The sequence below is a fragment of the Rhodopseudomonas sp. BR0M22 genome (assembly GCF_010907035.1).
Taxonomy (GTDB): domain Bacteria; phylum Pseudomonadota; class Alphaproteobacteria; order Rhizobiales; family Xanthobacteraceae; genus Rhodopseudomonas.
The window spans coordinates 1-51,479 of the sequence record NZ_QUMK01000040.1 but is presented as its reverse complement, the minus strand read 5'-3'; the positions used below and the strand labels follow the sequence as shown (position 1 = coordinate 51,479).

Genomic DNA, 51,479 nt, shown 5'->3' with positions numbered 1-51,479 from the left:
GCTGTGGGGTGGGGGGCGGCTCGGCTTCGTCGGGCAGGGCGGCTGCTTCCGTCACGGGGATTGTCGGCGGGGTCGAGTCGGCCGGCGATCGGTTAACGACCACGACCTCGGCATCGAACAGATAGCCGCGCCCCGACACTGACTTGACGATCTGGCGGTCCTTGTCGCCCAGCGCAGTCCGGATTTCCCGGATGCACTGAAACAGGCTGTCGTCACCGACATGCACGTTCGGCCAGACCGCCGTCATCAACTCCTGCTTGCTGAGCAGGCGATTGGCGTTGGTCGCGAACAGCTGCAGCAGGGCGAACGTCTTCGGGCGCAGGCGAATGACTTCGCCGTTCGCCGGGCGAAGTTCGACCCGTTCGATGTCCAGCTCGAAGCCGGCGAACTGAAGCACAAATCCTCCAAAACCGTCTGTTTGTGCCCCTTTTGGGCGGTAATATCAGAATCTTTTCAGAAAGTCATCGCAACTGGTTCAGGACTTCCCACCCCGTTTCCTGCAACTATCACCCTGTTAACAAAAGGTTAACCGCCATTTTGTCCCGGTGCTGTGCACAACCGGGCGGGGGAGAGCGCGAAGTTGCAGACTCCGAACGGAGCCAAAGAGCGGTTGCAGAGACCTGCGGGCCGCGGTGCGTCGCATCGCGTCATCGTCGCTGCGCCCGCGTCACCGCGGATTTTCATCGACGCAATTTCGTTGCGTGTCACCGCGGCGGCGATGACGCTGGTCATGGTGCTCGCGCCGACCCTGAGCTTCGCCCAGAACGTGCCGCCCGGCGCGGTCAACATCGTCCCGGACGGTCGCACTGCGACTTCGGTCGCCACCAATGGGGCCGTCGGCACAGTCACAACGAACACGATATCCGGCACCAACGCTTTCAATTCGTTCTCGAAATTCCAGATCGGGCAGGGAGCGACGGGAAATCTGGTGCTGCCGAACGGCACCAGCAACCTGATCAACCTGATCAACAGCAGTGACCCGGCCGTCATCAACGGCGTGATGAACTCCTACAAGGACGGCAAGATCGGTGGCAACGTCTACTTCGCCGCACCGGGCGGCTTCGTCGTGGGTTCGTCGGGCACCGTCAATGTCGGCTCGCTCAACGTCACGACGCCGACGCGCGAATTCGTCGACGGCGTAGTCAGCAAGTCCGGACAGATCAATCAGGGCGCGGTCGACAACCTGCTCGCCGGAACGGTGCCGATCTCGCCCGAAGGCAATATCCGCATTCGCGGCCGCGTCAACGCGCTGGATGCGGTGCGGCTCTCCGGCCAGAACGTCTCCGTTGGCCCGCGCGAAGCGAGCCGCGAGCAGGCTGCGCGGTTCGCGTCCTCGGTCAACAGCAAGGGGCTACAGACCGGCGGCAAGATCGTGGTTCGCAACGGCTCGATCCAAATCGTTGCGGCGAACGACGCGCACATCAACGGCAAGCTCCACGCGCGCGGCGGATCGATCTCGGCGCGCGCTGGCCACAACGTCACGATCGGAAATCGTGCCGACATATCAGTGGCTTCGCGCAATGGGCCGGGCGGCTCGATCGCCGTCAATGCCGGCAACGACATCAAGGTCGCCGGCTACGGTGTGCTGTCTGCCAAAAGCAAGAAAGGCGACGCCGGCACCATCCGGGTTATCGCCAACCATGATCTCATCGTCGAGCCCGGGGCGACGTTCGATACGACATCGGCGCAGGGCAACGGCGGGCTTGTCGAACTCAGCGCTTTCGGCCGGCTCAACATCCCGAGCGGCGTCAAGGTCAGGCTGACGGCGCCGAACGGCAAAGCCGGCACGCTGCTGATTGATCCGCCGACCATGACGATCACCGATAGCCCGATCGGCATCGGCAGTGGCGGCAACTATACAACGACCGACGTCGCGAATTGGGTTAACGCGGTCGACGCCGGAGGGACGCTGATTCTATGCGCCGGCACCGGCGGAGGCCTCTGCAACGGCACCTTTACGCTGGCCAGCGGCACCACGCTCGATGCCCGTCGCACCGCCAGCTCCGGCGGCGTCGTCAATGTCAGCATCGCGGCGAATGAGATCGACATCTACGGCACGATCGACACGCGCTCCTATTCGGGCGCGCTGGTCGCCGGCCTGCTGTCATCGGCCAATCGCGCTTCGACCGGCAACTCGCAGTCCGTCACTCTGACCGCGCCGACCATCAATATCGGCAGCACCGGCAAGATTTACGCCGACGTCAACAATGTCGGCACCAGCTACACCGCCGGCAACATCACCATGACGGCGACGGGTAGCGATACCCAGACGGTGGGCGAGGCCAATGCCAGCGCTTCGATAACAATAGGCGGCACCATGACGGCCGCCAACATCTCCGCAACAGCGACGGCGACCGCGACGTCGTCGTATTCGGATCCGCTGCAGTCGATGGCGCAACTTGTCGCCGGTGTTGCGTTCGGTGCCGTCTCCGGCCTTGCCGGCGGTTACATCAAGGCGACGGCGACCGCCAAGGTGACGGTGCAGAGCACGGCGCATCTGACCGCGACCAACGCCATTACTTTGTCGTCGGTCGGTTCTGAAAACGCCACCGATCCGGCGATCGGCGCGGCGATTGCCGGTCTGCAGAGCACGGCGGGAGCGGCCGTGGTGGTCGGCATCGTCAACGCCGACATCGCCACCCAGGTCGCGTCCGGCGCGACGATTTCCAGCGGGAACTTCGCGGCGACGGCCACCAACGCCGCCACGCTCAATGTGCTGGCCCAGGTCGTGACGTTCGGCGCCAGCATCGACGGCGCGCTCGCTTATACGACCGGCACCGTCAACACCAAGGCGACTGTCGACCCCGGCGTGGTATTCAACAAGGTCGGTGATGTCACCGTCGCGGCGCAGAACAACAACAATTTCTCGACGTCTGCGAGCAGCATCGCGGCCGGCACCGGCGTCGCCGCCGTTGCGGTCGCGATCAGCGATGTGACCACCAATGCGGTCGCCAATCTCGGCGCCAACCTGCCGCAGTCCGCGAATGCGGGGCTCGTCACGGTTTATTCCGGTTCGAACACGTCGAGCAATGCGGTGTTCGCCTCGACCACGATCGGCAGCAACGCGTTCACTGGCGGGTTTGCCAGTGTGCTCTCGAGCCCGACCTCGATCGGTAACGTGGTGTCCTCGGGCGGTGCGTTCGACTCGACCGGTGCCGGGCAGGCGGCTGCTCGTCAGGGCACCCTCACGAATGTGCGCGGCGGAATTACGCTGGCATTGAACCTGACATCGGCGAGTTCGTCGGCGTCGATTACGAATATCGTCCCCGATGCCAACGGCGACATGATCACCGCCGGCAACGCGCCGACGATCAATTCGGGCAACGTCGCCGTGATCAGCAGCCTCACCGATGCCGGCATTCGCGGCAGCGCGAGCTCCGCGGTGAACTCGCCGGATCCGACGTCGAGCAGCTCCGGCAGCGCGTCGGGCGTCTCGATGGCGGTCAATGTCGACCAGCTGACGCATAACTCCACGGCTTATATCGGGTCCGGCGTGACGATCACCGCGCCGCAGGTCGGCGTTCACGCCGACACCACGATCCCGATCACCATCACCTGGCTCGATTTCGACTCGTTCTCGGCGGTGACGTCGCACATCACCGGCAGCTTCGGCGTGTCCGGAACGGTGCTCACCAGCTACGCCAACGCGACCTTCGACAACTCGGCGGTCGCGCCGTCGCCGACATCGCTGTCCGGCGCGGTGAACTACTTCGAAATCACCAATAATACGACGGCGTGGATCGCCAGCGGCGCCCATATCAACCAGACCGGTGCCGGCTCCTGCGCGCAGAGCGCCGGGTCGTGCTGGTCCACCAACCTCAGCAACACCGGCCTGAGCGGCGCGCCGGCCTCGATCGGCTGGGGCGACAACGTCGCCGTGTCGGCGACGACCACGACCGAGTCGATCAACGTCGGCGGCAATTTCTCCTGGCTGAAGTTCTTCGGCACCACCAGCGGACCGACCGGCACGGCGATTGGCGGCTCGGCTAACGTCAACATCTTCAACACCAACACGGTCGCCTGCATCGGTGCCGGCGCGGTGGTCGGTGCGCTCGGCACCGTCAACGTGACGGCGACGACCAGCGACCTGATCTATGCGGTGGCGCCGACGTCGGGCTCCGGCTCGGGGCTCGGCCTCAACGGCATCGCCTCGGTGCTGCAGATCGACAACCACACCTCTGCCTCGGTCAGCAATCTGGCGCAGATCACGGCGCAGCGGCTCGAGGTCGACGCACAGCAGAACATTTCGTCGTTCGATGTCGGCGGCGGCGTCGGCTCGTCGTCGGCGACCGGCGTTGGGCTGGTCGTCGCGCTGGCGCAAATGTCGACCGATACCAATGCGTTCATCGGAGATAACTCGACCGTCCTGGCGTTCACCGGCGCATCGGGCATCGCCGGCAGCAGCTCGGCGACCAGCGGCTATGTCGACGCACAGAACGTCGCGGTGTCTGCGCTCACCGTCGGTCGCCTCACCACGGTGGCGGTGGCGGCGCAGTCGGCCAATAATCTGCCCAGCCCCACGGATCCGCCGGCTTTCATCTCGACCAAGCCAAATGATGCCACCCTGCTTCAAACAGTGGCGGCGTTCTTCGTCGATGGCGGCATCGCGATCCTGCTGAAGCTGACCAACACCTATAACAACCTGACAAGCGACGTGTCCGGTCCGGTCAACGGCGGCAACGTCGTCGCCGGCGCCGGTAGTGCCGCGGTGGCGCTGACGTCGCTCGGCACCCACGCCTCGATCAGCGGCGCGACGCTGAAGAACGGCACCGGCAACGTCAACGGCGTCTCGGTTCAGGCGCTCAACAACACGATCGTCGATACGGCGAGCGGCTCGGCCGCGTTGTCGAAGGGGGCCCCGGGGACGAACTACGCCGTCGGCCTGGCCGGCGCGGTGGCAGTGACGATGAGCAGCGACATGACGACGGCGAATATCGCGCAGTCGACGGTCTCGGCGCACGATACCACGGTGCAGGCGCTGGCGGGCGGCGAGAACACCTCGATCGGACTTGCCATCGCTGTGACCGGCGGCTCCGCCAACAGCAGCCTGCAGTTCGCCGCTTCGGTCTCGGCCGCGATGATCAGCAACGGCGTGCAGGCCGGCGTCGACGGCTCGACTGTCGGTCAGACGACCGGCAGCGGCGTCGGCGACGTCTCGATCATCGCTGATCAGAAGACCAATATCGGCATCGGCGCGGGCTCGTTGTACGGCGGCTTGACGGTCGGCCCGAACAGCCAGAGCACCGGCGTCGGCGTGGCGATGACCTACGCGTCGATCGGCGATCCGTCGAGCGGCGCGGCCGTCTCGGCCGTGCTGTCGAACTCCACGCTCCGCAATGTCGACGATCTCACCGTGCAGGCGCTGATGACCAGCTGCATCGCGTCCGGCGCGGCGACGGTCGGCGGCGGTGGCAACGCCAACGGCTTCGCCGGCGTGGTGATCGTCAACGACATCAATCCGACGATCCTGGCCGAGATCACCGGCGGAACCGTCAATGTCAGCGGCAATGTTTTGGTCAACGCATCGGGCGCGTCCATCCCCTCGCTCGACGCGCTGATCGCCGGCGCCGGGCTCGCTGCGAATGGCGGGCTGGCGCCGGCGGGAGATTCCGGCCTCGACTTCAGCGGCGCCGCGGTGTCGCCGTCGAACGCGACCGGCGCGGCGATCCTTGCGGTCGCGGGGCTGGTGCAGCTCGGCAAGAGCAATGTCGGCGTGTCGATCGTCGTCAATCGGATCGGCACCAGCCATCTGGCGCTGATCGACAGCACGTCGGTGACGTCGAGCGGCGGCGCTGTCGTCGTGTCGGCTGTCGACGACGCCGAGATCATCGGCATCGCGATCGGCGTCGGCGCGGCCACCGGCTCGGTCGCCGGCAACGGCTCGGTCGCTTACAACGCGATCAACAACGCGGTCGTGGCGCAGATCGGCCACGGCGTCACCAGCAGTGATCCGAGCGGTGTCTATACCGCGACCGTCGACGCCGCCGCGGTGGCGGTGACCGCGCAGGATAGCGCGACAATTCGCGGTGCGGCCGGCGCGATCTCGGTCAATTTCGGCGGCGCCAATGCGGTCGGCCTGTCGGCGTCCATCGACCAGATCGCTACCTACGTTTCGGCCTCGATCCTCGGCGCGATCGTGACGGCCGACAACGCTATGATCGACACCGCATTGGTCGGCGGCAACCTGCAAGCCGGCTCGGTGATCGTCGGCGCCGCCTCGACCGCTGACATCATCAGTGTGGCGATCGGTGCCGCGATGTCGGTCGGCAACAGCTCGCCTCAAGCGTCGCCGCAGGCGAATCTGGCGAGCCTGGTGCAGCGGATGGCGCCAACGCGGCCGACCTCGCTGGTCGGCTACGGCGGCGGTGGCATTACGCCGCCGACGCAGCCGCAGCCGCCGTCCACGCCGCAGCCGCCGTCGAACGGCCTGGCTGGCGCCGGCTCGCTGGCGATGAGCACGGAATCGACCACTGTGATCTCGACCATCGACCAGGGCGGCCATAATCGCGGCTCGACCGTCTCGGCCAACAACAACGTCGTGGTATCGGCCGCGAACACCGACACCATCGCCGCCTATGCGGGTGCGGTTGCGATCTCGATCAACTCTGGCAAGGGCATCGGCGCGTCCGTCGTGGTCAATACGATCAACGGCATGACGAGCGCCGGCATCGCCAATTCGACGGTCGATGCGCATGCCGCCGGCAGCGCAGCGACGATCGACAACGGCATGCTCGCGACCGACATCGATCCGAGCGCAGTCGTCAATCCTGGTGGCGCGCCGTCGCTGGCGGACGGCACGACCATCGTCCAAGGCGTGGCCGTGGTGGCGAATTCGCAGCAGACCGCCAAGACGATCTCCTTGGTCGCTGCTGCATCGACCGCCGGCCTCGCGATCTCGGCCAATGCCGTCACCAACATCATGGGCGGCTTCACGCAGGCGTCGATCCAGTCGTCCAGCATCAACACCAATCTGACCGCGGGCCAGGTCTCGGCCGTCTCTGTGCTCGCCTCGAGCGCATCGTTCAGCAACAATCTCGATCTCGGAATTTCCGGCTCCGGCTCGGGAGCAAGTGGCACCGCGGCGCTCGTCATCAACATGATGGACCGCGTCACTTATGCCAACATCAACACCACCAATATCGGCTCCAGCGCGGTCGCAGCGGGCGCAGTCAGCGTGTTCGCCAACGCCTTCCAGGGCACGGCGACCGAAGTGGTTGGCGCGGCCGGCTCAGGCAGCAGCGGGGCCCTGGCGGGATCGGCGCTGACCAACAAATTCCAGGCGACGACGAGCGCGACGTTCGATCACGGCACCACCTACGCCAGCAGCCTGTCGGTGATCGCCAACGGCAAGAATGGGTTCTTCGGTGCGCTCGGCGCCGGCGCGTTCGGCTCCACCGCCGGCATTGGCGCCACCGTGCTGGTCGCGCTGTTCGACAACACGGTAACGGCACGGGTCGGCGACCGCGACGCCTCGACGGCCGCGACGACGATCAACCTGACCGGCGCGCTGAGCGTGCTCGCTTCGAACACGACCGACATGAACAGCTACGCGATCGTCGGCGCGTTGGGCGGCACGGCGGGCATTGCGGCGCAATTCTCGGGCATCTTCGTCGACAACAACGTCTCGGCCGAACTCGACAACGCGACTGTTACGATCACGTCAGCGGCCGCGCAGCCTCCTGTCACCACAGTCGTGGCCACGGAAACCGACTCGATCGCACCGGTTGTCGGAGGCCTGTCGGGTGGCGGAACCGTCGGCGTCGGCGCCGCGGTCAATCTGGTGATGCTGAACAGCAGCACGGCTGCGCAGATCGCCGGCTCAACGGTGAACACGCCCGGTGCTGTCGTCGTCAACGCGCTCAGCACGCGCGACGTCAACCCCGTCACAGTGGTCGCGAGTCTCAGCGGGCAGGTCGGTCTTGCCGGCACCGTCGGCATTGTCCGGATCGGCTCCGGCGCCACCACCGACGACATGAGCGTGCTCAATTCGGGCGCCAATGCCAACGATCCGAACAGCGGCACGCTCGGCAATGCCGGCGCCGCCACCGGCACTAATCTGATCGGCATGGTCAGCGGCGGCGTCGATGGCATCTCGGCTCAGATCCTGTCCAGCAACGTGACGGCCAGCTCGATCGGCGTCGGCGCAACGGCGCGAACCTCGGTTCAGAACGCGGTCGGCGCGCTCGCGATCGGCGTCGGCGTCACCGGCGAGGGCGCTGCGGTCGCCATCACCGAGGTCGATCAGCAGGTCACCGCGAAGACCAGCGGTGGCACACTGACCGCCCCGATGATCATGATCCAGGCCACTGCCGGCAATCATGGCAGCTACGCGGCCAGCTCCATCGGAGCCGCCGGCGCCGGCGGATTCTACGTCGGCATGGGCGCTGCGGTCGGCAAGGCGCAGATCAACAACACCGTCCTGGCCGAGCTCGGCTCGACGACCAACGGCGGCTCCACGGGACTTGCTTCCGGCTCAGTGTCGGTCGCGGCGTCGGACAATTCCACCGCGAATGCATCGGGCTATGGCCTCGGCGTCGGCCTCGGCGCAGTCGGCCTGTCGCTCGCCACGGCGACACGGACGAGTTCGGTGACGGCGGATATCGCCGCCGCAACGACGGTCTCCAATTTCGAAGGCGTCACCGTCATCGCCAGCACTGGCGGCGGGCTGAGTTCGAATACGGTCGCCGGCGCCGCTGGCATTCTCAGCGGCGCCGGCGCCTCGGCGACCTCGACCGATGGCGTCACCGTTCTCGCCAAGGTCGGCGCCGGTTCGACGATCACAGCCGGCGATGCCGGCCTCCTGGTCAGCGCCTCGGCGGCCCCGGTGGTGTCGAGTTCGTCGATCGGCGTCGCGGCCGGCAATGTCGGCATCGGCGCCTCGGTGGCGATGTCCAACGTCGATATTCAGGTCAACGCCTTCGTCGACGACAACTCGACGATCTCGGGCGGTCCGCTGTCGATCACTGCCTCGGCGCTGGTGCCGACGTCCGAACATTCGGCGAGCGCCTCCGCGGTCGGTAGCGGCGGCGGCATGATGCTGGGTCTGCAGGCGACTTACGTGCAGGCGTCCAACACGTCACGCGTCAACGCGTATGGCGGAAAGAACCTGCATCTGCCGACCGCGGACGTCACCATCGCGGCAGAAAACGACACCAATCAGTACGCCTCCGGCACAGGTGTCGCGGCCGGCTACATCGGCGCCGGCGCCACGGTCGCGGAGACGTCATCCTTCACGCGTACCAACGCCTATCTCGACACGGGTGCCGTGACGAACAGCACCGGCGCGCTGTCGATCAGCGCAACCGGCACCGACAGCAACACGTCCAACTCGATCGCCGGCTCGGGTGGCTTCGTCGCCGGCGCGGCGGCGGTCGCCACCACCAGCGCCGACAACATCACCACTGCGGAGCTGCGCGGCGGCAGTTCGACCAACACGCTGTATCTCGCTGGTCTCGGCATCAACGCGCAGCACACCGCCACTTACGCGGCCAATGGCGACGCCTACCAGGCGGCGGCGGTCGGCGCGAGCGGCGGGCAGGGCACCAATACGGTGACCTCGACGGTCAACGCCAATGTCGGCCCGAACCTGATCGTGCATTCCGCCGGCGGCAACATGAACGTGATCGCTTCCGACTCGGTCAATCAGACAAGCGGCGGCGCCCGGGCCGGCTCCGGCGGCGTCCTCGCCGGCACGGCGACGCTTAGCAAGACGACGGTGACGCAGACCGTCAATGCGCTGATCGGCAACAACACCATTCTCAGCCTGGACGACAATCCAGCCATGTCGATCGCGCTGATCAACATCGAGGCGTACAACTTCCTCAACACCACCGACACTGTGACGATGGACGTCGGCGGCCTGTTCGCCGGTGGCGGCGCGTCCTCGACGATGGACGCCACGACCCACAACACCGTCACCATCTCGGACGGCGTGCGGTTGTTCAGCGCCGGTGGCATCGCCATCGGCACGGCGGCGAACATGACCGCCAACAACAATGCCAACGCCAATTTCTACGGCCTGGTGTCGGGCGGATCGGCTTCGGCCAACGCGATACAGACCGCCTATCAGACGGTGAACGTCGGCGCCGCCAACATCCAGGCGTGGGGCCTGATCAACATCTACGCGGGCCAGAGCGGCGACGGCAGCTACACCACCAAGATCAAATCGAACGGAACGACGGTGGTCTATAACTACACCGTCTCGTCGATCGTCTCGGCCTCGGTCGCGCACTGGGGCGGCGCGACCGCCAACAGCTACTCGAGCCTTAATCTCGCCACCGGCTCCGCCGTGCTCGGCGCCAACAATGTGTTCCTCGGAGCAGATCCGGGCGCGACGATCACCAACGGTTCCGGCTCGCTGTACAGCCCGTTCCTGTCGATCTTCTCCTCGGTCGATCGCGACAACAGGAGCGTGACGCCGATCACGTCCGGCGACGTGATGATGGACGGCCTGGTCGCGGCCGGCATCCACAACCAGCAGATCATCACCATCAGCTACGGCGGCCAGGTGACCTATTCGTCCGGCGGCTCGCCTTGCGATGCTGCGGCGCTGATGTGCGCGCTCAGCCTCGTGCAGGTGTCGGATCCGACCCAGTTCAATCCGATCGTCAGCTACAACAACCAGACCATCCAATATGCGTTGGTGCCAGGCTTCAATCCGAAGCAGGACGTCCTCAATCAGATTGCCAGCCTGAGCCGGCTGACGGTGTCGCAGGTCCAGAGCGCGGTCGCGACGGGCCAGAGCATCGCGGCCGTGAACGATGATGCTGCCGGCACCAAGCAGCGGCAGATCCAGACCTATCTGCAGCAGCTGCCGTACATGTCCGATCAGACCGGCGCAGCTTACGCTTTCGGCAACATTCTGGGCTCGGCCGGCAACGTCTCGATCCTGGCGACGACGCTCCACGGCGATATCGTCAATGGCGTAACGCCGACCGTGATGGCGCGGGATTCGGCCAAGATCAGCATCGACAATCAGGGGCTTAATTTCCTGTTCACGTCGCAGCTGACGCTGAGCAGCATCACCGGCGGCAACGTCAATTTCCTGCTGGCCAACGAGAGCAACATCGTTCGCGACGCCACCCACGGCATCACCATCCTGCGTGATCAGAGCGCGCAGACGCCGACGATTTCGCTCACCGCGAGCTGGAGCGCGACCAACGATGCCCGTCAGCCGGTCGATCAGAACGGCAACGTGCTGACGACGACTCCCGACATCTATCTGGGCGGCACCGTCACCAATGTCAGTGGCCTGCTCAACATCGTCGACCAACTCGGGAACGTGCTGATCACACGTGACGTCCGCGCCGGCACGGTGGTGATGACGGTTCCGAACGGCTTGATCGGCGGCAATCTCGGCGCCAACAGCGTCTACAACACCAACTACGACGTGGCTTCGCAGTGGACCGGTGTGGAATATCGGCCGACGGATTTGCTGACGGCCGTGTATGCCGCTGCGACCTATCTGGGGATGCACGGCACCGGTGACGGCACGTTGGCGATCGGCGGCAACGGGGGCATGTTCCCGTACTATTATTACACCAACCAGCAAGGCTATTCCGGCACGCAAGCGACGGTTACCTCGACCTGCGCAAACGGCGCGTGTGATGCCAGCACGGTGTTCACCGCGCGCATGCTGGCCGCCTACTACGACGGCGCGCACAACAGCAGCCCGTCGTTGTACTCGTGGATCTTCCTGCCGGTGGGCGAGGGCGTGACGCCGAGCTCCGGCGGCACCGCGGCGTCGTGGGTCCGTAACCAGTACCTGAACCAGGCCTATTCGGGAGACAGCGGGCCGATCAATTACGCCGGCGGCGGCAACTTCTTCCAGGTCGTCCAGATACAGAACCAGGTCGTCAACGGTGTACAAGCGCAATCAACGGCGAGCGCGGGTGGATCTCTCGTCACGGCCGGCAAGGCTCTGATCCTATCGGCGTCCGCCATCAACGTCAACGGAACCCTGGAAGTCGGCCAGAGCAGTAACTACTCGGTCAATATCGGATCGTCGGCGCAGACTCAGATCGCATGGATCAATGCGGATCCGGCGCGTCTGGCTGCCGCGCAAGCATCGGCCGCGGCCGGCAAGTATTACGACCTCACCAATTACATCACCACCGTCAACGCCAACGACGTCAAGGTCACAGCATCCTACGACGCGCTGACGAACCAGATCCTCCTGAATCCGGTAGTGCAGGGCACCGGCGGCTACGTCTATCTCAACGGAACGATCGTCAGTACGTCGACCTCCGGGTCGAGCCAAGGCAACATCATCGTGCACGGCGGCGCCGGTACGGTGACGGTCAACAACACCACCGGGACCACATTGGTCACCAACACGATCAACACAGGCGTCAGCGCTGCCAGCGTGGTGCAGATCGTCGATCACGCGCTGAATCAGACGAAGTGGTACGTCTACAATGCGGGCGCACCAGCCAATCAGCAGGTCACGACTTATGTGGCGAGCGGCATCAGCGCCGGCAGCTACGCCGGCCTGCAGGGTGTCACGTCGGCGAACTCCGGTCTGACTTACCAGCCGGGCAATCTGCTGTATCAGTGGACCGACTCGGCCTCTCTGTCGCGGACCGCAACCAACGACATGTCGGTGTTCGGCTGGCACTTCGATCAGACGGGATCGGTGTACCAGACGATCGACAATTACTGGTCGCGGTCGGCGCCGCAGATCGTCTCCGGCACTCAGAGCGCCAATTTCCAAGAAAGCGTGTGGGCGACCGGGTCGTACACCGGCTATCAGGTCTCCACCGGCTCCGATAAATGCTGTGGCACCGACTTCCACGGCACTTGGTACCAGGAGCGGTTCGATCATCTGCAGCTGGTGCTGACCAACAGCGTCAAGGCCAATTACGCGATCGGCATCAGCTTCACCGGCGGCGGCACCAGCAATATCGCCGTGACGTCGAACGCCAGCGTGATCGTCAACGCCTCGATCAACAACCTGCAGGGCAACACCGCGATCACCACGACGGGCGCCAATTCGGCGATCGTCGCCGGCGCTGCGCCGTTCGTCTCCGGCGTGTCGGTGGCGCTGAACGGCCAGGGCGGCGTAGGCACCGTGGCTGCGCCGATCCCGATCGCGACCTATGGCGGCACCTTCTCGGCGAGCTCGATCGACCGCGACATCGCGGTGAATGCGGCCGGTGCGTTGAACATCACCCAGGTCCGGGTCAATCCGGGTGTCAGCGGCAACGCCCCGCGCGGCGACGTCTACATTACCGCAGCCGGCGATATCACCGCGGCTTCGGCCTACAACGTCAGTAATCCGGTCATTTCCGGGCGTTCGATCACCATCAACACGACCGGTGGCGCCATCGGTGCCCGCACCACGACCGACAGCACCGGACTGGTCCTCACGAACATCAATCCGATCGTCATCCAGGCGACCGGCACGGCGCTGTCGAACGGCAACTATGATGGCGGCCTGTTGAACAGCACGTCTGAGAATGGCACCTACCTCGTGCAATCGTCCGGCGACCTGCGCATCGGCCAGGTGACGTCGCACGGCGCGGTGTTCCTCGCCGCCATGGGCTCCGATGGCCGCTCGGCCAGCATCCTCAATGGCGTCGCGACCGGCGGCCTGACCGCCGACCAGAGCGCTTATCTCGCGAGCGTTTGGGCGAACCTCAACCTGCTCGGCACCGGCACGGCGGGCGCGGTGACGTCGTATCAGGCGATGATCAACGCCGCCTATAACGACTACTGGCAGCTGCGCAACATGGCGTTCGCCGCCGACGGCACCTACAGCATCACCCCGCTCGGCGCGCAGACGATCGCCGCCCAACTCGCGGCCAAGCTCGGTGTCGATCCGAGCCATATCTCCACGGCTCAAATCGAGGCCGAAGCGATGACGCGCTTCGCCAAGGACCAGTATCTGCTCGGCATCACCGCCGCGAATGTGGCGGCGCAGCTCGGCATCTCGGTCGACCAGGTGACGCAGGCGCAGGTGGCGGCGGCGCTGCCGGTGTCGCTGGACCTTTTGTTCGGCACTTCGGCGGGCCAGACTTCACAGTTCCAATGGGCGGTGCAGACGGCTGACTTGACGGCGGCTTTGGGGCCGGGCGGTTTCAGCGCAACGTTCTCCTACACGCTGCCGACCACCTCGACTTTGTACGCCAGCCTGACCTCCGGCTCGCGCTGGACGCTCGATCAGCTGACCTACACGGTCAGCCCCGGCGCTAATCCGGAGAATGGCGTGTCGGCCCCGGCGATCGGCGACCTGCCGCTCAACGTCAGCGGGCGTCAGGTGATGCTGTACAGCCCGAACGGCAATATCGGCAGCCTGGCGACCCCGGTGACGTTCAGCTTCCGCAGCGACAATGCCTCGAACCTGACCGATGCGCAGAAGGCGCTGCTCGCCTCCGCCGGTCCCGGCCAGCTGTCGGTGACGACCGCGCCGGTCGCGGGGGCTGGCGGCGTGAGCGAGTACACGGTGACGATCCAGCAGCAGAGCCTGCTGATGGTCAACGCGGTCGGCCCGGTGTCGGCCAAGGCGCTGGCGCAGGTCTATCTCGGCAGCGCCGGCGACATGTCGCTCGGCGGCATTCCGACGTCGTCTTATGGTCCGATGACCGCGGCCTATTCGGCCGGCGTCCAGACCACCCAGCCTGGTCAGGTCCGGCTGCAGGCCCATGGCAGCATCCTTGGCGGCACGCCGGGGCAGGTCGCGATCTCCGGCAACATCGCCAGCCTGACGCTGATCGCCGACACCGGCAGCATCGGCCAGGCTCTCACCTCCACCACCGACGGCAGGCTGTTGCTGGCGCTGACCGGATCGACCACCGGCGTCGTCGATCAGGTCCAGGCGCGGCAGGGCGTGTATCTGCGCCAAACCACCGGCGACCTGATCCTCGGCAATGTCAACGCCGCCGACGTCCAGTTCTCGGCCAGCGGCAGCATCTACGCCGAGGCCGGCTTCACCGATCGCAATGCCGTGCACATCGTCGCCAGCTCGCTCGATCTGCAGGCTGGCGGTTCGATCAGCTTCAACGGCGCGTCGTTCCAGCCGCTGCAGCTCAACGTTTCCGGGCCCATCACCGGCTCGGCCGTCGGCGCCATCAGCCTGCTCAGCCTGCGCGCCACCGGCGCCATGATCATCGGCACCGCGACCGGCGGCTCGCTGACTGCCGGCGGCGCCTTGACGCTGAACTCGGTCAGCAATGGCATCACCATCAACGGCAATGTTCTTGGCGGCGGCGCGGTGCAGATCATCGCCAGCGGCGCGATCCTGTTCGGCAATGGCGTCATCACCGCGCCGGTGACGCTGCAGAGCACAGGCGCCGGCGTCACGTTGATTTCCTCGACGCTGTCGATGGGCAACTACACCGACATCGCCGCCGCGGGCGCAATCTCGGTGACGACCACCGGGGCCGCGACGATCGGCCGCCTGACGTCGGCTCTGGCGACAGGGGATGCGATCACCATCGTGGCCGGCGGCTCCTCAACCACGGGCGGCATCTTCGCCAATGGCGACGGCCGCGTCAATCTGGTGGCGACGGGCAGCAGCGCCGACGTGTCGCTGACCGCCAGCGGTGCGATCGGCACTAGTGCGGCATGGTTGCAACTTTCGGCACCGCTCGCGCGCCTGTCGGGCGGCGCTGACGTCTATCTGATCTCGCTCTCCGCCCTGCATATCACCAGCGCCGCCGCTGCCGGCTCGTTCATGCTGTACGGGCAGGGCGCCTTGACGCTGGATCCGATCACGGTCGGTACGCAGCTTTCGATCGCCAGCAGTAGCACGCTGACTCTCGACACGGTGTCGAGCGGCGGTTCGCAGAATCTCTATGCCGCGGGCGGCATTTCGTTTACGTCGCTGACCGCAACCGGTATCTCGGACGCAAACGGCGACGCCGGCGACATTGTCGTGACGTCGGACAATGGTTCCATCAGCGGCAGAAGCGTGGAAGCTGACGGCTCGGTCACCTTGACTGCCGGCGCGACGCTGACAGGCACCACGTTGACTGCAACGAACGGGCTGGCGAGCCTCACCGCGGCTGGCCTGCTCAATTGGACCTCGCTCACCGCCGCCACGACGCTCGGCGCACGCTCCACCGCCGGCGCGCTCCAGCTCGGTAGTACGTCGAGCGGTGGCACTCAGATGCTGCGCGCCGCGAACGATGTGACGTTTAGTAGGCTGACCACCAACGGCATCTCTGGCGGTGACCTTGGCGATATCAACGTCACGTCGGATAGCGGCGCCATCACCGGCGGCACCGTTTCGGCCAAGGGATCGGCGACACTGGTTGCCGCAACGACGATGACCGGCACCGCGCTGGCAGCAACGCATGGCCTCGCCAGCCTCACCGCCGCTGGCGTGATCGATTGGACGTCGCTCACCGCTGCCACGACGCTCAGCGCACGCTCCACCGCCGGCGCGCTCCAGCTCGGTAGTGCGTCGAGCGGTGGAACTCAGACGCTGCGCGCCGCGAACGATGTGACCTTTAGTCAGCTGACCACCAACGGCATCTCTGGCGGCGACGTCGGCGATATCAACGTCACGTCGGATAGCGGCGCCGTCAACGGTGGCAATGTCTCGGCCAGTGGATCGGCGACCTTGATTGCTGCGATGACTCTGACTGGTTCTGCGCTCGCCGCGACACACGGCTCTGCCAGCCTCACCGCCGGTGGTCTGATCAGTTGGACCTCGCTCACGGCCGGCACCACGCTCGGCGCGCGCTCGACGGCTGGCGCAATCCAGCTCGGCAGCACCTCGAGCGGCGGCACGCAAATGCTGCGCGCGGCCCATGATGTGACCTTCGCGCAGCTCACGACCACCGGCATCACTGGCGGTGACGTGGGCGACATCAATGTCACTTCGGATAACGGAGCAGTCGCCGGCGGCAGCGTGTCCGCGATCGGCTCGGCGACGTTGATGGCAGCGACGACGCTGACCGGTACCACGCTCGCCGCGACGCATGGCCTCGCCAGCCTGACGGCCGGTGGCTTGATTGACTGGACTTCGCTCATCGCCGGCACCACGCTCGGTGCGCGCTCGACCGCCGGCGCACTGCAACTCGGTACGACGTCGAGCGGCGGCACGCAGACCTTGCGTGCGGCCAACGACGTGACGTTCATTCGGCTCGCGACCATCGGCGTCCCGGCCGGCGACGCCGGCGATATCAACGTGACGTCGGACCAACGCGCCATCACCGGCGCATCCGCTGGTAGCAGCGTTGCGGCCAACGGCTCGGCGACGTTGACCGCCGCGACCACGCTGACCGGCACGACGCTTGCCGCAACCACGGGGGCGGCAAGCCTCACGGCGGGCGGTCTGATCGACTGGACATCGCTCACTGCCGGGACGACGCTCGGTGTGAATTCGACCGGAGCGACCATCCAGCTCGGCAGCGCGTCGAGTGGCGGCACGCAGACGCTGCGTGCCGCGCAAGCGATCAGCTTCGCTCAGCTGACGACCATCGGCATCACCGGCGACGTTGGCAACATCAACGTCAGGTCGGACAACGCGTCGATCACCGGGACCGGCGTCTCGGCCAACGGTTCGGCAAATCTTGCCGCCGCGACCACCCTGACCGGCACCACGCTCACCGCGGCGAGCGGATCGGCCAGCTTGACTGCCAGCGGCCTGATCGATTGGACGTCGTTGACGGCAGGCGCGGCATTAGCCGTGAACTCGACCGGCGCAGCCGTCGAGCTTGGCACCGCGTCGAGCGGCGGCACGCAGACGTTACATGCCTCGCAGGGTATCAACTTCACCCAGCTCACCACCACCGGCACGAATACTGATGCCGGTGATATCAACGTGACCTCCGACAACGCCTCGATCGGTGGCGGTAGCGTGTCGGCCAACGGCGCGGCCACCTTGACGGCCGGCAACGGCGACAACACCGGGGACATGCTGACGACCGCTCATGGCGACGCGGTGCTGTTCGCCGGCGGTCTGCTGCGGTGGAATAACATCCAGTCGGGCGGACGCCTCGGCGCAGTAGCATCCAGCGGCCCGATCCTGCTCGGCACCGCAGTGAGCGCGGGTAGTCAGGTTCTGCTGGCCTCCGGTGATATCACCTTTGACCGGCTGCAGGCCGATGGCACTGCAACCGATCCGGGCGCGGTCACGATCCACTCGCTGGGTGGCCATGTGTTCGGCAAGCAGCTCATCGCCCATGGTGGGGTCGGCATTGCCTCGGCGACCGATATCGACTTCGACCTGCTGCAGGGCGATGTCGTGGCGCTCGCGACGCCGCGGAATATCGCGGTGCGGTCGCTGAAGGTTGGCAGCTCGCTGCAACTGGCGGCCGATACGATGGACGTCGCGGCGTCGCAGCTCGTGTCTCCGACACCGCTGCAGATGATGGTGACGGGTTTCGGCGATAATGCCGCGACCGCGGCCAACCTCTCCATCGACACGCGGGCGGTGACGATCAGCCGCTACCGCGTCGTCGACTCGACGATTGCGACGACGGCCCAGCAATTCGTTCTCGAACAGGGTAGTGTCGACGGGCATATGCTACTCGCCGCGCCCGTCGGACTAATCCTGCTTGACAACCGCAGCCTGGCACCGGTCAATAACGTCAACGTTCAACTCTATCAGCGTAGTCATCAGTTCACCTTGAGCCAGCTTGGTCGCACCACAATCAGCGATGCGCAGGTCGTCTGGTACGATCCGTCGGTGGCGTCGATCATTATCAACTACGCTGGCAGCGGCGGCGACGTCACCGGCACCTCGTTTATCCGCAACGCGGTGCAGGACATGCGCCAGGGTGGGGCATTCGATGCCGGCAATGAGGCGAAGGGAGGCCTTTCGACACTGTATCTGCTCGGGCCGCAAGGGCTATTCCGGTCGCCGTCGGCGATGCCGGTCGAGGCGCCGGTCGGCGGCCCGGCGGTGAACCTGGGAGGCAGGCCGAGCGAGAAGCGCCGGCCGGTTCGAGATCGGCGCGCCAGTAAGCCGAGACCGGGGAATGCGCACGTCGCATTCGCGGTGCGATAGACGACGATGTCGCCATATCGAACCATTCAGCGGCGCGAACGAGCAGGGCCGCTTGTTGCTTTAGCCGCCGCACTGTGGAGCTGTGCCGCATCGGCGCAGTCCGCATTGCCGCAGGTCGATCCCGGTCAGATCGAGCGCGACGTCGAGCGTCAGCGCCAGCGCATCGAGCAGCAGGAGCAGGCTCCGAAGCAACTTGGCCCCGCTGTGACCGGACCGGCGCGCCCGCCTGCAATCGTAATCCCCGGCGGCGGCCCGCGTTTTTTGCTGAAGAGCGTGGAGTTCGACAACTCCGCATTCCTGTCCAAGGAAGAGCTCGCCGCGATCGCCGCCAAGTATATTGGCCAGCAGGTTGATATTGCCGGGCTGCAGACCATGGTGGCCGAGGTCAACAAGCTTTATGTGGACCGTGGCATCGTCACCGCGATCGCGACGCTGCCGCCGCAGACCGCGACTGCCGGCGCCATCAAGGTGGCGCTCACCGAGGGCAAGCTGCAAAAGACCGTCATCGAAGGCAATAAGCAGACCTCGACGCGCTACATCGAGTGGATCATTCACCCGCCGCCTGGCGAGGTGCTCGACGTGCCGAAGCTGAGCAATGTTGTCACTTGGTTCAACCGCACCAACGACGTTCAGATCAAGGCGCTGCTGCAGCCGGGCGCCGATTTCGGCCTCACCGATCTGCAGCTCGCGGCGATCGAGCCGGCGCGCAACACGCTGCAGCTTTTCGCCGATAACCAGGGCGTTCAGACCACCGGCCGCGGTCAGCTCGGTGTGTACTACAAGTTGCACGGTCTCGCCGGCATCGATGACCGCTTCACGTTCTACGGCATCAAGTCGGAGGGCAACCTCAGCGGCAACGTCGCTTACAACATGCCGTTCAATCCCTGGGGCGGCCGGGTCGGCGTCAGCTACACCGACGGCAAGATCAAGGTGATCCGCGGCCCGTTCGAGTCGTTCAATGTTACCGGAAAGTCAGACCAGGCGGCCGTGAACGTCTCGCAGCCGTTCATCGCCAATCAGAATTGGCTCGTGCAGGCGATCGGCGCTTACGCTTACGGCAATTCGCAGACCGAATTCACCGGCGTGGCGATCACCAATGGCCGCTATCAGAAGGCTACCGGCGGCATGTCGATCAGCGCGATCGGCGACAATTACTCGTTCACCTTCGCCCCGGCCTACAACAACGTGGTCTGGACCGACAAGATCTTCGGCGGCGTGCGCAATTTCGACACGACGACCGGCACACTGAACGGGACCGTGAAATTTCCGCTCGATTTCTACGCTGTGGGGCTCGGCAGCTATCAGTACACCTACGCCAAGCTGGTCCCGGGCGATCAGCTGTTCTCGATCGGCGGTCCAACCACGGTACGGGGCTTCCCGACCAATGTGGTCGCCGGCGACAGCGGCTATTACTACAACGCCGAGCTGCACCGGAACATGTCCGACGTGATCAAGGGGCTGGATCTCTTCGTCTTCATCGACGGTGGCTCGGTGTATTCGACCGCGCCGCACCGAACCATCCTGAATTCGTCCGGGGCCGGATTGTCCTACACGCCGGTCGAGTCGCTGACGCTGGAGGCGAGCTTCGGCGTGCCTTGGCGTCCTGTCGTGCCCAATCAATCGCATGGCGAATTCTACGGACGCGTCAGCTTCCGGCCGCTGGCCCTGCTGAACGTCAAATGATCGCGCGCTCGCGCGCAACCACCGAAAGGAAACGACCAAATGATTTTGAAGCTTTCGCGCCTTTCCCTGCTGGTCGCCGCATCGGCGCTGGTCGTGGGCATTCAGAGCGAGGCCCGCAGTCAGACAGCGGCCCCGGCGGCCAGGCGCGAGCGCCCGGCGCCAGTGGCGCAGGCGGCTCCCGCGGCGACGCCGTCCGCTCCGACCCGTGTCGATGCCGGCAGCGAAGCGGATGTCGACGGTTTCCGCTCGGCCAAGTTCGGCATGAACGAGGCCGAGGTGAAAGCCGCGATTACCAGGGACTTCGGCGTCAAGCCGGATGCGATCAAGGAGCAGGCCAATCCGGGCGAGCGCACCAAAGTACTGATCGTGAAGGTGCCGGAAGTGCTCCCCGGCGGCGGCACCGCTGAAGTGTCCTACGTGATCGGCTATCAGACCAAGAAGCTGATCCAGGTGTCGCTGTCGTGGTCCAAGGCGACCGACGACAAGATGACGCCGGAGCAACTGTTCTCCAACTCGAGCGTGCTGCGCTCGCATTTCGTCGGCGAGGGCTTCAAGCCCGACACCATCGCCACCAACATGCCGATCGCCGGTGGCCTGTTGATGTTCCGCGGCAGCGACGCCAAGGACCGCACCGTCATGATGATCTTGCAAGGTGCGATGACCCAGGGCACCGACAATCAGCGCATCCTGACGCCGAGCAACCTGTTGCTGTTCTACATCGCCGACGCCAAGGCGCCGGACGTTTATCGTCTGCCGGCCGGCTCGTTCTGAGCCCGTTCGCTATTCGAGGAGCGCGCGGCTCGCGCGCTCCGAAACGATAGACAAAAAATGGAATGCGCCCAGTTGTCGGCATAATGACCGATTAGTATCAACGTCGTCATGTTCGGTTTGCCGGTGATGGGGATGCTTTGGGTGCCCCGAGGTTAAGGAGCCGTGCTGTCGGAGCGACTTCGCCAGAGAACGTGCCAGCGGTGTCGTCTGTCCTTCCCGTCCGATCAGTACCGGGGACAAGGAAAACGTCCAGCGAAGCCGTTTCCGCTTTGTCGCAGGATAGAAGTGCTCGAACATCCGGTTGGATGGCCCGTCGGTGGGGGCTGGCGTCATGGGCGCAGCCCTACGTCTGAAGCTTCTTCTTATTCCAAGAGCGATGTCTCGACGGAGGTTGGCTGGTGTAGCCGAACATCCCGCCACCGGTGTCGTTCGAGGCCGTCTTCAATCCCGCGCAGTCATGGATAAGCATTTTGGTTCGGAGATCTGCGAAGACGTGCGGTGGAGTGAAGCATGAACTCCTCCGGCGCTGACCAGGGGGAGGGCGCTCTTGCACTGCCAGAGGAGATTGAAGGTCGTGGACGTTCGTTCCGCCGCGGATGATGGTAGACGGCGTCGAGCGCCGTTAACGGCCCGCCTTAATTTCGATGGCGGTCGCGACCTACGAGTCCGGTCGAAACCCTGACCGGAGCGGCCGCCGCTTCCCGAAGTCCCCAAGGAGTGGAAGGCGACCAGGTCGGGATAACCGGCGCTCCGTTGCTCATCCCAATTCGCAGCTCGGCGAATCCGTGACGGTAGCGGGGTGTGGTCGCTGGATGTCACGACGTCGCTACCGGGGCAGGTCGGCTCCAATTCCGAAACGGCTACTCGGCTCTGGCAAAGTCCGAGCCGGAGGAGCCCTCTGCAACAGAAAAGTTGTTGCAGCATTGTTGCAGGTTGAAGCCAACTTTCGCCGTATGGTTGTAGAACGGGGGCGCCCGTCAACAGAGTTTGTAAAATACAATCAACAGTTTATGGCGGAAGGGGTGGGATTCGAACCCACGGTACCCTTACGGGCACGCCGGTTTTCAAGACCGGTGCCTTAAACCACTCGGCCACCCTTCCGGATCCGGCGTCGGTCGGTGCGCCGGAAGGCTAGGGCGCCGTCCGGCGGCCGTGGCAGGGTCCGCGTCGTCTGTTTAGGGTGGATTGCCGGATCAGGTCAACGTGTCGAAAGCGGCGAGCGTGCAACTCGAACCCGAGCGGCGAGCGCGGTGAGGCATGCGCAGGCACGGCGGCTGCGTGAGTGCCGCAGTTGATCGAGTCGGATTTGAGGACACGCGGCCGGCCCAAATCCCTTGGACGAGCTCGTTTGCGGTGCCAACGAGCGCGTCACTCTCGCCGACTCGCTCTGGCTCCGCACGCTGATCCATCCAAATAGTGCGGTTGTCGAGCGAAGCTGTGCCGATCCTGAGCGGTGCCATGCGGAGCGGCGCATTAGGTTGTCAAGATTCGTTGTCGAAGCCAGCCACAAGTTCCCGCGACCCGAATCCTCGCGAAGTGAGTCCGTTGGAATGCGCCAGCCCGAGTTTGACGTTCATTTGAACGCCGACCCGACCAGCTATCCCCTCAACCGTGCCCCTGTCGTCCACACCCGCGATCCCGAAGCGATGCGGGAGGCGATGCTGACGGTCTACGGGGCCGATAATTTCGAGGCCGATGCGGACGGATTCGAGGGGTTCGGCAGTTACGTCTCGTTCGACGGCGTCGGCCTGGGGTTTTGCGCATATGCCGCCCCGGCTGTGGCCGAGTTCGGGGAAACCGATTTTGCCCGGGTGCAGATCGCGCTCGGCGGCAGCAGCCGGACCTCTGCCGGCGCCGCCAGTGTCGATCTCGATCCGCAGAATTGGTGCGTGTCGTCGGCCGGCACCCCGTCGCGTCTCGAATTCGGTGCCGACTATCGGCAGATGATCCTGCGCATCACCGCCGCGACCCTGACCACGGCTCTGGCAGCGTTGCTCGGCGTTCAGCCCCGCAGCAAGCTGACCTTCGACGCCGGGCTACGCAGCGACGACCGCGGGGCGTTGGCGTTGCGCGATCTAGCTCTGCACGTCGCCCGCCACGTCGATCCGGCCGCGCCGGCGCTGCCGCCGGCAATGCTGCGCGAGATGCAGCAGGCCCTGACGATATCGTTCCTCAGCGTCGCGCGGCACAATTACAGCAGCCAGCTCGATCGCGACGCGCCGGACACCGCTCCTGATTACGTTCGCGTCGCCGAGGAGTTCATCGAAGCATCGTGGAACAAGGCGATCACCATCGTCGATCTGGCGGCCGTCACCAATGTCGGCGTCCGCAGCCTGTTCAAGGCGTTCCAGAAGCACCGTGGCTACTCGCCGATGGCGTTCGCCAAGGCGGTGCGGCTCGACAAAGCCCGCGAGATGCTGCAGTCGGGCGCGCCGTCGCGCTCGGTCACATCGGTGGCGTTCGCCTGCGGCTTCGTCAATCTCGGCCATTTCGCCAACGATTATCGCCGCCGCCACGGCGAGCTGCCCTCCGAAACGATGGCCCGCCGGCGCTGAACGCCGCCGGCGACGCTCAGCCGAGTTGCGCATAGGCAGGGGGCACGGTCCCGGTTAACGATGGGCGCCGCCAGGACCATCGATCGGGGCGCGCCGCGGGCGGGCGCGACAGCGGCAGAGCCGGCCAAGGTGAGCGAAGACGGCAGCATCGGGCATTCCAGCAACCTCGTCGGCGTGCCGATGCGGTTTCTCACCGGCGTCGGCTTCAACGACGCTCCGGTACCGCTCCACATCGCCGGCGTGCGCGAGATGAACCCCAGCCTGTTCGAGATGCTGGGTGAGGCGCGGGATCTCGCCGAAGCCGGCGAGGCGTTCGCCTGCTATATGACCGCGCTGTTCGGGATCGACGCCGAGCAGCGCGTCCGTGGCCGCGACGGCCGCCGCCGCTTCCGCTCGTCCTATCTCGATCTGATCAAGGGCTGGGGCTTCGACAGCAACGGGGCCGAAGGCGCTGTGCTGAAAGGGTGGGTCGAGAGCCGGTTCGGACTGTTTCCAACCTTTCACAAAGAGCCGATCCGTCGCATCGCCAGTGCGGTGTGGACGGCTTACGTCGAAGAGAAGATGTCGAGCCGTTTCCACAACAATGCGATCCTCGTTCAGCTCGATCTGCTCTACGAATTCTGCCAGTGGGCACAGACGCATTTTGCCGCTACCGGCAGCACCCATGTCACGCTGTATCGCGGCGTCAACGGCTTCGACGAGCACCAGATCGTCGAGCGGATCGACAAGCGCCACTGCATCATCCGCCTCAACAACCTGACCTCGTTCACCTCCGATCGCGGTGTGGCCGATTGTTTCGGCGACACCATCCTCACGGTGCGGGTTCCGGTGGCAAAAATCCTGTTCTTCAACCGGCTCCTCGCAGCGCATCCATTAAAGGGCGAGGGCGAGTACCTGGTGATCGGTGGCGACTATCGCGTCACCGCGAGCTACTTCTGAAAGGATGCCCGATGACCTCGCCGAACTTGCAGGACCGCGCGCTGGCCGCCTATCTGGGCTTCGCGATCGGCGATGCGCTCGGCGCCACCGTCGAGTTCATGACCAAGTCCGAGATCGCGGCGCGCTACGGCGTGCACAAGGACATCATCGGCGGTGGCTGGTTGCGGCTCAAGCCGGGGCAGGTGACCGACGACACCGACATGGCGTTGGCGCTCGGCCGCTCGCTGATCCGCCGCGGCGGCCTCGAACTGCCCGACCTTTGCGAGGAGTTCGCCGCCTGGCTCAAGACCGGGCCGGTCGACGTCGGTAGCACCTGCCGTCGCGGCATTCGCCGCTACATTACCACCGGCGCGATGCAGGGGACGTATTTCGAAGGCGATGCCGGCAACGGCGCGGCGATGCGAATGCTGCCGCTGGCTCTGGCCACCTACGGACGGCCGGAACAGGCCGAGGCGTGGACGATCGCGCAGGCGCACATCACCCACCATCATCCGCTGTCGGATGCCGCCGCACTGGCACTGGTGAGGATGCTGCAGGCGCTGTTGGCCGGCGAGGGAAAAAGCGGGGCCCGCGCGATTGCCGACCGACTGGTGCAGACACACCGCAACTTCGGCTTTACGCCATACCGCGGCCCCGCCACCGCCTATGTGGTCGACACCCTGCAGACGGTCCTTCACTATTATTTCTCGACGGACGGCTTCGCCGATTGCGTGATCGCCACGGTCAATCAGGGCGACGATGCCGACACTACCGGGGCGCTCGCCGGGATGCTCGCCGGCGCGACCTATGGTCTCGCAGCTATCCCGAAGCGCTGGCTCGACCGGCTCGACCGCGACGTCGCCGGCGCGATCCGTGGTCAGGTGCCGAAGCTGCTCGATCTGGCTGGGCAGCGGAGTGCGTAACGCGGATCAGTGCCGTTCGACGTCCGGCACCGCCACGAAGTGGTCGATGAAGTCGTCACAGCCCAGTACAGATTGCTCTGCGTGTCGATGTCGTCGACAGATACGTTCGCCGTCCACGATATCCATCGGTGAGCCGCCAAGTGTCCGAAGGCGAGCTACTCAATCCTCGACACGCGTCAGGAGGGCCTTCATCGGCAGGCCCGGCGTTTCGCGGGCATAACCTTCGATCGCGACATAGCCGTCCTTCGCGACCCCGTCGAATGTCACGTCGAATGGTTCGATACCGAAGACCGACATACGCGAATGATCCGACGAGTGGCGGATACCGCGGAGATGGCCGGTGACGGTCACGCCGGATTGCGAATAGGCACCGACGTAAAGAAAGGTGGAGTCGCCGCCTTGGATTTTGCCGTCGCGGAGGAAGATCACCCCGTGCGACTTCTTCCGCGCCGTTTCGAATGCAGCCTTGTAGAAACCTTGAATAGTGTCGGTCATGTCCGGTCCTGCGATCGCCGCGGGTGCTCTACCACTCCAGGTTTAAATAGAGAAGTGACGGTTGTGCTGCGAGTTGAAATTGCTGCAGGGGCTCAGCCGCAGCCGGCGCGCGATGCTGTTCTGATCGCACGGGAAGTGCGCCGGAGACGCGTGCTTGCACTGCATCAATTTGCTGCACAAAGGCGGGAAAAGCGGCAGGTTTCGCATCAACAATGCGCTTGACTTGAACTATGAACTCGACGACCGTAATCACCACGCGTTGGGCAACTAAGCCCCGAGACGCAAAGAGTTTTGAACCATTTCCGACACCGCGCTGATCAAGGCGCGTTTGGTTGGTGGCGAAAGCGCCCTCGGCTCGACAGCCGATGGGCGTTTTTTGTTTTTGGACACGGGCATGACGAAGCGGCTGCGCATCGGTGTGATGTTCTCTACGACCGGCTCCTACGGAGCGGTCGGCCGCACCATGCTCAACGGCGCAATGCTCGGGCTCAGCGAGGTTGCAGCGAGCGGAAGCGGACCGGAGATCGAGCCCGTCATCGTCAATCCGGGCGGCGACCTGTCGCAGTATCGCGCGCTGGCTCACGACCTGCTGGCCTCCGGCGCCCGGCAGGTGGTCGGTTGCTACACATCGTCGAGCCGAAAGGAAGTGATTCCGTGCTTCGAGAAGCACGACGGGCTGCTGTGGTATCCGTCGCACTATGAGGGCTTCGAAAGCTCCGACAACGTCGTCTATACCGGCGCGTCGCCGAACCAGCATGTGCTGCCTCTGGTCGATTATCTCGCCGCCAAGCACGGCAAGCGCGCGTTCTGCATCGGTTCGAACTACATCTGGGCGTGGGAGAACAACCGGATCTTCCGTGAGGCGCTGATCGCCCGCGGCGGCTCCGTGCTGGCCGAGCGCTATCTGCCGATCGGCGACACCGACTTCGATCGCGTGGTTGCGGCGATCCTGGAGCAGCGGCCGGATTTCGTCTTCAACAATCTGATCGGCACCAGCGCTTATGCGTTCTTCCGCACGTTTCGCGCTGCATGCCGTGCCCGCGGCATCGATCAGGCCGCCGAGATTCCGGTGGCGAGCTGCACGCTGGCGGAGCCTGAGCTCGCCGAGATCGGCGCCGAGGCGGTGGACGGTCACCTGTCGTCGAGCGTGTATTTCGCCTCGCTCGCCGGACCGGTGAACGGCGCCTTCATCCGCGCCTACGCAGCGCAGTTTCCGGACGCGCCGCCGCCCTCGGCGGATGCGGAAGCGTGTTACATCGCGGTCAAGCTGCTCGCCGCCGCTCTGCAGCAGGCCGGCACCGACGAGGCCGCCGCAGTACGCGCGGCCGTCGCCGACCAGCGCCTGATCGCTCCGCAAGGCGAAGTGCGGATCGATCCGCAGACCTACCACGCCTGGCTGACGCCGCGGATCGGCCGGTCGACGGCCGCCGGCCAATTCGAAGTGCTGCTCGAAGCCCCCGAGCCGATCGCGCCCGATCCCTATCTGGTGCAAACCTCGCCGCGGTTCGCAGCCGCGATGCGTTCTCCATTGTTGAGGCTGGTGAAGTCATGACCTTTCGACCGGTTCAGAACTTCAAAGGCGGCCGAGCGCTCCTAGTGATGGAGCGAACGGGCAGGGAAGGCGCTCTGGAGCCGACGCTCGCCAAGCTCGGCGTCAGTTGCGAGGCGCTGCAGATCGTCGACGGCCGTGCTCAGCTTGATATGGCGTCGCTGCAGCCGGACCGCGACATGCTGTTCGTCGACGGCGATCTCGACGGCGTGCTGACGATCGAACTCAATCCGCTGTCGCATCTGCCGCCGGTGCCGGTGATCGGGCTGGTCGGCGTCGAAGCGCCGAGCCGGTTGAAGGCGCTGGTCAATCTCGGCGCTACCGCGTTTCTGCGCAAGCCGGTGCACGGCGGCGCCGTGTACTCGGCGCTGTTCATGGGCATCAATCAGTTTCTCCTGCGCGGCGGGATGCAGGAGCGCCTGCAGACGCTCGAGGAGCGCCGTCGCGGCCGCCGTGCCGTGCTGCGCGCCGTGGTCCAGCGGATGCGGGACAGCGGCCTCGACGAGGACGGCGCTTACGACCAGATCCGCCGGGAGAGCATGCGCGTGAGGCAGAGCCTGGAGAGCTATTGCGAGGATCTGCTGAGCCGACGGGCGAGTCCGCCCGATTCGACTGGCCACACCGGCGACCCGCCGCTGCACCGTGGCGACAAACGAGCGATGTAGGAGACAGCAACATGACTGGAACTGTGTTACGGGGACTGCATGCCGCAGTCCTCACGGGGACGCTCGTCCTCGCTTCAGGGGTGGCGCTCGCCGCAGAGAAGCCGATCAAGCTCGGCGTGCTCGAGGATCAGTCGGGCGATTTCGCGGTGGCGACGATCGGCAAGGTTCACGCCATCCAGCTCGCTGCAGACGAAATCAACAAGGCCGGCGGCATCATGGGCAGGCCGCTCGAATTGGTGGTCTACGATACCCAGTCCGACAACACCCGCTACCAGGAATTCATGCGGCGCGTGCTGCAGAAGGACAAGGCCGATGCGGTGTTCGCCGGCTTCTCGTCGGCTTCGCGTGAAGCCTATCGGCCGATCGTCGATCAGCTCAACGGCTTCGCGTTCTACAACAACCAGTACGAAGGTGGCGTCTGCGACGGCCACATGATCGTCACCGGTGCCGTTCCCGAGCAGCAGTTCTCCACGCTGATCCCCTGGATGATGGAGAAGTACGGCAAGAAGGTCTACACGCTGGCCGCGGACTACAATTTCGGCCAGATCTCGGCCGAATGGGTGCGCAACATCGTCAAGCAGAACGGCGGCGAAATGGTCGGCGAGGAGTTCATCCCGCTCGGCGTGTCGCAGTTCTCGCAGAGCATTCAGAACATCCAGAAAGCCAAGCCGGACTTCATCGTGACGCTGCTGGTCGGCACCGCGCAGGCGTCCTACTACGAGCAGGCGGCCTCCGCCAACGTCAACCTGCCGATGGCCTCGTCCGTCAACGTCGGCCAGGGCTACGAGCACAAGCGCTTCAAGCCGCCGAGCCTGAAGGACATGTACGTCACCACCAACTACATCGAGGAAATCGACAGCCCCAAGAGCAAGGAATTCGTCGCCAAGTTCAAGGCCAAGTTCCCGAACGAGCCGTACATCAATCAGGAAGCCGAGAACTCCTACCTCGCGGTGTATCTGTACAAGCAGATGGTGGAGCGGGCGAAGTCGACCAAGCGCGACGATATCCGCAAGGTGATCGCGCAGGGTGACGTCTGCATGGATGCGCCGGAAGGCAAGGTCTGCATCGATCCGAAGAGCCAGCACATGTCGCACACCATCTATCTGGCGCACGTCAATGCCGATCACTCGATCGACTTCCCGAAGGTCTGGCCGGACATCAAGCCGTATTGGCTGGGCGATGCCGGCTGCGACCTGACCAAGAAGGATCCGATGGCGCAATACACGCCGTCGAACCCGCCGCCCAAGTAAGTGCGGCGGACCGCTCCGGCGCACCCTGACGCGCCGGAGCGGCTGCTCTTCCTCCAACGGACTTTCGTCGGGCCGCCGGAGCCGCGGCCTTCCACGCCCACCTTGCTGGACGTCAGATGGACATCGCTACCTTCGCCTTCGCGGCGCTGTATCAATTCGCCGACGCCTTCGCCTTCCTGGTGCTGTCGGCCTGCGGGCTCGCCGTCATCTTCGGCATGATGGGCGTCATCAATCTCGCCCACGGCGAGTTCATCATGTGCGGCGCATATGTCACCGCCACCGCCGTGCATGCCGGATTGCCGCTGCCGCTCGCCATTCTGGCCGGGGCGCTGGTCTCTGCGGTGGTCGGCATGCTGGTCGAGTTCGTGGTGGTGCGGCATCTGTACGAACGCCCGCTCGACACCATCGTGGCGACCTGGGGCCTCAGCCTGATTGCGACCCAAGGCACGCTGATCGTGATCGGCTCGACGATGGCCGGCGTCGGCACGCCGTTCGGCAGCTTTCAGGTCGGCGCCTATTCATACTCGATCTACCGGATCGTGTTGTTCCTGGCTGCGCTCGGCGTGCTCGGATCACTGTACGCGCTGTTCAATTGGACCTCGTTCGGCGTCAAGGCGCGCGCCACGATCCAGGTGCCGCATATGGCGGATGCGCTCGGCGTCGACACCCGCTGGATCTACAGCCTGACCTTCGCCTGCGGTGCCGGCCTCGCCGGGCTCGCCGGCGGGCTTTATGCGCCGACCATGACGCTGGTTCCCACGATGGGCGCGACGTTCCTGATGGAAGCGTTCGTCACCGTGGTGATCGGCGGCGCCGACGTCTTCCTCGGCACCGCGCCGGCTGCTGCGGTCCTTGCGGTGGTGAAGTCGGTGATGACCTCGTGGCAGGGCCAGTTGTTCGGTCAGATCGGCCTGCTGGTCGCCGTGATCATCGTAGTCCGGGTGCTGCCAAAGGGCATCTCCGGCTTCCTGCTGCGCGAACGGACCTGAGGGAGGCGAGCGTGAACGGTTTGATCTCTCTGTTTCGCCGGCTCGAGGGCCCGCAGACCAAAGGCCGCGGCCTGCTGTTCTGGTCGGTGTTCATGGTGGCGCTGATCGGTGCGATCGCATACCCGATGTTCAGCGACGGCTACACTGTCGGCAACACCGCGTACTTCTTCGTCTGGGTGTTCATCGCGCTCAGCCTGTGCCTGATCTGGGGCTATGGCGGCGCACTGTCGTTCGGCCAGACCGCGTTCTTCGGCATCGCCGGCTACAGCTATGGCATCCTGACGCTGAATTTCGGTGCCGCCTACGGCTTCACGCTCGTCGCGGTGCTTGCGGCGGTTGCAATCGCCGCGGTGGTGGCGCTGCTGCTCGGCTACTTCATGTTCTTCGGCCGGATCGAAGGCGTGTTTCTCGGCATCGTCACGCTCGCCGTGACCCTGATGCTGGAACGGTTCATGGCGCAGACCGCAGGTCCGGACTGGCGGATCGGCGCGGCCCGGCTGAACGGCTTCAACGGCATGAGCGGGATGCCGCCGATCACCATCCCATGGTTCGATGGGCCGATCGTGCTGTTCGCCGATGTCGGGCTTTACTATCTGATCCTGGCGCTGGTGGTGGTGGTCTATCTGGGCTTGCGCATCCTGGTGAACTCCTCGTTCGGCAACGTCATCGTGGCGATCCGGGAGAATCCGGAACGCGCCGAGATGCTCGGCTACGACATCCGCAAGTATCAGCTCATCAACTTCGTGATCGGCGCCGGGCTCGCCGGCCTGTCGGGCGTGCTCTACACCGCCTGGGGCCAGTACATCACCCCGTCGAGCATGGGCATGACGTCGGCGGCGCTGCCGCTGATCTGGGTCGCGGTCGGGGGCCGCAGCGATCTGACCTCGACGCTGGTCGGAACGCTGGTGGTACTCGCCGGTTTCCAGGCACTGACGATCTACGGCAGCCAGTATGCGCTGGTGGTGATGGGTCTTCTGCTGGTGCTGACCGTGCTGATCGCGCCGAACGGATTGGTGCTCGGCGCGATGAACGTGATCGGCCGGCTCGTCGCCCGCGCCAAGGGAGGACGGAACTGATGGCGCTGTTGCAACTCCGAGGCCTGAACAAGCATTTCGGCGGGCTGCACGTCACCAATCAGGTGAACCTGTCGTTCGAGACCGGAGAAATTCACTGCCTGATCGGTCCGAACGGCGCCGGCAAGAGCACGCTGTTCCGACTGATCCTGGGTGAATACGCGCCGGGCTCCGGCGAGATCTTCTTCGCCGGCGAGGACATCACCACCTTGAAGTCGTTCGCGCGGATCGCGCGTGGACTCTCGGTCAAATTCCAGGTGCCCGGCGTGTTCAAGGGCTTGTCGGTCCGGCAGAATCTCGAGATCGCGCTGCAACGGACGCGGCACGGCGCCGAGCTCGATCGCGAGATTGATCGATTGTTGGCGTTCCTCGGCCTCGAAGCCGAGCAGAAGCAGACCGCCGGCAATCTCAGCCACGGCCAGAAGCAGTGGCTGGAGATCGGCATGGCGACCAGTCTGAGGCCGCGGATGCTGCTGCTCGACGAACCGACCGCCGGGATGTCGCCGGAAGAGACGTTCCAGACCGGCGAGATGGTCAAGCGGCTGAATGCCGAAGGCATGACGGTGCTGGCGATCGAACACGACATGGCGTTCGTCCGTCAGGTCGCGCAGCGCGTCACCGTGCTGCATCTCGGTCAGGTGTTTGCGCAAGGCTCGATAGACGACATCGTCGCCGACGAGCGGGTCGCGGCGATCTATCTCGGGCAGGCTCATCACCATGCGTAAGGAAGTCATCCTCAACACCGTGGGGCTGCGTGCCGGCTATGGCGGAAAGCCAGTCTTGCAGGGCCTCGAGATCGAAGTCCGCGAGGGGGAGATCATCGCGGTGATCGGCCGCAACGGCGTCGGCAAATCGACTCTGATGAAGAGCCTGATTGGACTGATCCCGACGATGGACGGTTCGATCGTTTTCCGCGGCGATCCGGTCGAACATCTGCCGGCGTTCAAGCGGGCGCGTCTCGGCATTGGCTACGTCCCGCAGGGGCGCGACGTGTTTCCGCGCCTCAGCGTCGGCGAGAACATCGCGGTCGGGGCGTCTATCAAGGGGCGGCTGACCGAACAGCAGCGGCGCGAGGTGGTCGAGACGTTTCCGATCCTCGGCGAGCGCTGGAGCCAGCGCGCCGGCACCATGTCCGGCGGTCAGCAGCAGCAGCTCGCGATCGGGCGCGTGCTTGTCGCGGATCCCGAGCTGATCCTGCTCGACGAGCCGTCCGAAGGCATCCAGCCCAACATCGTGCAGGACATTGCCCGCGACATGGTCGCGCTCAACGCCAAGACCGGCGTGACCATCATTCTGGTGGAGCAGAATCTCGACATGATCCGGGCGATGGCGCAGCGCTGCTACGTCATGGACAAGGGCCGGATCGTCGCCAACCTCGACCGCGCCGCGCTCGACGACGAGGCCGAAATGCGCCGCCACCTCGCGGTGTGACTGAAATCAACAAAGGAGACCAACATGGCTTGGCAGACTGAATCGATCATGGCGCGCAAGGGCGTTGCCAAGGGCGTGCGCGGCAAGAGCCACACCATTACAGAGGCGGAGCAGGGCAAGTATCACTACGTCTACGGGCCGTATTTCGACAAGGTGCTGACGGTCGACCCCGGTGCGGTGGTGGCGGCCGAAACCCACGACGCGTTCGAAGGCGCGATCAAGTCGGAGACCGACATCCCGTCTAAGATCCTCAACTTCCCGTTCCTCAATCCGCAGAACGGTCCGATCTGGGTCAATGGCGCCGAGAAGGGCGACACGCTCGCCGTGTACATCGAGAGCATCGTTCCGCGCGGGCCGCAGCCGCGCGGCACCACCGTGGTGATGCCGGAGTTCGGCGGCCTGGTCGGCACCGGCAACACCGCGCTGCTGAACGCGCCGCTGCCGGAGCGTGTCAAGAAGCTCGAGATCACCGCCGAGCACGGCACCAAATGGAACGACAAGATCACGCTGCCCTATGAGCCGTTCATCGGCACGATCGGCACCTCGCCGGAGATCGAGGCGATCTCGTCGCTGGTTCCGGACTATTACGGCGGCAACATGGACCTTCCGGATGTCGGCGTCGGCGCCATCATCTATCTGCCGGTGAACACCGCGGGCGCGCTGCTGTATCTCGGCGATTGCCACGCCGCGCAGGGCGACGGCGAACTCTGCGGCGTCGCGATCGAGCATCCGACCGTGACCACGGTGCAGATCGATCTGATCAAGGGGTGGCCGATCCATTGGCCGCGGCTCGAGACCAAGGATTTCATCATGACGATCGGCTCGGCGCGGCCGATGGAGGATGCCGCCCGCATCGCCTATCGCGAGCTGTGCCGCTGGATGGCGGCGGACTACGGCTTCGACGAGATCGACGCCTATATGCTGTTGACGCAGGCCGGCCGTGTTCGGCTCGGCAACATGGTCGATCCGAAGTACACGCTCGGGGCGTCGATCAAGAAGTCGTTCCTGGTTTAAAGGGGGAGCGACGGCGATGTCGCAACTGCTGAAGGTCGCTACCGTCCAGTTCGAGCCGATCATGGCCGAGAAGGAGCGCAACATCGCGCGCCTGCTCGAGCTTTGCGAGGAGGCGGCGGTGGGAGGCGCCAAACTGATCGTCACCCCGGAGATGGGCACCACCGGCTATTGCTGGTACGACCGCGCCGAAGTGGCGCCGTTCGTCGAGCCGATCCCGGGGACGACCACGGCGCGGTTCGCCGAACTGGCGCGTAAGCACGATTGTTACATCGTCGTCGGCCTTCCGGAAGTCGATGAGGACGGCATCTATTATAATTCCGCCGTCCTGATCGGCCCGGAGGGATTGATCGGACGGCATCGCAAGACGCATCCTTATATCTCCGAGCCGAAATGGTCGGCGGCGGGCGATTTGCACAATCAGGTGTTCGACACCCCGATCGGTCGGATTTCGCTGTTGATCTGCATGGACATCCATTTCGTCGAGACCGCCCGGCTGATGGCGCTCGGCGGCGCCGACATCATCTGCCACATCTCGAACTGGCTGGCCGAGCGCACGCCGGCGCCGTACTGGATCAGCCGCGCCTTCGAGAATTCCTGCTACGTGATCGAGAGTAATCGCTGGGGGCTGGAGCGCACAGTGCAGTTCTCCGGCGGGAGCTGCGTGATCGCGCCGGACGGCAGCCTTGCCACGGTGATCGACGGCGGCGACGGCGTCGCATTCGCCGACATCGACCTCGAAGCCGCGCGCGCGCGGCGGATCGGAGGCGAGGCGGTGTTCCGGCAGCGGCGCCCGGAGTTGTATCCGGAATTGCTCACCGACACCTTCAGTTGGAATCCCTGCGACTTCTTCGGGCTTTACGGCCACGAGGCCTGGCCGAAGGGCAAACGCTCCAAGCTCACCGCCGCGCAGTTTGCACCGACCGACGACGTCGCTGGCAATCTCGATCGGATCGAGGTGTTGGCGCGGAAGGCGAAGGCCGACGGCACCGAAATGGTGGTGTTTCCCGAATTGAGCCTCACCGGGCTCGACGAATCGGCACGCAGTGCAGTGGCGGTGCCGAGTCCAGCCATCGACCGGCTCGTGGCGCTGGCTGGTGAACTGTCGTTATATCTGGTCTGCGGTCTTGCCGAGCGAGACGGCGAGCGATTGCACAACAGCGCCGTGCTGATCGCGCCGGACGGCGGCATCACGACGTATCGCAAGACGCACCTGACCGAAGACGAGCGGAGCTGGGCCACGGCGGGAGACGGCTTCGTCGTCGTCGACACGCCGCTCGGTCGCGTCGGCCTTCTGATCGGCCACGATGCAATGTTTCCGGAAGCCGGGCGTGTGCTGGCGCTGCGAGGCTGCGACATCATCGCGTGCCCGGCTGCGATCACGACCCGCTTCAGCACGCCGCATGCGGGCACGAGCGTCAAGCAGCCGGCGCCGATTCCGACCGGCGCCGACCCGTATCATTGGCATCACTTCCGCGTCCGCGCCGGCGAGAACAATGTATTCTTTGCTTTTGCTAACGTCGCCGATGCCGGGCGTGGCTATCCCGGACTGAGCGGGGTGTTCGGGCCTGATACGTTCGAGTTTCCGCGCCGCGAGGCTCTGATCGGGAGCGAGGAGGGGGGCGCCACCGCGACGATCGACACCTCCAATCTCGACAGCGTGTATCCAACCAACGTGGTGCGGCGAAAGGACTTGGTGTCGATGCGGATGCCGCACAGCTATCGGCCGCTGGTGCGGGCGGTGGCCGGAAACTACTAACCGAGGGGAGCAAGCATGGATCTGGGATTGAAGGGCGCCAAAGTACTGGTCACCGGTGGCACCAAGGGGATCGGGCGCGCCGTCGCCGAGACCTTCGCGGCGGAAGGTGCACATGTCGGCCTCTGCGCACGCAATGCGGCCGAGGTCGACAGTGCGGTGGCGGCGCTGAAGGCGACTGGCGTGTCGGCATTCGGCGGCGCCGTGGATGTGTCCGATGGGCCTGGGTTGAAAGCATGGGTCGCCGACATGGCGGCCAAGCTCGGCGGCATCGACGTCGTGGTCGCCAATGTCAGTGCGCTGGCGATCGGCTCGGACGAGGAGAGCTGGGCGAAGGGCTTTGCCACCGACATGATGGGCACCGTGCGGCTGGTCGATGCCGCGATGCCGTACCTCGAACAGAGTCAGCAGCCGGCGATCGTCACCGTCTCCAGCGTCTCGGGCCGTGAGATCGATTTCGCGGCCGGGCCCTACGGCACCTTCAAGGCGGCGATCATTCATTACACCCAGGGACTTGCGTATCAGCTCGCAGGCAAGGGAATCCGCGCCAACACCGTCTCGCCCGGCAATACGTATTTCGAAGGTGGGGTGTGGGAGCAGATCAAGAACGGCAACCCCGACCTCTACAACACCGCGCTCGCGCTCAACCCGACCGGCCGGATGGGGACGCCGCAGGAGATGGCGAACGCGGTGGTGTTTCTCGCCAGCCGTGCCGCCAGCTTCGTCACCGGGACCAACGTCGTGGTCGACGGCGCGCTCACCCGCGGGGTGCAGTTCTAATCACTGATACATCGAAAGTGGTAGGCCGATTTCTGCACCATGGAATGATGCTGTTATCTAATACCACCATTGGGGCATGACGACGAAATAACTGCGGACCGCGTACTGATCAGTTGCAACGCGGCCCGCAGAACAGGCTATACAGCCGCGGTTCCGGGGGATGGGGGACGCGGTGCACAGTAACGGGAGCAATTGCGCGATCTGCCGATCGGCGATCGAGTTGCTGCGCGCGCGTCCGCTGGTCGAGGGTTACGAGCTTCGCGACTATTCGTGCCCGCAATGCGGTGGCGTTTTTCAGATCGTGGTCAAATGCGAGGAAGTGCCGCCGCAGCAACCGCCGAAGCCGTCCGACAGTTGAGGTGCTCGCCATGTTTCGGTGCCGCTCGCTGCACCACGGCTCCGTCGATCCGCAACGTTACCGGCTCACCGATAGCCAAGTCGGTGGCGTCCGACAGTTGTAGCCGCTGTCTGCGGCCGTCGATCAGCACAAAGTGGCCATCGCCGGCGTCGCACGCGCCGAGATAGATGCCGGTGACGATCAACGGATCGTTGTCGGCTGCGCTGGCCATCCACTCTGTCGGCGATCCGTCAAACGTCACCCGGCCGTGTTCGAGCCGGATCACGCGGTCGGCGAGGCGGAGGATCTCGGATGGGTCGTGGCTGACCAGTAGCGTGGTGGTGCCGAAGCGGCGATGCAGCCGCAGCAGATCGTCCTGCAGCTTGCGTCGCATCGCCGGATCAAGCGCCGACAGCGGCTCGTCGAGCATCAGCAGCGACGGCCGCCGCGCCAGCGCCCGGATCAGGGCCAGTCGCTGCTTCTGGCCCCCGGACAGGCGGCCCGGAAAAGCGTCAGCGAGACGGTCGAGCGCGACCAGATCGAGCAGTTCGTCGACCTCCGGTCCGCGGCTGCGCGATCCGATCGCGTATTCCACATTGCCCCGCACCGTCATGTTGGGAAACAGCGCGTAATCCTGAAACACCAGACCGATCGACCGCTTGCGCGTCGGCCAGTGAACCCGCGCGGCGCTATCGCACCACAGTTCTGCGCCGACCCGGATCCGGCATTCCGTTGGCCGCGTCAATCCGGCGGTGGTACGGAGCAGGGTGGTTTTGCCGGCGCCCGAAGGGCCGGCGATTGCCAGCAGCGAACCGGCTGCGATCGCCAGATCGACATTGAGCCAGAACGGTCCTGCCGTTCCGGAAAGCGGCATCCGCACGCGTAGCTCGATGTGGTCGACTCCGCAGTCCATTGCCTCACCACCAGCCGGGATCGTTATATAGTGAAATATACAACGATGCGCCGCTCTGCTAGCCAGACCTCGGCGAGCGAATCCAAGGGGCAGGGGATTGCAATGACGTGGTCTGTGAGATCTGCGGTGATAGGCGTGGCGTTGCTGTCGTGTGTCGCGCCGGCGGGTGCCGAGGAGACGACGCTGGCCGCGGGCGCCGGGTATCGGCGGCCGATCGCCGAACTGGCGGCCGCCTATGAGAAGCTGTCGGGCGACAAACTGCTGCAAGTGTACGGCCATATGGGCCAGGTGCTGGCCCAGGCGCGCGAAAGCGATCAGATCGCGTTGGTCTGCGGCGACAGAGCGGTGCTGGACAAGGCCAAGGACTTTGGTTTTTCGCAGATCGCGCCGCTGGGCATGGGACGGTTGGTGATCGCCTATCGCAAGGGGCTGACGCTGTCGAAGCCCGAAGACCTCGCGGGCGCTGAGTTCAAGCGGATCGGAATCCCGGATCAGGCCAGCGCGGTCTACGGCAAGGCCGGCCGGCAGTTTCTCGAACGAAGCGGTTTGGCTCCGACCATCGACGCGCGGCTCGTCCCCGTCGCCACCGTGCCGCAGGTCACCAGCTATGTCGCCAGCGGCGAAGTCGATGCCGGCTTCATCAATGCCACCGACGCGATCGGCGCCGCCGGCAACATCGGCGGCTACGTCGAGGTCGACAGCAAGCTGTACGATCCGGCCGAGATCGTCTGCGGGGTGAGGGGGGCGGCCGCGAAGGCTGCCGACGGCTTCGTGCGATTTCTCGGCACCGAGCAGGCCCGCACCATTCTGCAGCGCCACGGGCTGTAAGCCATATGCTGGCCGCTGCGATCGAGGCGCTGCAAGATCCGGCGCTGATCGCGCCCGCGCTGCTGTCACTTAAGATCGCGGCGGCGACGCTGATGCTGCACGTCGTGCTCGGCACCTTGCTCGGCTGGGCGCTGGCGCAGCGCTCCTGGCCGGGCCGCACTCTACTCGATGCGCTGGTCACGATTCCTCTGGTGTTCCCGCCGATCGCGCTCGGCTTCTTTCTGCTGCTGCTGCTCGGCCGTCGCAGTCCGGTCGGGCATTGGCTCGACGCCGGCTTCGGCTTCAGCTTCGTGTTCTCGGTCGAGGGTGTGCTGCTGGCGTCGGTGATCGCCGGTCTGCCGCTGGTGGTGAAGCCGATCGAGGCGGCAATCGCCAACGTGTCTCGCAGTCTCGGCGAAGCGTCGCGGACGCTGGGCCGCAACGAACTCGAGACGTTCCTGTTCGTCATTCTGCCCAACATCCGCGGAGCGATGGTCGCAGGCCTGGTGCTCGGGACCGCGCGGTCGCTCGGCGAAGTCGGCATCACTTTGATGCTCGGCGGCAACATCGTCGGCAAGACCAACACAATTTCACTGGAGGTCTACAACGCCGTGTTCAACGGCGAATATGGCCGCGCCGCGGTGCTCTCGGCGGTGCTTGGAATGGTCTCGCTGGTCGTATTCGCTTTGCTGCGGAGGGGAGCGCAACCGGCTCCAACTTGAGCACTTCAGATTCGCGGCCGATGTGACGGCAGGCGGCCCGTGCGATCGGCTCGAACGTACCGAGCCGGCCCGAGCAGCCTCTATTGTTTCCGCGTGAGTTTGGCGCCGAGCTTCTTCAACGAATCCTCTGAAGGCGGCGCTTTCTGGAATTCGCGAATCGCCTCGGCCAATTCCTGATCGGTCATCGGCATCGCGGGCTGCCTCAGCGCGCCGCCGGCCAGGCCTGATGCGATCAGGTCGAGGTGCTCGTCTGGGCCATCGAAAAACTGGCGGATACGGGCGAGAAAGGCTCTGTAGGGCAAGGGACCTCCGATGAATCGAACCGGCACCTGACGCTTTCGGCACGGCTTCTGACGGTACTGCTGTTCCGACAGTGGAACGCGGTTCGTCACCCTAGGCCCGCCCCGAGGTGGGGTTCGTATCTTTTGATATGAGCTGCCGGCGCGGCGATGCGCCATGTGCGGTGTTCTGCGAAGCGCTCGGCAGATTCGCGCGAATCGAACCTGCTGTCCGCCGAATTCGGCTTACGATCAGGCGAAATGTGGTGACGTCACGCTGGTGCTGAATTCTGTTTGGAATTTGAAGGGCTTAAGGTGGCGGAGACGGAGGGATTCGAACCCTCGATAGGGCTTTACAACCCTATAACGGTTTAGCAAACCGCCGCCTTCAGCCACTCGGCCACGTCTCCGGTGCGCTCGATATGCCCGACACGGTCGCTGCTCGCAAGCAGGATTGCATGGATTGCACCGCGACCTTTGGGTCTGTGCACGAGAAAACTTGAAATTGTGACCAGGCGGCCGCCGTTTCTCTCGAGGCGGGCCGGCGTGCGCCGAGCCGGCCCTGCTGGCGTCAAAGCAGCGCGACGGACTGCTCTCGAAGGTGATCGGATTCGCCCGAGGTAGAGGAATCGATTCTCAGAAAGAGGCCGCTCGCGAGGTCTATTTTGAGGTTCCAGAAGGCCGCCATCCCCTCGCTGCCCGTGTTGCAGTGCGCCATCAGCTTCTCGCGCAGATCTAAAATATCTTTCTAAAACAATGTTTTAGGTTGGGTCGGGCTGAGGGCTGAGTGCTATTTGTGCAACACATTTTTGAAAACGGGGCTGCAGCATGGCTCCGTTGTTGCGTGTGCATCACTGTTAGGTAATTGTCGTGCTGCGACGGAGGGGGGCATCCCGAGGTCGCCCCGTAATAGGTGGTTCGCTTAAGTCCCTCGCGTTCAGCGGGTGTGTCCAAAGGCGCGAAGCGGCTAGGCGGGTTTCTGGGATTAAGGGACCACGGCGGGTGCTTGCACTTTGCGGACCGGAACCTTCCCGACAGAGCAACTTGGAGGTTTACATGAACATCGTTAAGGGCCTGTTCCTCGGCTCAGCGGCGGCTCTTCTCGCCGTCAGCGGCGCGCAGGCGGCCGATCTCCCGTTGAAGGCCAAGGCGGTCGAATACGTGAAGGTCTGCTCGATCTATGGCGCCGGCTTCTACTACATCCCGGGCACCGACACCTGCATCAAGCTCGGCGGCTATCTGCGCGCCGACGCGACGCTGTACGGTTCGACCGCCTACAACGCCCCGGCCTGGAACGGCGCTGCCGGCCAGATGAACCGCAATGCGAACAACTTCATCTTCCGTTCGCGCCAGGATCTGAACATCGATACGCGCACCGCGACCGAGTACGGCGTGGTTCGCACCTTCTTCGATGCGACCTTCAACTGGACCTCGGGTGACGGCGTCGCTGGCGGCGCGCTCGGTGTGTACTACGCGTTCGTTCAGTTCGCCGGCTTCACCTTCGGTAAGGCGGTGTCGCAGTTCGATACGCCCTGGACCGGTTATCCGGGCAACAACACCTCGTTCCTGATCGGCGGCTACGACGATGTCACCGGCATCAACCAGGTGTCGTACACCGCGGAATTCGGCAACGGCGTGTCGGCCTCGATCTCGCTCGAAGATCCGTCGTCCTACCTGCAGTCGGGTCTGTACAACACCTCGACGGGTGCGAACTTCCTGGCCTACGGCACCAATTCCTACGCCGGCGTGGACGTTCCCGATATCGTCGGCAAGGTTCGCGTCGATCAGGCCTGGGGTCTGTTCCAGGTGTCGGCCGCCGCGCATCAGGTTCGCGCCAGCTACTACAACACCGCTCTCGAGACCTCGGGCCACCCGAGCGACACTTGGGGCTACGCGGTGCAGGGCGCCATCTCGCTCAAGAACCTGCCGACCGGCCCCGGCGACAGCATCAACTTCACGGCCACCTACTCGAACGGCGCGACCCGTTACGTGCTGGGCGGCGTGAGCCCGAACTCGTTCGCGATCTACGGCAACAACTCGGTGCCGGGCACCTACCAGAGCGTTGCCTTCGGTGTTGCGGCTGACGGCGTGTTCGCCGGCACCAGCAACCTGAACGGCACCGGCATCGAGAAGACCACTGCCTGGGGCGTCCGTGGTGCATTCAACCACAACTGGAACCCCTACTGGTCGACCTCGCTGTTCGGGTCGTACACCAAGCTGGACTACAACGGCACCGCGACCGGTCTGATCTGCAGCGGTCTGGGCGCCAACGTGGCCGGCTTCACCTGCAACCCGGACTTCGCGATCTCTCAGATCGGTACCGTCACCCGCTGGACTCCGGTCAAGGGGCTGACCCTGTCGGGCGAAGTGATGTACACCTACCTCGATCAGGCCTCGTCGGGCGTGCTGCCGCTGACCGCTTCGGCCACCAAGCCGGCCGCGTTCTACGAGTTCAAGGATCAGGGCGTCTGGAGCGGCAACCTCCGCGTTCAGCGCAACTTCTGATCCTCGCTTCTCGACGCGAGAATCTGACGAACCCCGGCGGGCAACCGCCGGGGTTTTTCGTTGAGGGGTAGTCTGCGTCGCGTCTGCCAGACCGGACTGCGCAACATCGAACGATAATTTCGAGTCTGAGAGGCTCAGCGGCGTCGCTGCGACCAGCGAAGGTGCCGATCGAGGCGCGACCCTCGAGGCGCGCTGATTCGACCGCGCCGCTACGCGAGCAGCGTCAGACGGAAAGTGGCCGATCAGGTTTGGCCGAGAAGGCGGGCGCGCTATTCGACGCTGGCGCCGCGGCGGAGGTCGGCTTCGATCTGCAGCCTCTGACCGCCGCCGAAACGGGCGCGATACACCTGCAGATTTTCCATGATCCGCTGCACGTAGTTGCGGGTTTCCGAGAACGGAATCAGCTCGACCCAATCGACGGCGTCGACTTTCGGATCGCGAGGGTCGCCGTAGCGCTCCACCCATTTGCGCACGCTGCCGCGCCCGGCGTTGTAGCCGGCGAAAGTCATGATGTAGGAGCCGCGGTAATCGTCGATCAGGCCGCCGAGCTCGGCGGCGCCCAGTGCCGCGTTGTAGACCGAGTCCGACCTCAGGCGTTGGACATCGAAGGTGCAGCCGTGACGGCGGCAGACGTACTTGCCGGCGTCAGGGGTCACCTGCATCAGGCCGTAAGCCTTGGCCGGAGAGACGACGGACGGATTGAAGCCGCTTTCCTGTCGCGCGATGGCGTACACGATCGCCCGCTCGACTTCCGGCCCCACCGACCTGAATTGCGGAATGCCGATCACCGGATAGGCGTAATGATCGAACGGCAGACCGCGATTGAGAGCCGCCTTGCCGACCAGGAGCATGGCGCGAGCGTCGTTATGACGCGCGGCAGCTTCGCTGAGACCGATCAGAGCGTCGACATCGCCGTTCTCGCCGACGTCGGCAAAGATCGGAATCGCCACGTCGCCTTCGTCGATCGCGTACAGCAAGTTCACCGCGCGGACGATCTCGAGCCGGTCGACGTTGCGACCATGGCCCGACGGAGGACCGTTGAGGTCGAGTTGCGGCAATCCGAGCTTCGCGCGAGACAACTGGCCATAATAGCTGGTGGAGTGCGCCGCCGACGCCGAGTAGGCGTTGCGGGCCTCTTGAATGTTGCCGGCAGCCTCCGCCGCGCGGCCTTGCCAATAGCCGGCGCGTGCCAGAGCGGTGGGGTTCGTGGTGTCGCGACCGAGACGGGCGAAGTGCTGTGCGGCAGTTCGCGGATCGCCCAGAAACCGCAGCGCAATCCAACCCGCGGTGAATTCGTGCTCGGTCTTGTAGACGCCCCTGGTCGGCGTCGCCGCGTCGCGCGCGACCAAATAGGCGAGGCGATAATCGCCGATATCGATCAGCTTGCGCGCCACCAGGCGGCGCTCGATCCACCATTCGTCGACATTGTGCAGCCGGTTCGGATCGCGCGGCACCGTCAGCATCAGGCGGCCGGCTTCGGCGATCTTGTCGTCGCGTCGAAGTAACTGAATCTTGCTGAACAGATAGCCTGGGTCGCGGTGCAATTCGTCCGGGACATCCGCGAGCAGGGACTTGGCGTTCGACGCCTTCTTGTCGACGGCAATTCGCGCCCGAGCGAGTGCGAGCTGTGCGCTTCCCAAGCGTTTGGCGGCACGCAGCGCTGGACCGAGGTCGCTGCCGTAAAGGAACGAGTCCATCCGCGCTTTCTGGTCGCTCGCCGTGATCAGCGGGCCGAACAGCTCCATCGCGGTGGTTTCGGTGGCCTCCGACATCGTGTCGTTGCGCCAGGCATCGGTTACCAATTGCTCGGCCGTGCGCCGGTCGCCGCGAGCCAAAACGGCGCGCGCCAGAGCCAGCTTGCCCTTGCCGGTCGAAGGACGTTCGTCCTCGAAGAACGAGAGCACGGTCGCATCGTCGCGCCGGTCGTCCCACAGCGCTGCTTCGGCGCGCCGGCGGAGAAAGCTCTGCGAAGGCCAGCTCGGATTGGCTCGGATGAAGGCCGCGTATCGTTCGACGCTGGCGCCGTTGTTCTCGCTGCGCAGGATCAACCATTCGGCGAGCTTGCGCGCCACCGGATCCGTGATGGTGTTGGCGACCTCGGTGGCGTCGCCCGGCTTTTGCTTGCGGACCAGCTCGATCACGTTCCCCAGCGCGCCAGCATCAGCCGCGGAGGTCGATGCGGTCGCTGCTACAGCCGAACGCTTCGCCGGCTTGTGCAGCGTCGCTGCGGGAGGTCGCTGCCGCATCGGTTCGACCGCTGCGGCGGGGCTGGTCACGGCGAGCTTTGTCGATGGGCGAGGGTCGGGAACCGGAAGCGACTGCGCCGCGGCCTTCGGCGCGCTACGCGCGACCGGTCTCGGCTTCGGCAGCGGAACCTTCGAAGCCGCGTTAGCGGCCTCGATCAGTCCCGCACAGCCCAGGCTGAGCGCGAGCATCGCTGTCGATGCCTTCAGCGCCGCACTGAAGTGTGGCATGCGTCGTGATGAAGATGAGCGATGCAAAGCGCTGCGGCCTCCCTGTGGGAGCGATTCGGCGATTCTTGCAGCATCGCCGACAGAAGTTAAGGCGCGCCAAAAGCGGCTACGGCGCGCGAACTCGCTTCACTTGCAGCGATTTGGGGGCGAAAGCACGGCGAAACAATCAATGCTGGGTGAGTCCGATCGCCGCAGGTTTCCACCGTGCCAAACGAAAGCGGCGCCGATAACGGCGCCGCCCACGAAACCTGTTGGATTGAGCCTTTACGGGCAGGGGTGCCGCAGGCCGTCGTAGCCGAGATAGGTTCCGGACGCGGGATCGTAGGACTTGAAGCGCTGTCGGCAATAAGCGTCGCTGTTGCTGTCGTCGGGAACAACGGTGACCGTCGTCGTCGGCTCGTCGTAGTCGCCGTAATAGTAAGGGTCGCCGTAGTAGCCATAAGAGTAGGGCGCCCCCCAAACGCCGCCGACAGCGTAGCCCGGCCAGTAGCCGCCGCCGCCCCAGCGGTGACCGTGCCAGCCGCCGCCGTTCCAAGGCCGGCCACCACCCCCGTGCCATCCGCCGCCGCCTTGCCAGCCGCCTCCGGCGACGCGCGGGCCAACCGGAGCGCCGTGCGCGATCGCTGCTCCGGCCAGGCCGCCGCGGCTGATGCCGCCTCCACCGAACGCCGGACCGCCGCCGCCGTGGCCCGCAACGGCGGGGCCCTGGGCGAAGCTCGGGGTGGTGGCGAGGGGTAGGGCGATGGCCATCGCGGCCACGGCACTCAAGGTTTTCAGATTCAACATCATCGACTCCATCGACGGGACTTGCTCGGGACGCCCGTTCGCGATTTCAACCCAGTTGGATCGCCGTCGTTCCCGTGCCGTCGCCCGTGAGCGCAAGCTCGTCCCACTCGACTGTATGGAGACTGAATAAAATAAGGTGATTTTGCGGAACCGGCACCGACGGTTGTTCGCAGGCGTTCGCAACGGCTGGACAAGAAGGCCTACCGGTGGCATCAGGGAAACTGTTGTCGCCGCCGAGGATGCGCCAGATGAAACTGTTTTTGCTGCGGATTTTTACCTGGTGGAACGGCTTTACGTTCGGCACCCAGCTTTGGACCTGGCGGTTTGGCGAGCTGGTCGGCACCGACGATCAGGGTAACCGCTATTTCCGCACCAAGGGTGGCAAGATCGATCCCGACCTCGGCTTCGAGCGGCGCTGGGTGCTGTACAATGGCTACGCCGAATCCAGCCGGGTGCCGCCGGAGTGGCATGGCTGGCTGCACAATGTCGTCGACGTGCCCCCGACCGAGGAAAGCTATACGCCGCGGGAGTGGATGAAGCCGCACCTGCCGAATCTCACCGGCACGCCGTTGGCGCATCGGCCGAGCGGTTCGACTCTGTCGACCGGCCGCCGCCCGAAGGCGACCGGCGACTATCAGCCCTGGACTCCGGGCGCCTGAGGCGTCCCCGTCCGGCGCTCCGATCAGACTGTAGACCCTGAAGCGCGCGCCAGTCGATCGGCGGCGCGTTTGACCGCATCGACGCGAATTCGACGCGCGCCCTGCATGCGCTGCTTCAACATCGACACGACCTCTTCCGGTGCCCTGTCGGGTGATCCGGCGTCGAACGGCGGGGCAGGGTTGTATTCCAGCATGAGCTGAATCGCCTGAGCGGTGCTGCGGTCGGCGAGGATCTCGGCCAGCGTCAGCGCAAAATCGATTCCCGCAGTGACGCCGCCGCCGCTGATGCGGTTGCGGTCGATGCAGACCCGCGACCGGTCCGGGGTCGCCCCGAATGCCGCCAGATCCTCGATCGCCGACCAATGCGTGGTGGCCCGATAGCCGCGTAGCAGACCCGCCGCGCCGAGCACCAGGGCGCCGGTGCAGACGGAGGTGAGATAGAGCGCGTGCTCCGCTTGGCGGCGGAGGAAGCCGAGAGTCTCCTCGTCGTTGACGAGATCGTCGGTGCCGGAGCCGCCGGGAACGCAGATCACATCGAGTTGCGGACAGCCGGCAAAGTCGATCGTCGGCGGCAGCATCAGCGCGGTGTCGCTGGTGACCGGGGCCATCGTCTTGGCGACGAGATACACCTTGGTGTCCGGCAGCCGCGAGAACACCTGCAGCGGTCCGGTGAGGTCGAGCTGGGTGAGCTTCGGAAACAGCAGCAGTCCGATGGTCGTGGTGGTCATGGCGATCTCCTTGTTGCTGGAGCCTTACGCGTGCTGCGCTTGACGAGAACAGCCTGGCATGATCGTGTTTTGTCCGAAATGGCGTATTTCCCTCGTTTTAGGACAATGCCGAGAGGCCTGTGATGATCGGCGTTCTGATTTATCCCGACTTCCAACTGCTCGATGCAGCAGGTCCGATCGCGGCGTTCGAGATCGCCGCGCGTCACGCGCGGATGCCGCCAGCGATCAGACTGATGGCTGTGCAGGCGGGGCCGGTGCGGAGTTCCTCCGGAGCCGAACTGCTGGCCCGCGGCCTGCGCCACGATCGGGAGATGCGGACGCTGATCGTCGCCGGCGGTGAAGGCGTTCGCGCGGCGGCGCAGTGCGCGCGGACCCAAGCCTTTCTGCGGGCGGCTGCGAGGCGGGGGTGCCGGATCGCCAGTGTCTGCTCTGGCGCGTATGTGCTGGCCGAGACCGGTCTGCTCGACGGCAAGCGCGCCACGACGCATTGGGGCCGCAGCCGCGACTTCCGTCTGCGCTATCCACAAGTCCGGCTGGAGCCCGACCGGATCTTCGTGCGCGACGGCGAGGTCTGGACGTCGGCCGGGATCAGCGCCGGCATCGATCTGGCATTGGCGATCATCGCGGAAGATTACTCCGATGCGATCGCGCGCGATGTGGCTCGGCAGTTGGTCGTTGCGCAGCGCCGTGCCGGCGGGCAGTCGCAGTTTTCATCGCTGGTCGAGCTGCAGGAGCCGTCGGGGCGGTTCGCTGCCTTGCTGTCGTGGATGCGCGAGCATCTCGATACGCCGCTGACCGTCGAGCAATTGGCCGAGCAGTCGGGGATGAGCACACGGCATTTCGCCCGCGCGTTCCGGGATGAGACCGGCACCACGCCGTCGAAGGCGGTCGAGCGGCTGCGGCTCGAAGTGGCGCGTAGCCGGGTGCAGGCGTCCGGCGAAGCGATCGAGTTGGTTGCGCAGGCGACGGGGTTCGGCGATCCGGAGCGGATGCGCCGCGCCTTCATCCGCGCTTTCGGCCATCCGCCCCAAGCGCTGCGCCGGGCCGCCAAGGCGGCATGACGGTCGCTGCTGTCGTCGTCCGTCAGGCTTGCACGCCAGTGGCGTCCGCATGAATGCGCTCAGCGTCCGCGTTCAGCGCCGTCATCGCCTGCGTCAGCTCGGGATAGATCTCGTCGTCGATCGTGACGATGCCGTAGTTGGAATCTTCGCCGTCCCAGCGGCCTTGTGCCGGCTGATCGGCATGCACGAACCAATGATAACCGACGAGCGTCGGATGGCGCAGTGCGGCTGTCGTGTAGCGGGTGAAGCCTGCGGCGCGCTCGCGCTGGGTCGGCATCCGCGGGCCGGCACCGCGGGTGTTCGGCAGCCCGGCATCGTCGCCCCGGAACGAATATTCGCTGATCAGACACGGCCTCCCGGTCGCGGCATAGCCTTCTATCACCGCATCCGGCAACGGATCGTAACAATTGATGCTGAGAACGTCGCAGAAGCGTCCGGCCGCCGCGACCACATCGCGTGGCGGGAGGTAAGCGAAACGTCCGCCGAGCACCAGATGATGCGGCGCGGCGGCGCGGATCGCGGCGGCGCTGACTGATAAATAGCGCTCGGCCAGCAGGCCGGCGAAAGCGTCGCAATCGGCGAAGTAATCGCGCGCAGCCGGATCGTGCTCCTGCGCCCGATCATTGGCGAAGAAATTGCGGCTGAACGGCGGTGGCTGCAGCGGTGCGGCAACAAGATCGTCCCACGATGACAGCGTGCATTGCCACGCAGCGTTGAATTGGTCGACGCTGTCGTAGCGGCTGTTCAGCAGCGCCAGCGCAGCGCGCCGCGAGAACGGTGCCGTGGTGGCGCGCAGGATCGTCGGCAGCAGTTCGTTTTCGCCGCGCCAGTCAGGTCCCCACGGCAGTTCGTTGTCGGTGAACCAGCCGAGCACATGCGGATCGTCGCGTTGCGGCGCGCAGACCTCGCGCGCATGCGCGCGGGCAAACTGTTCGAATTCCGGATCGAAGATGTCGCACAGCGGCCAGCCGCCGCGCTTCTCGCCGAAGGCGGTGGCGAGATAGACGACGCCGGCGGCGGAGGCGAGGGGGACCGCGCCGGCGCTTGCGATCTCGGGCTCCGACCATGCGCCGAGCGTGTTGAAGCCCCAGGAGGCGAGGCGGTCCGCCGCGGCGCGCCGCCACCCTTGGCGGCTGCCGTATTTGCGGGTGCAGGCTTCCCGATAAGGCCGGCGATCCGTGCCCTGAACATTGTCGTGGTCGAACTGCACCGAGACCACGCCCTTGGACAGAAACCGTCCGCCGTCAGGATCGACAAACCACCACCTCCCGTCGATCTGTTCGACGCGGAAGAAACCGGTGGCGTCGGCCTTGCGATCGGCGAGGCCGCCCCAGCGCGTGCGTTCAAGTTCAGACATTCCGTCGCGACGATCGGCGCTCGCACGCCGCTGCTCCCTGTTGACCGGGCAAATCCTCGGACGGCGGGACCGACGTCTCGTTGACGCCGGTCAATGCCAGGCTGCGGCTAAAGCGCCTTCAGCCAATCGCCGATCTGGCTGACAACGACGTTGGCCTGCGGCAGCAGCTTGCCCATGGTGAAGAAGCCATGGAATTGGCCCGGATAGGTCCGGTGCAGCACCGGGACGCCGGCATCGGCGAGTCGGCGGGCGTATTCGTCGCCTTCGTCGCGCAGCGGGTCGGCACCGGCTGTGATGACGAAGGCCGGCGGCAGGCCCGCAAGGGTTTCGGCGCGCGCCGGCGAGGCGCGCCAATCGTCGGCATCCTGCGCGCGGCTCAGATAGTGGTCGCGAAACCAGCGGATCACCGAATGCGTCAACAGCACGCTGGTCTCCGGCTCGCTGTGCGACGGATGCCGCATCGAAAAGTCGGTGGCCGGATAGATCAGCACCTGACCGGCAAGCTGTGGTCCGCCGTGATCGCGGGCGTGCAGCGCGACGACTGCCGCAAGGTTGCCTCCGGCGCTGTCGCCGCCGACGCTGAGCTGTTCTGGATCGATGCAGAGCTTCCGCGCGTTGTCGGCGATCCAGCGCGTGGCCGCGATCGCGTCGTCGACGGCGGCGGGAAACTTGTGCTCGGGCGCGAGCCGGTAGTCGACCGAGATCACCAGCAGTTCGCCGTCATGGGCGATGCCGCGGCAGACGACGTCGTGAGTCTCGAGATCGCCGATCACCCAGCCGCCGCCGTGAAAAAACACCAGCGCCGGCGACAGGCCCTCGTCCTGGCGGAGCTTGGTCGGGGTGTAGAGCCGGGCCGGGATATCGCCGGCCGGGCCGGGACTGGTGATCGACTGGACCGACGCCAGCTCCGGCGGCTCCGGATTGCTGACCAGCCGCGCCGCCGAGTAGTAGGCGCGGGCTTCGGTTGCACTCAGCGTCTCGTAGGCGGGACGGCCGGCGTCCTGGAAAGCCTGATAGACGGCGGCGGCATCGGGATCGAGTTTGGCGGGCATGGCATTTCCTCGGGCTTCCCGGTTCGGGCCGGGGCTGTTTTTGCGGCACCAGGGGACGTGGAGGTACCTGAAAGCAATATCTCAGGAGTTCCTCGCAATAGCCAGCAGGGGGCTGCGGCCTTTGCCGACCCGCCCTTTCCCCGCCGTATTCCCCGTGTTAACCGGGAGACCAATGCGAGCGGCCCGAAGCTGTAGAATGTCGCAAGCCTGATTCGTCGATTGAAGCCGCGCGGAATGTCCCGAAGCCTGAGCCTAGTCGGTCTTGCGGCGTTGATCGTCGCCCATTCGATCGCGTTTGCGCCCCCGGCGCAGGCGCAGATCGGCAACATCTTCTCCGATCCGCCGCCGCGGCCGCCGGGCATGGTGCCGCGCGGTGCGCCTGCCGACGACGACGAGGAAGAGGTGCCGGATCTGCCGCCGCAGGGGCGGGTGCTGCCGGCGCCCAATCGCCCGATCCAGGGTTCGGCGATGCCAGGTCCGGTGCAATCGCAGCCGCTGCCGCCGCCGCCCGGCACGACGATTATCCCTCAGACCCCACCGCCTGGTGCCGCGCCCAGCCAGCCCAACACCGGCGTTGCCAATGAGCCGCCTGCCGGTGCCAATCCGTTGCCGGGATTGCCGCCGGGGCAGCGCCAGCCGCGCGGCACGCCGCAGACCAATCCGCCGCCGTCGCCGGCGACGCTGCAGCCCGGCGACGAGATCGTCACCGAGCCGCCGGCGCAGAAGATCGTCAATAAGAAGGCCAGCTTCACCGGCCTCGACAAGATCACCGGCCGCACCATCAATTTCGATGCCGACATCGGCGAGACGGTGCAGTTCGGCGCGCTCCGGGTGAAGACCGATGCCTGCTACACCCGGCCGGCGACCGAAGCGACCAACACCGACGCCTTCGTCGAGGTCGACGAGATCACCTTGCAGGGCGAGGTGAAGCGGATCTTCTCGGGCTGGATGTTCGCGGCGAGTCCTGGCTTGCACGCGGTCGAACACCCGATC

General features: G+C 65.2%; 31 protein-coding genes and 2 tRNA genes. 22 read left to right on the top strand and 11 right to left on the bottom strand.

Features of this window, described 5'->3' with window-relative positions; translation table 11 throughout:
* Window positions 1–397, bottom strand: a 397-nt coding sequence (locus DY468_RS14380; protein ID WP_349644283.1) for a winged helix-turn-helix domain-containing protein, incomplete at its 3' end; no start/stop codon positions are given.
* 213 nt (window positions 398–610) lie between these two features.
* Between DY468_RS14380 and DY468_RS14375 the strand changes: the two genes are divergently transcribed.
* The 3 genes from DY468_RS14375 (at window position 611) to DY468_RS14365 (ending at window position 21,412) form a co-directional block, all read left to right on the top strand.
* Window positions 611–18,958: a leukotoxin LktA family filamentous adhesin gene (locus tag DY468_RS14375; protein WP_164605488.1), complete on the top strand. Its 18,348-nt coding sequence runs from the start codon at window positions 611–613 to the stop codon at window positions 18,956–18,958.
* 105 nt (window positions 18,959–19,063) lie between these two features.
* Complete coding sequence (locus DY468_RS14370; RefSeq protein ID WP_246700981.1) at window positions 19,064–20,641, top strand: ShlB/FhaC/HecB family hemolysin secretion/activation protein; 1,578 nt, start codon at window positions 19,064–19,066, stop codon at window positions 20,639–20,641.
* Window positions 20,642–20,680: 39 nt separating this feature from the next.
* A complete protein-coding gene (locus tag DY468_RS14365) occupies window positions 20,681–21,412 on the top strand; it encodes a hypothetical protein (RefSeq protein ID WP_164605486.1) in 732 nt (243 codons plus the stop codon).
* 1,011 nt (window positions 21,413–22,423) lie between these two features.
* On the opposite strand, the gene DY468_RS14360 is transcribed toward DY468_RS14365, so the two are convergent.
* Window positions 22,424–22,513, bottom strand: a tRNA-Ser gene (locus DY468_RS14360).
* Between the two features lie 449 nt (window positions 22,514–22,962).
* Here DY468_RS14360 and DY468_RS14355 point away from each other — a divergent pair.
* From DY468_RS14355 to draG, 3 genes are read left to right on the top strand one after another with little or no spacing between them, the layout of a single operon-like run.
* Window positions 22,963–23,967, top strand: a complete 1,005-nt coding sequence (locus DY468_RS14355; RefSeq protein WP_164605485.1) for an AraC family transcriptional regulator — start codon at window positions 22,963–22,965, stop codon at window positions 23,965–23,967.
* A gap of 60 nt (window positions 23,968–24,027) precedes the next feature.
* On the top strand, window positions 24,028–24,906 hold the full coding sequence (locus DY468_RS14350; protein WP_164605484.1) for an NAD(+)--dinitrogen-reductase ADP-D-ribosyltransferase: 879 nt from the start codon (window positions 24,028–24,030) through the stop codon (window positions 24,904–24,906).
* 11 nt (window positions 24,907–24,917) lie between these two features.
* Window positions 24,918–25,808 carry an ADP-ribosyl-[dinitrogen reductase] hydrolase gene (draG, locus tag DY468_RS14345; RefSeq protein ID WP_164605483.1) on the top strand — a complete coding sequence of 297 codons (891 nt, stop codon included), beginning with the start codon at window positions 24,918–24,920 and terminating at the stop codon, window positions 25,806–25,808.
* Between the two features lie 159 nt (window positions 25,809–25,967).
* Here the strand turns inward: draG and DY468_RS14340 are convergent, their stop codons facing one another.
* Window positions 25,968–26,303 (bottom strand): hypothetical protein, encoded by a 336-nt coding sequence (locus tag DY468_RS14340; protein ID WP_164605482.1) that lies wholly within the window; start codon window positions 26,301–26,303, stop codon window positions 25,968–25,970.
* A gap of 394 nt (window positions 26,304–26,697) precedes the next feature.
* Between DY468_RS14340 and DY468_RS14335 the strand changes: the two genes are divergently transcribed.
* From DY468_RS14335 to DY468_RS14290, 10 genes are all read left to right on the top strand, one after another.
* Window positions 26,698–27,855 carry a transporter substrate-binding domain-containing protein gene (locus tag DY468_RS14335; protein ID WP_164605481.1) on the top strand — a complete coding sequence of 386 codons (1,158 nt, stop codon included), beginning with the start codon at window positions 26,698–26,700 and terminating at the stop codon, window positions 27,853–27,855.
* Window positions 27,852–28,517: an ANTAR domain-containing response regulator gene (locus tag DY468_RS14330; protein ID WP_164605480.1), complete on the top strand. Its 666-nt coding sequence runs from the start codon at window positions 27,852–27,854 to the stop codon at window positions 28,515–28,517. Before DY468_RS14335 ends, DY468_RS14330 begins: the two co-directional genes overlap by 4 nt.
* An 11-nt stretch (window positions 28,518–28,528) precedes the next feature.
* Window positions 28,529–29,767, top strand: a complete 1,239-nt coding sequence (locus tag DY468_RS14325; RefSeq protein WP_164605479.1) for an urea ABC transporter substrate-binding protein — start codon at window positions 28,529–28,531, stop codon at window positions 29,765–29,767.
* 116 nt (window positions 29,768–29,883) lie between these two features.
* Window positions 29,884–30,756: an ABC transporter permease subunit gene (locus tag DY468_RS14320; RefSeq protein ID WP_164605478.1), complete on the top strand. Its 873-nt coding sequence runs from the start codon at window positions 29,884–29,886 to the stop codon at window positions 30,754–30,756.
* Window positions 30,757–30,767: 11 nt separating this feature from the next.
* Window positions 30,768–31,832: a branched-chain amino acid ABC transporter permease gene (locus DY468_RS14315; protein WP_164605477.1), complete on the top strand. Its 1,065-nt coding sequence runs from the start codon at window positions 30,768–30,770 to the stop codon at window positions 31,830–31,832.
* Window positions 31,832–32,554 (top strand): ABC transporter ATP-binding protein, encoded by a 723-nt coding sequence (locus DY468_RS14310; protein ID WP_164605476.1) that lies wholly within the window; start codon window positions 31,832–31,834, stop codon window positions 32,552–32,554. Before DY468_RS14315 ends, DY468_RS14310 begins: the two co-directional genes overlap by 1 nt.
* Window positions 32,547–33,260 carry an ABC transporter ATP-binding protein gene (locus tag DY468_RS14305; RefSeq protein ID WP_164605475.1) on the top strand — a complete coding sequence of 238 codons (714 nt, stop codon included), beginning with the start codon at window positions 32,547–32,549 and terminating at the stop codon, window positions 33,258–33,260. The genes DY468_RS14310 and DY468_RS14305 overlap by 8 nt, the downstream gene beginning before the upstream one ends.
* 24 nt (window positions 33,261–33,284) lie before the next feature.
* Window positions 33,285–34,274 carry an acetamidase/formamidase family protein gene (locus DY468_RS14300; protein WP_164605474.1) on the top strand — a complete coding sequence of 330 codons (990 nt, stop codon included), beginning with the start codon at window positions 33,285–33,287 and terminating at the stop codon, window positions 34,272–34,274.
* 16 nt (window positions 34,275–34,290) lie between these two features.
* On the top strand, window positions 34,291–36,030 hold the full coding sequence (locus DY468_RS14295) for a nitrilase-related carbon-nitrogen hydrolase (protein ID WP_164605473.1): 1,740 nt from the start codon (window positions 34,291–34,293) through the stop codon (window positions 36,028–36,030).
* 15 nt (window positions 36,031–36,045) lie between these two features.
* The gene (locus tag DY468_RS14290; protein ID WP_164605472.1) at window positions 36,046–36,807 is read left to right on the top strand and encodes an SDR family NAD(P)-dependent oxidoreductase; all 762 of its coding nucleotides are present in this window, start codon (window positions 36,046–36,048) and stop codon (window positions 36,805–36,807) included.
* A gap of 305 nt (window positions 36,808–37,112) precedes the next feature.
* Here DY468_RS14290 and DY468_RS14285 read toward each other — a convergent pair whose 3' ends face one another.
* On the bottom strand, window positions 37,113–38,057 hold the full coding sequence (locus DY468_RS14285) for an ABC transporter ATP-binding protein (RefSeq protein ID WP_164605471.1): 945 nt from the start codon (window positions 38,055–38,057) through the stop codon (window positions 37,113–37,115).
* A gap of 135 nt (window positions 38,058–38,192) precedes the next feature.
* Here DY468_RS14285 and modA point away from each other — a divergent pair, with 135 nt between their 5' ends.
* Window positions 38,193–38,885, top strand: coding sequence for a molybdate ABC transporter substrate-binding protein (modA, locus tag DY468_RS14280; protein WP_349644282.1), 693 nt, complete (start codon window positions 38,193–38,195; stop codon window positions 38,883–38,885).
* Window positions 38,886–38,890: 5 nt separating this feature from the next.
* Window positions 38,891–39,586 (top strand): molybdate ABC transporter permease subunit, encoded by a 696-nt coding sequence (gene modB, locus DY468_RS14275; protein WP_164605469.1) that lies wholly within the window; start codon window positions 38,891–38,893, stop codon window positions 39,584–39,586.
* 80 nt (window positions 39,587–39,666) lie between these two features.
* Here the strand turns inward: modB and DY468_RS14270 are convergent, their stop codons facing one another.
* Window positions 39,667–39,978: a hypothetical protein gene (locus DY468_RS14270; protein WP_349644281.1), complete on the bottom strand. Its 312-nt coding sequence runs from the start codon at window positions 39,976–39,978 to the stop codon at window positions 39,667–39,669.
* Between the two features lie 202 nt (window positions 39,979–40,180).
* Window positions 40,181–40,274 (bottom strand) — tRNA-Ser (locus tag DY468_RS14265).
* Between the two features lie 646 nt (window positions 40,275–40,920).
* Between DY468_RS14265 and DY468_RS14260 the strand changes: the two genes are divergently transcribed.
* Window positions 40,921–42,369 (top strand): porin, encoded by a 1,449-nt coding sequence (locus DY468_RS14260; protein WP_164605468.1) that lies wholly within the window; start codon window positions 40,921–40,923, stop codon window positions 42,367–42,369.
* 269 nt (window positions 42,370–42,638) lie between these two features.
* Here DY468_RS14260 and DY468_RS14255 read toward each other — a convergent pair whose 3' ends face one another.
* Window positions 42,639–44,870: a lytic transglycosylase domain-containing protein gene (locus DY468_RS14255; RefSeq protein WP_164605467.1), complete on the bottom strand. Its 2,232-nt coding sequence runs from the start codon at window positions 44,868–44,870 to the stop codon at window positions 42,639–42,641.
* Between the two features lie 237 nt (window positions 44,871–45,107).
* A complete protein-coding gene (locus DY468_RS14250) occupies window positions 45,108–45,629 on the bottom strand; it encodes a BA14K family protein (protein WP_164605466.1) in 522 nt (173 codons plus the stop codon).
* 248 nt (window positions 45,630–45,877) lie between these two features.
* On the opposite strand from DY468_RS14250, the gene DY468_RS14245 reads away from it, so the two are divergent.
* Complete coding sequence (locus DY468_RS14245; protein WP_164605465.1) at window positions 45,878–46,288, top strand: NADH:ubiquinone oxidoreductase subunit NDUFA12; 411 nt, start codon at window positions 45,878–45,880, stop codon at window positions 46,286–46,288.
* A 23-nt stretch (window positions 46,289–46,311) separates the two neighbouring features.
* On the opposite strand, the gene DY468_RS14240 is transcribed toward DY468_RS14245, so the two are convergent.
* Window positions 46,312–47,016 (bottom strand): DJ-1/PfpI family protein, encoded by a 705-nt coding sequence (locus DY468_RS14240; protein WP_164605464.1) that lies wholly within the window; start codon window positions 47,014–47,016, stop codon window positions 46,312–46,314.
* 122 nt (window positions 47,017–47,138) lie between these two features.
* Between DY468_RS14240 and DY468_RS14235 the strand changes: the two genes are divergently transcribed.
* Window positions 47,139–48,077 carry a GlxA family transcriptional regulator gene (locus tag DY468_RS14235; protein ID WP_164605463.1) on the top strand — a complete coding sequence of 313 codons (939 nt, stop codon included), beginning with the start codon at window positions 47,139–47,141 and terminating at the stop codon, window positions 48,075–48,077.
* Window positions 48,078–48,099: 22 nt separating this feature from the next.
* On the opposite strand, the gene DY468_RS14230 is transcribed toward DY468_RS14235, so the two are convergent.
* Both DY468_RS14230 and lipP1 read right to left on the bottom strand, forming a co-directional pair.
* Window positions 48,100–49,434, bottom strand: a complete 1,335-nt coding sequence (locus DY468_RS14230; RefSeq protein WP_164605462.1) for an agarase — start codon at window positions 49,432–49,434, stop codon at window positions 48,100–48,102.
* Between the two features lie 107 nt (window positions 49,435–49,541).
* Window positions 49,542–50,486, bottom strand: a complete 945-nt coding sequence (lipP1, locus tag DY468_RS14225) for a LipP1 family hormone-sensitive lipase (RefSeq protein WP_164605461.1) — start codon at window positions 50,484–50,486, stop codon at window positions 49,542–49,544.
* 234 nt (window positions 50,487–50,720) lie between these two features.
* Here lipP1 and DY468_RS14220 point away from each other — a divergent pair.
* The coding region (locus DY468_RS14220; protein WP_164605460.1) for a DUF2155 domain-containing protein at window positions 50,721–51,479 on the top strand (759 nt) is incomplete at its 3' end.

Bases quoted from the DNA above. Each gene is read 5' to 3' on its own strand.
- DY468_RS14320 (WP_164605478.1), top strand. From the start codon at position 29,884: ATGGACATCGCTACCTTCGCCTTCGCGGCGCTGTATCAATTCGCCGAC.
- modB (WP_164605469.1), top strand. From the start codon at position 38,891: ATGCTGGCCGCTGCGATCGAGGCGCTGCAAGATCCGGCGCTGATCGCG.
- DY468_RS14300 (WP_164605474.1), top strand. From the start codon at position 33,285: ATGGCTTGGCAGACTGAATCGATCATGGCGCGCAAGGGCGTTGCCAAG.
- DY468_RS14365 (WP_164605486.1), top strand. From the start codon at position 20,681: ATGATTTTGAAGCTTTCGCGCCTTTCCCTGCTGGTCGCCGCATCGGCG.
- DY468_RS14295 (WP_164605473.1), top strand. From the start codon at position 34,291: ATGTCGCAACTGCTGAAGGTCGCTACCGTCCAGTTCGAGCCGATCATG.
- DY468_RS14305 (WP_164605475.1), top strand. From the start codon at position 32,547: ATGCGTAAGGAAGTCATCCTCAACACCGTGGGGCTGCGTGCCGGCTAT.
- DY468_RS14245 (WP_164605465.1), top strand. From the start codon at position 45,878: ATGAAACTGTTTTTGCTGCGGATTTTTACCTGGTGGAACGGCTTTACG.
- DY468_RS14355 (WP_164605485.1), top strand. From the start codon at position 22,963: ATGCGCCAGCCCGAGTTTGACGTTCATTTGAACGCCGACCCGACCAGC.
- DY468_RS14250 (WP_164605466.1), bottom strand. From the start codon at position 45,629: ATGTTGAATCTGAAAACCTTGAGTGCCGTGGCCGCGATGGCCATCGCC.
- draG (WP_164605483.1), top strand. From the start codon at position 24,918: ATGACCTCGCCGAACTTGCAGGACCGCGCGCTGGCCGCCTATCTGGGC.
- DY468_RS14330 (WP_164605480.1), top strand. From the start codon at position 27,852: ATGACCTTTCGACCGGTTCAGAACTTCAAAGGCGGCCGAGCGCTCCTA.
- lipP1 (WP_164605461.1), bottom strand. From the start codon at position 50,486: ATGCCCGCCAAACTCGATCCCGATGCCGCCGCCGTCTATCAGGCTTTC.
- DY468_RS14240 (WP_164605464.1), bottom strand. From the start codon at position 47,016: ATGACCACCACGACCATCGGACTGCTGCTGTTTCCGAAGCTCACCCAG.
- DY468_RS14235 (WP_164605463.1), top strand. From the start codon at position 47,139: ATGATCGGCGTTCTGATTTATCCCGACTTCCAACTGCTCGATGCAGCA.
- DY468_RS14340 (WP_164605482.1), bottom strand. From the start codon at position 26,303: ATGACCGACACTATTCAAGGTTTCTACAAGGCTGCATTCGAAACGGCG.
- DY468_RS14325 (WP_164605479.1), top strand. From the start codon at position 28,529: ATGACTGGAACTGTGTTACGGGGACTGCATGCCGCAGTCCTCACGGGG.
- DY468_RS14290 (WP_164605472.1), top strand. From the start codon at position 36,046: ATGGATCTGGGATTGAAGGGCGCCAAAGTACTGGTCACCGGTGGCACC.
- DY468_RS14260 (WP_164605468.1), top strand. From the start codon at position 40,921: ATGAACATCGTTAAGGGCCTGTTCCTCGGCTCAGCGGCGGCTCTTCTC.
- DY468_RS14335 (WP_164605481.1), top strand. From the start codon at position 26,698: ATGACGAAGCGGCTGCGCATCGGTGTGATGTTCTCTACGACCGGCTCC.
- DY468_RS14310 (WP_164605476.1), top strand. From the start codon at position 31,832: ATGGCGCTGTTGCAACTCCGAGGCCTGAACAAGCATTTCGGCGGGCTG.
- DY468_RS14350 (WP_164605484.1), top strand. From the start codon at position 24,028: ATGGGCGCCGCCAGGACCATCGATCGGGGCGCGCCGCGGGCGGGCGCG.
- DY468_RS14285 (WP_164605471.1), bottom strand. From the start codon at position 38,057: ATGGACTGCGGAGTCGACCACATCGAGCTACGCGTGCGGATGCCGCTT.
- DY468_RS14230 (WP_164605462.1), bottom strand. From the start codon at position 49,434: ATGTCTGAACTTGAACGCACGCGCTGGGGCGGCCTCGCCGATCGCAAG.